Genomic DNA, 40573 nt, shown 5'->3' on the forward strand with positions numbered 1-40573 from the left:
ACTTGGTGGCCAGCGTGCCCCAGTTCCACTCGTAGGCGCCGTCGGCGTGCTCCAGGTCGGTGATCGGGCACCAGGCGCCCACCGCGAAGATCGCGTCGGAGGCGTCGGCCGCGCCCAGCGCGGTGAGGGCCTTGTCGTACAGCGGGCTGTCGCCGGACGCGCCGAGCAGGGAGGACAGGGCGCCGCCCGCGCTGGTGCCCGCGGAGACGATCCGCTCCACGTTTCCGGGGATGCGGCCCTTGTTGGCCCGCACGTACCGGACGGCCGCCTTGAGGTCGACGATCGCCGCGGGCGCGGTGCCGTAGTAGGTGCCGTCGGCGTCGGTGAGGGTACGGCCGCGGGCGCCGGGCTCGATCACGACGTACCCGGCGGCCAGGGCGAGGAGCTGGTTGCTCGCGGTGGCGCCGCCGGTGGCGTTGGTGTTCGCGTTGGCGTTCGGCGCGGCTGAGGCGCCTGCCGACGCGCTCGCGGAGCCGCTGGGCGCGGTGCCGCCCGGTGCGGAACCGCCCATCGCCGAGCCGCCGCCCCCGATCCCGGTGGCGTCCGCGACGGACGCGGGCATGTAGCCGCCGACGGAGTTCGCGAACAGGATCGGCGCGTCGGCCGGGTCGACCGCGGTGCCGTCGATCTCGACCGGCGCGGAGACGATCAGCGACTGGTACGTGGCGTCCACCGGGTCGGCGACATAGGTGATCGCCTTCCAGAAGTGGTACGTCACCGCGTGCTCGGTGCCCTCGGTGCCGGTGACCGTCGTGGTCAGCTTCTCGTAGGCGTCCGGGTCGAAGACCAGGGAGTCCGAGGAGGACGAGGAGCCGGACGGGGACGACGATCCGCTCGACGCCTGCGCGCTCAGCGCGATGCCGCCGACCGCGGCGACACCCGCGCCCGCGCCGAGGCCCATCACTACGGTCCTTCGCTTGACTGCCCGGTGCTTCACGGTTCCACTCCCTGCGTCTGGGGCTTGCGACTGCGAAGGTAGCGAGATTGCCGACCAGATTGCCAACAATCTGGCCGCATTCAGAGTGAACCCATAGCTTCATGGCCGCCGCACAGGATTCCCTCAGCTCCGCTTCAGTCGCCGCGGCCTTCCCGGATCGCGTCACCTGACGTACCGTCAGATGCCATGGATACGATCTGGCTCAGCGGCGCCGAGTGGCTGGCCGTGCTGCGCGTCGGGCTCGGGCTGTGGTGGCTGGAGAGCTGGCGGCACAAGGACAGGAAGGGCTGGTTCGAGCGCGGCACCGGCATCGCCTGGGCCGCGGACGTGGCCGCCAAACACCGCTGGAACGCCGTCCGTTCGGGCTTCGACACGGTCGTGAAGCCGCGCCCGCGCACCATGGCGTACGTCGTCGTCTACGCCGAACTCGCCCTGGGTCTCGGCCTGGTGGCCGGGTTCCTCACCCCGATCGCCCTGGTCGCAGGCCTGTTGCTCAACGTCCTCTACTTCACGCTCATGATCCATGACTGGGCGGAGCAGGGGCAGAACGCGATGATGGCGCTGATCTCGGCGGTCGCGCTGTTCGCGATGGCCTGGCAGACCTGGTCCCTGGACAGCGCGCTGGGCTGGTTCGGATGACCGCGGCCCGCCACGACCTGCCCGAGCCCGACGCGTTCACCCGCACGTACTGGGACGCGGCCGGCGAGGGAAGGCTCCTGCTCCGCCGCTGCCGGGCCTGCGGGCGCCCCCACCACTACCCCCGCGAGTTCTGCCCGCACTGCTGGAGCGAGGACGTGGTGTGGGAGCCGGCGAGCGGCCGGGCCGAGCTGTACACCTGGTCCGTCGTGCACCGCAACGACCTGCCGCCCTTCGGGGAACGCGTCCCGTACGTCGCCGCCGTCGTCCAACTGGCCGAGGGGCCGCGGATGATGACCGAGATCGTGGACTGCCCGGCACCGGCCCTGCGGGCGGGCATGCGGCTTCGGGCCGGCTTCCGCGAGGGAATCCCGGTGTTCCGCCCCGAGGGGTGAGCCAGGGATCGCGTTCTCCGCCCCGAGGGGTGAGCGAGGAGCCCGTCCGGTATTCAATGGCCCGATGCCCCCTCCACGTGAACGGACCCACCGCCACCCCGCTCCCGAACTCCTCGGCCACGGGCTGCGGCTCGGCCGCTGGGACCCGGACTCCGACGCCGACGCGGAGGCCTGGCTGCGGGGCCGCTCCGACCCCGAGTTCCAGCGCTGGAACACCCCGCTGAAGCAGGTCACCGACCTCGCCGGGGCCCGGGTCTCGCTGCGCGCGGCGGCGGAGAGCGTCGCGGAGGGGGCCAGCGCGTCCTTCCGTGTGAGCGACGCCGACGCCGGGACGACGCTCGGGCACATCGGCGTCAACATGATCGACCGCGTCGGCCGCAGCGCGCGCGTCGGCTACTGGGTGCTGCCCGAGGCCCGCGGCCGGGGCGTCGCCACCCGTGCCCTCACCCTGGTCTCCCCCTGGGCCTTCACCGGACTGGGCCTGCACCGCCTCGAACTGGGCCACGCCCTCGGCCACGACGCGTCCTGCCGGACGGCCGAACGCTGCGGATACCCCTACGAGGGCACCCTGCGCGGCGCGATGTTCGAGGCCGGGACCCTGGAGGCCTTCCGGGACGTCCATCTGCACGCCCGTCTGGCCACCGACCCGGAGGCGGAGCCGAGATGACCTGGCACGTCACCGGGGACGTCGACGCGTTCCTCCGCCTCGCCGGACCCTTCCTGCGCTCCCGCCCGGTCCTGCACACCGTGCCCCTGACGGTCACCGAACGCCTGCGCACCGAGGGCCCGGCGGCGTACGGCGGCGCGGCCCCCGTCCTCGGCGCGCTGGAGCGGGACGGCGCCGTCCGGGCCGTCTGGTTCCGCACCCCGCCCCACGGGATCGTCCTGACCCCCCTCGCCGCCGAGGAGGCCGACACGCTCGCCGGGCACCTGGCCGGGCTCGGCCACGTCCTGCCCGGACTCCAGGCCGACCGGGGCACCGCCGTGGCCTTCGCCGACGCCTGGCGCCGGCACACGGGGGCCGAGGCCACGCTCCTGCTGCGCCAGCGGCTGTACCGGCTGGCCGAGCCGGTCTCGCCCGAGCCGTCGCCGCCGGGGCGGGCGCGGGTGGCGACGGAGGCCGACCTGGACCTGCTCACGGGCTGGTTCGACGCGTTCGCGGCCGACGTGGGCCGCGGTGCCGCGGTCCGGGAGGCCGGGGACCGGGTCGCCCTGCGCGTCCGGGACGGCCGTCTCCTGCTCTGGGAGACCCCGGACGGCACCCCCGTCGCCATGGCCGGAACCCACCCGATGGTCGCCGGACAGATCCGGATCGGCCCGGTGTACACCCCGCCGGAGCGGCGCGGCCACGGATACGCGGCAGCCGCCACGGACGCGGTCGGCCGGGCCGCCCTGGCCGCCGGGGCCGAGGAGGTCCTGCTCTTCGCGGACCTCGCCAACCCGACGAGCAACGGCGTCTACCGGCGGGTCGGTCACCGGGGCGTGGCGGACTTCGCCGTGTACGGCTTCTCGGCGCCCGGGTAGCCCGCTCAGGGCCACAGAAGCTGCCGCTGCCACCCTCCGTCCTCCGCGCGCCGGTAGGCGAGCCGTACGTGGCGCCGCCGGGCGTCGCCCTGGAAGAACTCGACCTCCTCGGCCGCGACCCGGTACAGCGTCCACGTCGGCACCGGTGCGTCCGGCGTGCGCTGGGCCTGCTCCCAGGCGGCCTCCGAGGCGTGCGCCAACTCGTCGAGGGAGCCGAGCGGTTCGCTCTGCCGTCCGGTGAGCGCCGCCGCCAGCGCCCCGGTCGAGCGGGCGTGCAGGTCCGCCTGGCTCTCGGCGGAGGGCGCGGCCGTCACCTGGCCCCGCACCCGTACCTGGCGGCCCAGCGCGGGCCAGTAGAACCCGAGCGCCGCGTACGGCCGGGCGGCGAGCTGGCGGCCCTTGCGGCTCCCGCCGTGCGTCGCGAACGCCCACCCGTCCGCGTCGGCGCCGTGCAGCATCACCGTCCGCACGTCGGGCAGACCGTCCTCACCGGCCGTCGCCAGCGACATCGTGTGCGGTTCGCCCTGCCCGGCGGCCACGGCCTCGGCGAACCAGACGGTGAACAGCGCGAGCGGGTCACCGGGCGCGGCACCGGGGTCGAAGGACGCCAGCACGGTGCCCTCCGGCCCCCAGACCCGCAGCGACCGCAACAGTGCGTGAAGATCGGTTTCCATCCCCCGATTGTCACCCCAGGGCCCCGCACACGGAGAAGGGGACGACCTGCCCACACCATCGGCGACGACCCGCCGCCGGTACATGGGACGGCCTGCCTGCGGCTTCGGCGACGGCCTGCCGCCGGTACGCGGGACGGCCTGCCTGCGGCTTCGGCGATGGCCTGCCGCCGGTACGCGGGACGGCCTGCCTGCGGCTTCGGCGATGGCCTGCCGCCGGTACGCGGGACGGCCTGCCCGCGGCTTGCGCGATGGCCTGCCCACGACTCCTGCGGCTGCCGGGCCCGCGGCTTCGGCGACGGTCTGCCCGCGGCGTACGGGATGGCTCATCTTCGGCTTTCCGGATGGCCCGGCCGTGGCTCCGGCCCTTGTCGTGGCTACGCCTTCGGCGACGGTCCGTCCATGGTGGAGGGGGCGGCCCCGCTGCGGCCTCCGCGGTGGACCCGCCTCGGCCACGGCGTCCGTCAGGGCCTGTCTGCCGTGCCCGCTCCCCGCTCACGCCACCGTCCGCCCCGCCTCCGCCAGGAACCGTCGCTGGGGTTCGCGCAGGTGGTCCCAGAGGGTTTCCGGGGGGCCCGGGTGGTTCCACAGGGCCTCGTCGACGGCTGTCGCGTAGGCGCGGGCGCAGGTGTAGAAGCCGGGTGGGAACAGGACCTGGACCATGCGTTCGGCGATCCACAGGCGGTCGATGAGATCGCGGGCCGCCCCGCGCCAGTCGGGGTCCGGGGCGGGCGCGTGGTCCAGGCGGCGTTCGGCCAGGCGGATGCCCTCCTGGGTGAGGGCGATGAACTCCCGCAGCAGGGCGAGACGTTCGGCGCGCCGGGCCTCCGCGAGCTGTAGCGCCTGGCGCCGGTCCTCCGCGCGTGCCGTCAGCCGGCCCGTGGTGACCTGGGCGACGTACGACAGTCCGCCGCCCACCACGACCCCCAGCAGCGGCGCCCACACCTGCTCCACGTCCACCGACATCCCCCTCGCGCACCGCCTCACGTGCACGGCGCCTCATGCACACCGCGCCCCACGTACACCGCCCCCGCCCTCACGCACCGCTCCCCACGTGCACCGCGCCCTCGCGCACCGCCCCCCGCCCACGCGCCCCCGCCTTCACCGCCCCAGAATCACCGTCCCCGACGAGCAGAACCAGCCCCCGGTTCCCGAGGCCACTGCCAGTCGGGGGAGGGAGCCGTCGGGGCGGTGCACCTGGCGGGGGCCCGTTTCGCCGCGGAGCTGGCGTACCGCCTCGACGAGGAGGAACAGGCCCCGCATGCCGGGGTGCTGGGCGGACAGGCCGCCCCCGTCGGTGTTGACGGGCAGCTCGCGGGCCTGGACGTACGCCCCGCCCTCGCCCTTCTTGCAGAAGCCGAGGTCCTCCAGGGTGACCAGGGTCATGTAGGTGAAGGCGTCGTAGATCTCGGCGAGGTCGATGTCGGCGGGGCGGACTCCGGCACGGGCGAAGGCGAGACGCCCGCTGACGGCGGCGGGGGAGACGGTGAAGTCGGGCCATTCGGACATCGTGGCGTGGGAGACGTGCTCGCCGGTGCCGAGCACCCACACCGGGTCCGTGCGGCAGTCGCGGGCGTACTCCTCGGCGGCGAGCAGGACGGCGGCGCCGCCGTCGGAGCGGATGCAGCAGTGCAGCTTGGTGAAGGGGTCGGCGATCATCGGGCCGGAGAGGACGTCGTCGACGGTGATGGGGTCACGGAACATCGCCTCGGGGTTGAGGGCGGCGTTCGCCCGCGCCTGCACCGCGACCTCCGCCAACTGCTCGATCGTCGTGCCGTGTTCGATCATGTGGCGGCGGGCGGCCATCGCGTACTTCGCGATCAGGGTGTGGCCGTAGGGCGCCTCGAACTGGAGCGGGCCGCGGGCTCCGAAGGAGAGACCGCCGGTGCGGCGGCCTGCCCTGATGTCCGCGCGGGCGGTCGAGCCGTAGACCAGGAGCACGGCGTTCGCGTGGCCCGCCGCTATCGCGTCCGCCGCGTGCGCCGCCATGACCTCCCAGGTCGAGCCGCCCACGGAGGTGGAGTCGACCCAGGTGGGCCGCAGACCCAGGTACTCGGCCACCTCGACCGGCGCCAGCACCCCCGTGCCCGCCGACGCGAACCCGTCGATCAGGCCCCGGTCCAGGCCCGCGTCCGCGAGCGCGCGGCGGGCCGCCTGGGCGTGCAGGGCGTACGGGGTCGCGTCGTCCACCCGGCCGCAGTCGGAGAGGGCCACGCCGACCACGGCGACTTTCCGTTGTCCGGCAGTCATCACAGGGCTCTCCCTCTGGGCATCTCGAACCGGCCCCCCTAATATGACGGCCCGTCAGATCCGGAGGGAAGGGGCCCAGCATGGACGCCGGCTTCACCGCCGAACAGGACGAGATCCGCCGCACCCTGCGCGAACTGCTCCACAAGCGGTGCGGTTCGGGGGAGTCACGGGCCGCCGTGGACAGCCCGGACGGGTACGACCCCGCCCTGTGGGCCGCCCTGTGCGAACAGCTCGGGGTGGCCGGGCTCGCCCTGCCGGAGCGCTACGGCGGCGTCGGCTGCGGACCGACCGAAGTCGCCCTCGCCGCCGAGGAGTTCGGCCGGGTCCTCGCCCCCACGCCGTTCCTGGCCACCGCCGTGCTCGCCGCGCCCCTGATCGCCGCCCTCGGCACCGGGGCCCAGCGCGCCGACCTGCTGCCCCGGATCGCCGCGGGCACCCTCACCGCCACCCTCGCCGCGCCCGCGGCGGCCCTCGCGCTCACCTCCGCCAACACCGGCACCTGGGCGGGCGGCGGACGGGCCGGGGGAGTGCAGGCCCGCCCCGCCCCGGACGGCTGGCGGCTGTACGGCGAGGTCGAGCGGGTGCCGGACGGGCACAGCGCGGGCCTGCTCCTGGTCGCCGCGCACGCCGGTGGCTTCGCCCGCTCGCGGACCCTGCTGTTCCTGGTGCCGGGCGGCGCCGCCGGTGCCGTACGCACCCGGCTGACCGCGCTGGACGCGACCCGTCCGCTGGCCCGGGTGCAACTGCGGGACGTGCCGGCCGAGTTGCTGGGCGAGGACGGCCCGGACCTGCTCGGGGCACTCGCCCGCACCGGGGACACGGCGGCGGCGGTGCTGGCCTGCGAGGCGGTGGGGGCGGCGGACCGGGTGCTGGAGCGGACCGTGGAGTACGTCAAGCAGCGGGAGCAGTTCGGGCGGGCGATCGGCTCGTTCCAGGCGGTCAAGCACCGGCTGGCCGACGTGTACGTGGCCGTGCAGGCGGCCCGGTCCGCCGCCTACTACGCGGCCTGGGCGACCGCGCGGGCCGCGCCCGGGGAGCCGGCCGGCGCCCTCGCGCTCGCCCAGGGGCTCGAAGCGCTCAGGACGGCGGCCGGGGAGGGCATCCAGCTGCACGGCGGCATCGGCTTCACCTGGGAGCACGACGCACAGCTGTACTTCAAGCGGGCCGCGGGCGACGAGCTGCTCTTCGGGCCCGTGCACCGCCTGCGGGCGCACGCGGCCGACGCCGCCGGGTTTTTCACAACGGCGGAGCGGAAGGGGGTGTCGGTGTGATCGGGCGGCGGGCGGTGCAGCGCGTCTCGTCCACGAAGGGCTTCGCCAAGGTGGCCCCGCACGTCATCCCGGCCCTGGACCGGACCGTGCACCGGCTCACCCGCGGCAGGGTCCTGCTCAGCGCCCAGATGCTGCCGGGCGTCGTCCTCGCCTCGACCGGCGCCCGCAGCGGCCAGGAGCGCCGGTCACCGCTCGCCTGCATGCCCGAGCCCGGCGCCGGCACCTGGATCCTCGTCGGCTCCAACTTCGGCCGTCCCGGGCACCCCGCCTGGACCCACAACCTGCTGGCCCACCCGGACGCCGGGATCAGCTGGAAGGGCGAGGACATCCCGGTGACCGCCCATCTCCTCGCGGGCGAGGAGCGCGCCGCCGTCTGGCAGCGGCTCCTGGTCTTCTGGCCCCCGTACGCGACCTACCAGGCGCGGGTGGACCGCGAGATCAGGGTGTTCCGGCTGGTGCGGCGGGCGGCCGGGGACAGCGCGGCAGGCGGTCGCCCACCCGGGTGAACGACCGCCTGCCAGACAGGACTTGAAGCCCGCCGTCGACAACGGCGGTACCGACGGGGCTACTTCGTCGGCTTCTTTCCTGTGACGCCCAGATGGACCAGCAGCGCCAGGTTCGGCTTCAGTTCGGCCTGCTTGACGCCCCAGGTCTGGAAGCCCTTCTGGTGCGAGGCGACCGCCGCGAGCATCGCGACCAGCGAACCGGCGACCGCCGCCGGGTTCACGTCCTTGTCGACCTTGCCCTTGGACTGCAACTCGGCCACCGAGTCGGCCAGGGAGTTGTTCACGGAGTTCAGGATCTTCATCCGGAGCTTGTAGAACCGTTTGTCGCCCTCGGCGGCACCGAGGTCGACGACCCTGAGGATCGCGTCGTTCTTCCGCCAGAACTCCAGGAACCCGTCCACGAGTTCCTGGGCGGTGGTCCAGCCGGCCTTGCCGACCCACGACCGGCCCTCCAGGAGCGCGGTCAACTGACCGCCCTCGGTGGCCATTTGCTCGGCGATCTCCAGGACGGCGCCCTCGACGTCCGGGAAGTACTGGTAGAAGGTCGCGGGCGAAGTACCCGCTTTCCGGGCGACATCGATGACTTTGACGTCCCGGTAAGGGGAGGAGCTGAGCATCTCGCTGAGGCAGTCGAGCAGCTTCTGCCGGGTCGCCTGCCCACGCCGGCCGGCCACGCGGCCGTCGACGGTACGCACTTGTCCTGTCATGCCGTCAGCTTACCGAGGGGTGATGGGAGCGCGATTCGGCCGACTGCAAATGGGGTGCATGAGCGTGCGGGGACGGTTGCGCTGGTCCTGCGGGGTGCGCCGGGCGCCGCTACGTTGGCCGCATGGCCGAAAACAGGGCATCCGCAGACGGATCGCCGTACGCGGAGGGCGTCCCCTGCTGGGTGGACGCGCAGCTTCCCGACGTCGAGGCGGGCAAGCGGTTCTACGGTGAGCTCTTCGGGTGGACCTTCGAGGAGCGCCACGGAGGCTCCGTGTGGGGTCTGCGGGACGGTGAGCCCGTCGCCGCGCTCGCCCACAAGACGGACGGGCGGATGCCCACCGTCTGGACGGTGTACTTCGCCACCCCCGACATCGAGGGCCTCGCCGACCGGGTCTGGGCGGCCGGCGGCCAGGTCGTCACCGCGCCCATGCCGGTCGGCGACCTGGGCACCGCCGCGCTGGTGACCGACCCGGACGGCGCCGTCTTCGGTCTGTGGGAGGCCGGCACCCATCCAGGTTTCGGGGTCCGCCGCGAGCCGGGCGTCTTCGCCTGGGCCGAGCTGTACGCCCGCGACACCGAGGCCGCCAACACCTTCTACGGCGGGCTCTTCCACGACGCCCTCTTCGGGCCCGGCGCCGACCCCGATTTCGGCCGCGCGCCGGTCTCCGACGTCTTCCCGGCCGAGATGCCACCCCACTTCCTGGTCCATTTCGGGGTGGCCGACTGCGCGGAGGTCCTCGGTACGGTGAACCGGCTCGGCGGCCGGATCCAGGCTCCCCCCTTCGAGACGTCGTACGGGAAGGTGGCGGTCGTCACCGACAATCAGGGGGCGTCGTTCGCCGTCCTGGAGCGAAGAACCGGTTCGCCGGGTCGGTGAGACGTCATGATTCGGGGCGAGACATCCCGTTTTGCTGCCGGGTTCGCAACCTGGGCCCCGGCCAGGAAGAATCGGGGTGCGTGCCGCCATGGCGGTGCGGTGGTGAGACGCTGCACTGGGCCGCGTGCATAAAGATGTGACGCGGCCCGTACGGGGAGGTGGCAGGCAAGTGGTGGATCAGCTGACGCAGCACGATCCGCGGCGCATCGGGCCGTTCGAGGTGCTGGGGCGGCTGGGCGCCGGCGGCATGGGGCTGGTCTATCTCGCGCGCTCGGCGTCCGGCCGGCGCGTGGCGATCAAGACCGTGCGCACGGAGCTCGCCGAGGACCAGCTCTTCCGGGTCCGCTTCTCCCGCGAGGTGGAGGCCGCCCGGGCGGTCTCCGGCTTCTACACGGCGGCCGTCGTCGACGCCGACGCACGCGCGGCCGTGCCGTGGCTGGCCACCGCGTACGTTCCCGCGCCCTCGCTGGAAGAGATAGTGAACGACTGCGGGCCGCTCCCGGCCCAGGCGGTGCGCTGGCTCGCGGCGGGTGTCGCGGAGGCGCTCCAGTCGATCCACGGCGCCGGGCTCGTCCACCGCGACCTCAAGCCGTCCAACGTCCTCGTCGTCGAGGACGGCCCCCGGGTGATCGACTTCGGCATCGCCTCCGGTGTCTCCAACACCCGGCTGACGATGACGAACGTCGCCGTCGGCACCCCCGCCTACATGTCCCCGGAGCAGGCCAAGGACTCCCGGTCCGTCACCGGCGCCTCCGACGTCTTCTCGCTCGGCTCCATGCTGGTCTTCGCCGCCACCGGCCATCCGCCCTTCCACGGCGCGAACCCGGTCGAGACGGTCTTCATGCTGCTGCGCGAGGGCCCCGACCTGGAGGGCCTGCCGAACGAGCTGCGCCCCCTCATCGAGGCCTGTATGCAGATGGAGGCCGGCGCCCGACCCAACCCGGCCGACCTCCAGGCCCAGCTCGCCCCCCACCTCTTCGGCTCCGGCTCCGACGACAGCGGTACGGCGTCCGCGTGGCTGCCCGAGAAGGCCGTCACCCTCATCGACGCCCGCCGCAACGGCCGTCCGCCCGCCAAGCCCGGTGCCCCCGCCGGACGCAGCGGCGGCGGACGCGGCCCCGCGCCCGTGCCGCCCCCGCCCTCCCGCGCACCCGCCGTGCCCGCGCCGGTCCCGGTCGGCGCGCCCGGCACCGGACCGGTGCGCCTCGCGGGCGCCCAGGTGCCGATCGGGCCCGGCCCGCGCGTGGCCGACGCCCGCGCCGCCGCCGTGAAGGCGCCGCCCCCGGAGGCGGGTCTGGTGGCGAGCTGGTCCAAACCGCGCCCCGGTGTCAACGGCACCGACGCGGCCGTGGGCCCCGCGGTACCGGCCGCGCCCCCGGAGGGCGGCGGCTGGCGCCCCTGGCGGTTCCGGATGTCCAACGACGTGTGGGGCACCCCGTCCGTCGCGGGCGACCTCGTCTACGTCACCTCCTTCGAGGTGCACGCCCTGGACGTGGCCACCGGCCGCCGCCGCTTCAAGACGCGGGACGTCGCCTGGTCGATGGCGGTCGCGGACGGCCGTATCCACGCCTCCGACGGCCCGACCCTGTTCGCCCTGGAGGCCCGTGAGGGCGGCGAGCTGTGGCGGCTTCAGACCGATGCCTGGGTGTACTCCCTGAAGGCCGAGCGCGGCACCGTCGTCACCGGCAGCCGCGGCGGCGGTGTCCAGGCGTGGGAGACCTCGACCGGCCAGAAGCTGTGGGAGATCACCGGCTGCCAGACCGACTTCGAGTCCCCGGAGGCCGGGCCGCTGCTGCACGAGGGCACGGTCTACGTCTGGCAGGACGCCCGCCTCAAGGCCCTCGACGCCCGCACCGGCGACGAGCGCTGGTCGTACCCCATCGGTGACGCGGCCTCCTGCGGCGGTGTGCCGGTGCGGCTCACCCAGGCGCCCGACGGCCATGTGTACGTCTCCGCGGGCACCCGGGTGCTCGCGCTCGACGTGGCGAGCGGCCGGGTCCGCTGGCACTTCGAGGCCCCGGCGGTGTTCCTCGCCCCGCCCGCCTTCGTCCCCGGTCCCGCGGTGACCGGCGGCGGTGTCTACCTCGCCGACTACCTCGGCACGGTCTACGCCCTGGACGCCACCGACGGCCGCGACCGCTGGCGGATCGCCACCGAGGCGCGCGCCTCGGTCGAGCCGGTGCTGGTGGCCGCGGGACATGTGCATGTGGGAAGCGGCAAGGGGCTCTACACCCTGGACGCGGTCACCGGTACACCCAAATGGCGGTTCCAGGCGGGCGGCGACATCGTGGGCGCCCCGGCGGTCGCGGAGGGCCGTATCCACTTCGGGTCCACCGACCATCTGCTGTACACGCTGAAGGCCGACGACGGCCGGCTGCGCTGGAAGCTGGCGACCGGCGGCGAGATCACCGGCTCGCCGGTGGTCCAGGACGGTGTCGTGTACGCGTGCAGCAAGGACCGCTGTGTCTACGCCCTGGACGCGGAGAAGGGCACGGGCACGGCCCGCACCACCTGACGCCCGCGCGGGACGGCCGTCGTACCGGGTACTCGGAAGGGGCCGGACGGCGGCCGTCGTCTTCGGGAGCGGTCCTGTCCACCGCTTCCCAGGCCGACGCTACGCCGGGTTCCGGGTGGTCGCCATGCGGTGACATGGCCGTGACAAAGAGATCGTTACAGTGACGGCATGCATTCACGGGGGCACATGCTCAGACTCACGGCGGTGTCGGTGCTGGTCGTTCTGGCACTGACCGGATTCAAGGGCCGCGGCCACGGCAGCAGCCACGGCGACGGCGGCGGGTGCAGCAGCTCCAGCCAGAACCACGACAGTTCGTCGTCGACCACGGGCGGCGGCAGCACGTACCACGACTACGACGACGATGACGACGACTACGCGGGGAGCTCGTCCTCCTCCGGCGGATCGTCGTCCTCCTCCCCGTCCGGCCACGAGGACGGCACGGCCCGGCTGATCAGCTGCGCGACGGTGAAGGACCCGTACGCGACGGTCGAGGTCACCAACCCGAACGCGGCCGGGAGCACCTTCGACGTCCACATCGTCTTCCTGGACGCCGACGGCCTGACGGTCGACGGGACCATCGAGCAGATCACCGTGCCCGGCGACGGGGAGCGGACCGTCCGGATCGAGGTGGCCAACGCCGAGGAGAGCGCCGCCGAGGTCGACCACTGCGACCTGGACCCGGTCGCCTCCTACGACGGGGACGACGTCACCGGGTGGTGAACCCCGGCCGGCGGGCGGCGAACAGCTCCGCCTGCCGTCCGGCGGGCAGGTTCCCGAGGGCGATCAGATGCGGGGCCTGCGCGTAGGCGTGCGCCAGGGCCGCCTCCTTCGCCGCCCACAGGGCGCGGACGGTGCCCTGGACGCCTTCCGCCGGCTGCCCGGCGATGAGCGCGGCGTGCCGGACGGCGACGTCCAGCACGTCCTCGTCCCCGGTGAGCTCGGAGACCAGGCCGATCTCATGGGCCCGCCGCGCGGAGAGCCGCTCGGCGGTCCCCATCAGGACCATCCGGGCGACCTCCCCGTACGGCATCCGCTGGGCCATCAGGACCGACTCGTAGGCGCTGACCATGCCGTAGGTGGTGTGCGGGTCGAAGAAGGTCGCTCCGCGGCCCGCGACGAGGAACTCGCACTCCCCGAGCAGATAGAAGGCGCCCCCGCAGGCCATCCCCCGGACGGCCGCCACGACGGGTTTCCACAGGTCGTTGGATTTGGGCCCGAGGCGCAGCAGCGGATCGTCGCTCATGTACGGCGAGGCGGGCTGGGGCACGACGGCGTCCCGGTCGATGCCGGTGCAGAAGGCCCGCTCGCCCGCACCGGTGAGGACCACGGCCCGGACGGAGTCCTCGAACCGCAGCTCCCGCCAGACCTCCACGAGCCGGTCGCGCATGCCGAGGCTGACGGCGTTGTGGCGGTGGGGCCGGTTCAGGGTGACGACGGCGACGCCGGTGCCCTCGTCGACGGTGAGCCCGACCTCCTTCATGACCGCTCCGGCACCCACTGCGCGAGCCCGCTGCCCTCGTCGTACGCGAACCGCACCCGGGCGCCGATCCGCACCCGGCCGGGGGCGAGGGAGTCCAGCGGGGCGCCGGGGGCGGCGACGAGGTTGCCGACCAGCCGGATGTGCGGGGCGTCGGCGAGTTCCACGACCGCCACGGTGTACGGCGTCAGCGCGGCGTAGTCGGGCAGCAGGGGCGGGTGCGGGACGACATAGGACCAGATCCGGCCCAGGCCGCTCGTCCTGCGCCAGATGCTCTCGAAGGAGTGGCAGTGGGGGCAGCAGGGCCGGGGCGGGAAGCGGGGGGTCTCGCAGCCGGCGCAGGTCTGGACGCGGAGTTCGCCTTGGGCGGCGTACCGCCAGAAGGGGGCGCCGTCGGCGTCGGTGACGGGGGAGAGCACGGGCTACCTCCGGAGCAGCAGAGCGGACGTCGGGACACCCTCACCGGCGGTGACCAGGCAGGTCTCGGCGCCCGGCACCTGGGCGGTGCTGGTGCCGCGCAGCTGTCTGACGCCCTCGGTGATGAGGTTGAAGCCGTGGACGTAGGCCTCGGAGAGCCCTCCGCCGGCGGTGTTGAGGGGCAGCCGTCCGCCGATCTCCAGCGCCCCCTGCTCGGTGAAGGCGCCGCCCTCGCCGCGCCCGCAGAAGCCGTAGCCCTCCAGGGAGAGCGGGATCAGGGCGGTGAACGCGTCGTAGATCTGGGCGACATCGACGTCCTGGGGGGTGAAGTCGGCGTGTTTCCACAGGTGTCGGGCGGCCGTCCAGGCGGGGCCGGTCAGGGGGTCGTCGTTCCAGTAGTTGACCATGCCGTGGTGCTGGGCGGGCAGTCCCTGCGCGGCGGAGTGGATGTAGACGGGGGTGCGCGGGCAGTCGCGGGCCCGCTCCCGGCCGACGACCACGCAGGCCAGCGCGCCGTCCGTCTCCAGGCAGTTGTCGTACAGGCACAGGGGCTCGCTGATCCAGCGGGAGGTCATGTACATCTCGCGGGTCAGCGGCCGTTCGTACATCACCGCGGCCGGGTTCTGGTTGGCCCGGTTGCGGCAGGCGAGGGCGACGTTGAAGAGGTGGTCGCGGGTCGCGCCGTACTCGTGCAGGTAGCGGCGGGTCAGCATCGCGATCTCGTCGACCGGGCGCAGCAGTCCGTAAGGGCGGGTCCACTGGGCGGGGGTGGGGAGCTGGGCGGTGGTGTTGCGCCAGGGGCGCGGGCCGCTGCCGCGCTTGCGGGACCGCCAGGCGACCCCGACCGTGGCCTGTCCGGTGGCGATGGCGGCGGCGAGATGGGCGACCGTCGCGCACGAACCGCCGCCGCCGTAGCCGACCTTGCTGAAGAAGGTGAGGTCGCCGAAGCCGACGGCCTTGGCGAGTTCGACCTCGTCGGTCTCCTCCATGGTGAAGGAGGCCAGCGCGTCGACCTCGCCCGGGTCGATGCCCGCGTCGTCGAGGGCGGCGAGCACGGCCCGGCAGGCCAGGGTGCGTTCGTCGTCGTCGAGGTGTTTCGCGAAGGGCGTCTGGCCTATGCCGACGACGGCGGTGGCGTCCTTGATTCCCGGCACGGGGCACCTCCGCGTTGCTGATGCGATGGGTGTTGGGGGCTGACGGTTCGTCAGGCTACAGCTAATCTGACGGGTAGTCAGCTAGTGCGTCGGGAGGCCGTGGTGCGCGGTGACTTGGAGTGGGACAGCGTTGCGGAGCTGGTGCGGTGGGCCGCAGAGCGGTACGCGGACACCGAGGCGGTCGTCGAGGGCCGCACCCGGGTGTCGTACGCCGAACTGGGCGCGCGGGTCGAGCGTGCGGCGGCGGCCTGCGTCGCGAGCGGGGTCGGGGCGGGCGACCGGGTGGCGGTCTGGGCGCCCAACTCCCTGGACTGGATGGTCTGCGCGCTCGGCGCGGTGTCGGCGGGCGCGGTCCTCGTCCCCCTCAACACCCGCTTCAAGGGCGGCGAGGCGGCGGACGTGCTGCGCCGCAGCGGGGCCCGGCTGCTCTTCGTGACCGGGGCGTTCCTCGGCACGTCGTACGTCGCCGCCCTGCGCCGCGCCGTCGCCGACGGGCCCGGACTGCCCGCGCTGGAACAGGTGGTGGTCCTCTCCGACGACGCGCCCGCCGAGTACCGGACCTGGAAGGACTTCCTCGCGGGCGGCGAGGGCGTGAGCGCGGCCGAGGTCCGCGAACGGGCCCGCGCGGTACGGGCGTCCTGGCCCTCGGACATCGTGTTCACGTCCGGCACCACCGGCCGCCCCAAGGGCGCGGTGATCACCCACGAACAGACGCTGCGCGCCTACGAGATCTGGAGCGACCTGGCCGGGCTGCGCCACGGCGACCGCTACCTCATCGTCAACCCGTTCTTCCACACCTTCGGCTACAAGGCGGGCGTCGTCGCCTGCCTGATGCGCGGCGCGACGATGATCCCCCAGCCGGTCTTCGACGTCGAGACGGTCCTCGCGAACGTGGCCGCGGAACGCGTCTCGGTCCTCCCCGGCCCGCCCACCCTCCACCAGTCCCTGCTGGACCACCCGGCGCGCGGCTCCTTCGACCTCTCGGCGCTGCGTCTGGTGGTGACGGGCGCCGCCGTCGTCCCGCTGACCCTGGTCGAGCGGCTGCGGGGCGAACTGGGCGTGGAGACGGTCCTGACGGCGTACGGCCTCTCCGAGGCGAGCGGCGTGGTGACGATGTGCCGCCGCGGCGACGCGCCCTCGGTCGTCGCCGCGACCTCGGGCCGCGCGATCCCCGGCACGGAGGTCCGGGTGGAGGCGCCGCCCGGCGAACCCGGCGAGGTGCTGGTCCGCGGCTTCAACGTGATGCGCGGCTACTACGAGGACGAGGCCGCGACGGCGGAGGTGCTGGGCCCGGACGGCTGGCTGCGCACCGGGGACGTGGGCGTCCTGGACGCGGCGGGCAACCTGCGGATCACCGACCGCCTCAAGGACATGTTCATCGTCGGCGGCTTCAACGCCTACCCCGCCGAGATCGAGCAGCAGCTCGGCCTGCACCCCGCGATCGCCGACGTCGCCGTCATCGGCGTCCCCGACCCCCGCCTCGGCGAGGTCGGCAAGGCCTACGTGGTGCGCCGCCCGGGCACGGTCCTGACCGCCGACGACCTGATCGCCTGGGCCCGGCGCGAGATGGCCAACTACAAGGTGCCCAGGGCGGTGGAGTTCGTGGGCGAGCTGCCGCGCAACGCCGGCGGGAAGGTGGTCAAGGGGGAACTGCGGGGCGTCTGACCGCCCCGGGACGCACATCGGCCGCGACGGCTCCCCCTCCGCGCCGCCGCGGCCGATCCCCGTGCGGTGTTCGTCAGGGACGCTCGGTCGTCGCGTGGGCGTCGAGCGTCGTGATCTTCTCGGTGCCGGTGGCGTGCGCGTCCTCCGGCGTGGCCTCGCCGTCGCCGGCCTCGGTGTCCTCGGCCGTGACCAGGGCCGCGCCGGTGGCGTGGGCGTCCAGCGTGGTGACGTCCTCCGTACCGGTGGCGTGGGCGTCGTTGGGCTTGAGCTCGTTCGTGTCGGCCATGACGGTCAACTCCCTGAAAGTGCTTGAAGGATGGAACGAACCCGCCCGGCGACTCCCCCGAGGGCCGCCGGACGGGTTCACAAGGCCGCTCACCTTACGGTGTGGCCAGGGATGCCGAGCCGTCTGCCCCCCGACGCGACGGACCGGTAGACAGGAGCATGCCGGTCCGCGATAAACGAACGATGAACGCGCCGATCCGCAGGTCAGGCGACCGCCGCCGGGTTCAGCAGGGCCCGCACCGCGTCCGCCTCCGGGGACCTGAGCTCCTCGAACACGGCGAGCGCCTCCCGCCAGCACACCTGGGCCCGGTCGGTGTGCCCGATCGACAGCAGGGCGCGGCCCAGCGTCGTGAGCACGTTGGCGCGCCGCCACTCGCCGCCGATGCCGCGCAGCACCGCGAGGGCCTGCTCGGCGTGCGAGGCGGCCAGCGCCGGGGAGCGTTCGGCCAGATGCAGTTCGGCCAGCCGGAACAACGTCATCCCGTGCCACAGGAGTTGCCTGCTGTCGCGGAACACCTCCAGCGCGGACGACAGTGCCGAGCGCGCCTCGGCGGTCCGCCCGGCGCTGGTCAGCGCGAGCCCCAGCGCGTACTTGCCGTTCGCCAGGCGCAGCGCCTGGCCCGTGCGGTCCTGGTCGTAGATCTCGATCCCGGCCCGGGCCAGCGCCACCGCGCTCGCGGTGCGGCCGGTGGCCAGATGGACCCGTGAGAGGTTGCACTGGGCGGAGGCGGTGCCGGGCTGGTTGCCGTCCGCGCGGAACGCGGCCAGCGCGCTCTCGAAGTGGGCCTCCGCGTCGGCGTGCCGGCCCTCGTAGAGGGCGATGATGCCCCGCTGGTTGGGCGCCTGGCCGCACGAGACGGGGTCGCCCGCCGCGGTGCCCAGCTCCAGCGCCCGTCTGCCCTGCTCCTCGGACTCGCTGAACCGGCCGCACACGCTGTGGACATGGCTGAGCATCGTGCGGGCCCGGCCCTCCGCCCACGCGTCGCCGACGGCCTGCGCGGCGTCGCCGACCGCGGTCGCGGCCTGGGTGAACTGGAGCGGGTTGGCCCCCGACTCGCCGAGGTCCACGGCGGCCATCAGCAGATCGGCGGCCTTGCGCTGCATCCCGTTGGCCGCCGACTGCTGGGCGCAGGCCAGCAGGCAGTTGGACTCGTTGAAGAGCCACTCCAGGGCCAGGTTCCGGTCGGGGAAGACGAGCCCGGGGCGCTCGGTCGCGGCGAAGTGCTCCAGGACGCGCTCGCCCGGCCGCTCGATCGCGTAGACCCCGGCCGCCGTCGCCAGATAGAAGTCCAGCAACCGCGACAGCGCCGCGTCCCGTTCGCTGGGGGGCCATTCGTCGCGTTCCGCGCACGCGCGGGCGTAGAGGCGGACCAGGTCGTGGAAGCGGTAGCGGCCGGGGGCCGCCGACTCCAGGAGCGAGGTGTCGACGAGGGCCTCCAGGAGGTCCTCGGTGGCCTCGGCGCCGAGGTCGAGCATGGCTGCGGCGGCGGCGAGGGAGATGTCGGGGCCGTCGGCGAGGCCGAGCAGGCGGAAGGCGCGGGCCTGGGGCGGCTCCAGGGCGCCGTAGCCGAGCTCGAAGGTGGCCTTGACGGCGAGGTCACCGGCCTGGAGCTCGTCCAGGCGGCGCCGCTTGTCGGCGAGCTTCGCCGCGAGGACCGACACGGTCCAGGTGCGGCGGGCCGCGAGCCGGGACGCGGCGATCCGGATCGCGAGGGGCAGGAAACCGCAGGCGGCCACCACGTCCAGGGCGGCGTCCCGCTCGGACCCCACCCGCTCCTCGCCGACGATCCTGGTGAAGAGCTGGAGCGCCTCGTCCGGGGACATCACGTCCAGGTCGACCAGGTGCGCGCCCGCCAGGTCCACCATCCGCACCCGGGAGGTCACCAGGGCGGCGCAGCCCGCCGTGCCGGGGAGCAGCGGACGCACCTGTGCCGCGTCGCGCGCGTTGTCCAGCAGGACCAGCACCCGGCGCCCGTCCAGGACCGAGCGGTACAGGGCCGCGCGCTCCTCCAGGGAGTCGGGGATCGCCGAGTCGGCGGTGCCGAGCGCCCGCAGGAACGAGCCCAGCACCGTCTCCGGTTCCGCCGCCCGGGTCCCCGCGCCCTGGAGGTCGACGTACAACTGGCCGTCGGGGAAGGCGGAGCGCGCCTGGTGGGCGACGTGCACGGCGAGGGTCGTCTTGCCGACGCCGCCGATGCCGGCGAGTGCCGAGACCGCCATCACGCGGCCCTCGGCCGAGGCGAGGACGTCGCTCAGCTCGGAGACGAACGACACGCGTCCGGTGAAGTCGGGCACGGTGGCGGGCAGTTGCGCGGGACGCACGGGCGCCGCGACCGGTTCGGCGGCGGGGGAGGGCGGTTCGGCCAGCGCCGGGTCGGCCTGGAGGATGCGCTGCTGGAGCTCGCTGAGCCCGGGCCGCGGGTCCACGCCGAGTTCGTCGGCGAGCAGGCGCCGGGTGTCGGCGTACACGGCGAGCGCCTCGGCCTGGCGGCCGGAGCGGTACAGGGCGAGCATCAGCAGCTCGCGCAGGCGTTCGCGCAGGGGGTGCGCCGCGGTGAGCGCGGTCAGCTCCGACACGGCCTCCGCATGGCAGCCCTGCTCCAGGTCCATGTCGAGCCGGGATTCGAGGAGTTGGAGCCGCCACTCCTCCAGCCGCACCCGCTGGGCCTCCGCGTACGGGCCCGGCACCCCGGCGAGCACCTCGCCGTCCCACAGGGCGAGCGCCCGGCCCAGGACCTCCCGGGCATGGCACAGGTCCCCGGCGCCGCGGGCCTTCTCGGCCTCACCGGCCAGGTCCTGCGCCGTCGCCAGATCGAGGGCGCCCTCGCCCAGGGAACGGATCGCGTATCCGCCCGCGTCGCTCACCAGGACCCCGGGGTCCAGTGCCTTGCGCAGCCGGGACGCGTACGTCCGCACCGCGGCCAGCGCCTGCGACGGCGGGTCCTCGCCCCACAGCGCGCCGATCAGCTCGGCGGCCGTGGCGGTGCGCCCCTCCCGCAGCAACAGCGCTGCGAGCAGGGCACGTTGCTGCGGGGAGCCGGTGCCGAGCGGCTCGTCGCCGCGCCAGGCACGCACCGGGCCGAGCACGCTGAAGCGCAGCGCCGGCGCGGTTTCCGCGGCGGAGCCGGTACGCCTCTGCGCCGGCACCCGCGGTACAGCGTCCATCCGGTCCCCCTACAGGTCCAAAGTCACCCCGCCAGTTTGCCTTGTGCATGGCAGATGCGTCAGCTCCGGAGCGGGTGATCACAGCCAGGCGCGCGGGATATCACACCCTCCTCACCTCGTCTTCGCACACTTCCGCACAAGAGCGGACATCGGTTCCCGTAGCTGACGGTTCGTCAGATCAGCGCTACCGTGCCCTGCATGGAGACAAACGTGGAGACGAACGTGGAGGCAGCCGTGGACGTATCCGTGGACGCGTCCGCGGCGAGCACCGAGGACTTCCCGCTGATCATCTCCGTCGACGACCACACCGTCGAACCCCCCGGCGTCTGGCGGGACCGGCTGCCGAGGAAGTACCTCGACACCGGTCCGCGCACGGTCCGCGCGCCCCTGAAGGAGATGACCTTCCTCGGCGGCAGGTTCGCCCCCGTCATGGGCGCGCCCGGCGACGACGGGCCCATCGGCGACTGGTGGGTCTACGAGGACCTGCACCGTCCCCTCACCCGCCTCGACACCGCCGTCGGGTACAGCAGGGACGAGATCAAGCTGGAGATCATCACCTACGAGCAGATGCGCAAGGGCTCCTACGACGTGCCCGCGCGCCTGGCCGACATGGACGTCAACCACGTCCAGTCCGCGCTCTGCTTCCCCACCTTCCCCCGCTTCTGCGGCCAGACCTTCACCGAGGCCGCCGACCACGACCTGGGCCTGCTGTGCGTGCGCGCCTACAACGACTGGATGGTGGAGGAGTGGTGCGGCCCCGAGGCCCGCGGCCGGCTCATCCCCCTCACCCTGATCCCGCTGTGGGACGCCGAGCTCGCCGCGGCCGAGGTGCGGCGCAACGCCGCCCGCGGGGTCCGGGCCGTCGCCTTCTCCGAGATACCCCCGCACCTGGGCCTGCCGTCCGTCCACACGGACGACTGGGACCCCTTCCTCGCCGCGTGCGACGAGACCGGCACCGTCATCGCCATGCACATCGGCTCCTCCAGCCGCATGCCGTCCACCTCCGCCGACGCCCCGCCCGCCGTCGGCTCCACCATCACCTTCGCCAACTGCTGCTTCTCGATGGTCGACTGGCTGATGAGCGGCAAGTTCGAACGTTTCCCGAACCTCAAGGTGATGTACGCGGAGGGCCAGATCGGCTGGATCCCCTACATCCTGGAGCGCGCCGACGTCGTCTGGGAGGAGAACCGGGCCTGGGGCGGCGTCGCCGACAAGGTCCACCGCCCGCCGTCCGAACTCTTCGCCGAGCACGTCTACGGCTGCTTCTTCGACGACGCCTTCGGCCTGCGCAACCTCGACGCCATCGGCCTGGCCAACGTCCTCTACGAGACCGACTACCCCCACTCCGACTCCACCTGGCCCAAGTCCAGGGAGGTCGGCGAGGCCCAGATGGGCCACCTGGACCCGGCCGCCGTCGAACGCATCGTCCGCGGCAACGCCATCGACCTCCTCGGCCTCACCCCCGACGGCCTGTGGGGCGGCCCCGCATGAGCCCCGCGAACTCCGTTCTGGAGTACGGCATCCAGCTCCCCGTCCAGTCCCAGAGCACCCTCTACGCCGAACCCTGGGAGGCGGGCGCCGGGCCCGAGGATCTGCTCGCGGTCGCCCGGGCCGCCGACCGCGCCGGCTTCGCGTACATCGCCTGCTGCGACCACGTCGGCGTCCCGCGCCGCCTCGCGTCCGCGATGAGCACCATCTGGTACGACCCGGTGGCCACGCTCGCCTTCCTCGCCGCGGCCACCGAACGCGTCCGGCTCCTCAGCCACATCGCCGTCGTCGGCCTGCGCCACCCGCTGCTGACCGCCAAGCAGTACGCCACCCTCGACCATCTCAGCGGCGGACGGCTGATCCTCGGGGTGGGCGCCGGGCACGTGGAGGAGGAGTTCACCGCCCTCGGCGTCGACTTCGCCGCGCGCGGGGCCGTGCTCGACGAGTCGATCGACGCGCTGAGGGCGGCGCTGGGGCCCGAGGAGTTTCCCGAACACCACGGCAAGTTCTACGACTTCGAGGGCCTCGGCCAGCGGCCCCGCCCCGTCCAGCGGCACGTCCCCGTCTGGGTCGGCGGCTCCTCGCCCGCCGCGGTGCGCCGGGCCGCCCTCAAGGGCGACGGCTGGCTGCCGCAGGGCGACCCGCGCGAGCGGCTGCCCGCACAGATCGAGAGGCTGCGCCGCGCCCGGGAGGAGGCCGGTGTCCGGGCGCCCTGCGTGATCGGCGCCATCACCGAGCCGCTGTACGTCGGCGCGCCCGCGTGGGAGACCGGGCGCCGGACCCTCACCGGGGCCCCGGCCGCCCTCGCCGAGTCGCTGCGGGCCTACCGCGCGCTGGGAGTGGACCAGATCCAGGTGCGGTTCCGCTGCCGCGACCGGAGCGAACTCGTCGACCAGATCACCGCCTTCGGCGCCGAAGTGGCCCCCGAGCTCTAGGAGATGCGGCATGGGCAAGCTGGACGGACGCGTCGTCCTCGTCACGGGAGCGGCGCGCGGGCAGGGCGAGCAGGAGGCCCGGCTCTTCCGGGCGGAGGGCGCCGAGGTCGTGCTCGCCGACGTCCTCGACGAGCAGGGCGAGGCCCTCGCCGAGGAGATCGGGGCGCTCTACCTCTCCCTCGACGTCGGCGACGAGGAGCAGTGGCGGGCCGCCGTCGGCGCCGCCAAACGCGCGTACGGGCACCTGGACGGGCTCGTCAACAACGCCGGCATCCTGCGCTTCAACTCCCTCGTCGACACCCCCCTCGACGAGTTCATGCAGGTCCTGCGGGTCAACCAGGTCGGCTGCTTCCTGGGCATCAAGACCGTGGGACCGGAACTGGAGGACGGCGGCACCATCGTCAACACCGCCTCCTACACCGGTCTGACCGGCATGGCGGGCGTCGGCACCTACGCCGCGACCAAGCACGCCGTCCTCGGGCTGACCCGGGTCGCCGCGCTGGAGCTGGCGCCGCGCGGCATCCGGGTCAACGCGATGTGCCCCGGCGCCATCGACACCGCCATGTCCAACCCGTCGCTGCTCGACCCGGACGCGGACCAGGAGGGCACCGCCAAGGCCCTGGACGGGCTGTACCGCAAGCTGGTGCCGCTGGGCCGGATCGGGCGGCCCGAGGAGGTCGCGCGGCTCGCGCTCTTCCTGACCTCCGAGGACTCCTCCTACGTCACCGGGCAGCCCTTCGTCATCGACGGCGGCTGGCTGGCCGGGGTCTCCGTTATCTGACTGCCCGTCAGCTATTGACGCCTCATGCCCGCGGTGCCACAGTCAGCGATCTGACGACCCATCAGAAAATACGCTACCGGGGACGGTGAACCTCCTTGGAATTCGGGCTCTTTGTACAGGGATACGTGGGCAAGCGCGCCGAGACCGACCCGCTCGCCGAGCACAAGGCGCTGATGGAGGAGACCGAGTACGTCATCCAGGCCGACAAGTCCGGCTTCAAGTACGCCTGGGCCTCCGAGCACCACTTCCTGGAGGAGTACTCGCACCTCTCCGCCAACGACGTCTTCCTCGGCTACCTCGCGCACGCCACCGACCGCATCCACCTCGGCTCCGGCATCTTCAACCCGCTCGCCCAGGTCAACCACCCCGTGAAGGTCGCCGAGAAGGTCGCCATGCTCGACCATCTCAGCGAGGGCCGCTTCGAGTTCGGCAGCGGACGCGGCGCCGGGTCGCACGAGATCCTCGGATTCATCCCCGGGGTGACCGACATGAACTACACCAAGGAGATCTGGGAAGAGACCATCGCCGAGTTCCCCAAGATGTGGCTCCAGGACGAGTACGTGGGCTTCCAGGGCAAGCACTGGCAGCTCCCGCCGCGGAAGGTCCTGCCCAAGCCGTACGGCAGGTCCCACCCCGCGATGTGGTACGCCGCCGGGTCGCCGCCCTCGTACTCCATGGCCGCGAGGAAGGGGCTCGGGGTGCTCGGGTTCAGTGTCCAGAAGGTCTCCGACATGGAGTGGGTGCTGGAGCAGTACAAGACGGCGATCGTGGACGCCGAACCCATCGGGGACTTCGTCAACGACAACGTCATGGTGACCACCACCGCGATCTGCGCCCCCACCCACGCCGAGGCCATCGACATCGCCGTCAACGGGGGACTGCACTACCTGCCCTCGCTGGTCTTCCGCTACCACGACACCTTCCCGCGGCCCGAGGGCTTCCCCGTGTGGCCCGAGACGCTGCCCGCGTACACCCCCGAGTTCGTCGAGGTCCTCATCGAGGAGGAACTGCTGGTCTGCGGCGACCCGGACGAAGTACTGCGCCAGTGCAAGCGGTGGGAGCAGGCCGGGGCCGACCAGATCAGCTTCGGGCTGCCGGTCGGGGTGTCCAAGGAGAAGACGCTCCAGACGATCCGGCTGATCGGGGAGCACGTCATCCCGAAGATCGACACGGACCCCGTTCACCGGACCTCGCGGTTCCGGGCCGCCTCGTAAGGGGGTGTCGCGGTCTGCGGGTGGTGGGGGCTGATCGCGCAGTTCCCCGCGCCCCTTTGGTCACTGACCTCGCCGTCAATGTGGAGGTGAACCCCGCATGCTCGATCACGTCATCAAAGGGGCGACTGTCGTCGACGGAACCGGCGCTCCTTCCTGCCTCGCCGACGTCGGCATCCGGGACGGTCGCATCGCCGTCGTCGGGACCGTCACCGAGGAGGCCCGCACCACCGAGGACGCCACCGGGCTCGTCCTCGCCCCCGGGTTCGTCGACCCGCACACGCACTACGACGCCCAGCTCTTCTGGGACCCCTACGCCACCCCCTCCCTCAACCACGGCGTGACCACCGTCGCCGCCGGGAACTGCGGGTTCACGCTCGCGCCGCTGAAGCCCGAGGACGGGGACTACATCCGGCGGATGATGTCCAAGGTCGAGGGCATGTCCCTGGTCGCCCTCGAAGAGGGCGCCCCGTGGAGCTGGCGGACCTTCGGGGAGTACCTGGACGCGCTGGAGGGACGGATCGCCGTCAACGCCGGCTTCATGGTGGGACATTGCGCGCTCAGGCGGTACGTGATGGGCGCCGACGCGGTCGGCGGGCAGCCGAGCGAGGAGCAGCTCGCCGAGATGCTCCGGGTGTTCCACGAGGCCATGGAGGCCGGGGCGTGGGGGCTGTCCACCACCCAGTCCTCCACGCACTCCGACGGCGACGGCCGGCCGGTCGCCTCCCGGCACGCGCTGCCCGCCGAACTCATCGCGTTGTCACGGGCGGTGGGCGAGCACGAGGGCACCCAGATCGAGGCGATCGTCGCCGGCTGCCTGGACCAGTTCAGCGACGCCGAGATCGACCTGTTCGTCGAAATGAGCGCCGCCGCCGGACGCCCCCTGAACTGGAACGTCCTCACCGTCGACGCGGCCGTCCCCGAACGCGTCCCCCGGCAGCTGCACGCGAGCGAACGGGCCCGCAAGGCCGGCGGCCGGATCGTCGCGCTCACCATGCCCATCCTCACCCCGATGAACATGTCGCTGGGCACGTTCTGCGCCCTCAACCTCATCCCCGGCTGGGGGCCGGTCCTCGCCCTGCCCGTGCCCGAGCGGATCGAGAAGCTCCGCGACCCCGCCGTACGGGCCGAGATGCTGCGCCGCGCCGAGTCCAAGGAGGCCGGCGTCTTCAGGCGGCTCGCGAACTTCGGCCGGTACGTCATCGGCGACACCTACAGCGAGGCCAATGAGGGACTCTCGGGCCGGGTCGTCCGCGACATCGCGCAGGAGCGCGGCCAGGACCCCTTCCACTGCCTGGTGGAGATCTGCGCCGCCGACGACCTGCGCACCGTCCTGTGGCCCATGCCCACCGACAACGACCCGGCGTCCTGGACCCTGCGCGCCGAGACCTGGGCCCACGAGGACGTCCTGCTCGGCGGGTCGGACGCCGGGGCGCACCTGGACCGGATGTGCGGGGCGCCGTACACGACGAGGTTCCTCGGGGACTGTCTGCGCGGACGCAGGCTCACCACCCTGGAGCAGGCCGTGAAGATGCTCACCGACGATCCGGCGCGGCTGTTCGGGCTGCGCGAGCGCGGGCGGATACAGGAGGGCTTCCATGCCGACCTCGTGCTCTTCGACCCGGAGCGGATCGACGCGGGCACGGCCACCCTGGTGCACGACCTGCCGGGTGACAGCCCGCGCCTGGACTCGAAGGCGATCGGGGTGCGGGCCGTGTGGGTCAACGGCGTCGAGGCGATCCGCGACGACGTGGTGAGCGGGGCCGTCCCGGGCACCGTGCTGCGCTCGGGGCGGGACACCGCGACGGTGAGCACCCGGTGAACGGGCGGCTCTTCGTCGGCGGCGAGTGGGTCGAACCCGCGGGCGGGCACTACGAGGTCGTCGACCCGGCGACCGAGGAGACCGTCGGCCTGGCACCGGAGGCCTCGCGGGACCAGGCGCACGCGGCCTGCGCCGCGGCCCGCGAGGCCTTCGGCCCCTGGTCACGGACCCCGCCCGAGGAACGGGCGGCGGTCCTCGCCCGCGCCGCCGGCCTCATCCGGGCCCGGCTCGCCGACCACGCCGACCTGGCCCGCGCCGAGACCGGCGCCACCACCGGCACCGCCCGCGCCCTCCAGGTCGGCGTCGCCGTCGCCCGCTTCCGCCGCTACGCGCGCGTGGAACCCGCCGAATGGGCCGTCGAGCCGCAGATCAACGAGGCCGGGCCGATGGGGCGCGCCGCGGTCATGGGCGCGCTCGCCGTCCGCCAGCCCGTCGGGGTCGTCACCTGCATCACCTCCTACAACAACCCGTGGGCCAACCCGGCCGGGAAGATCGCGCCCGCGCTCGCCATGGGCAACACGGTCGTCGTGAAGCCCGCGCCGCAGGACCCGCTGTCCGTGTACCGGATGGCCGAGGCGCTGGAGGAGGCCGGGGTGCCGCGCGGGGTGGTCAACGTCGTGTCCGGCCGCTCGGCCGGGGTCGGCGAGGCCACCGTGGACTCGCCCGACGTCGACATGGTCAGTTTCACCGGCTCGACGGCCGTCGGGCAGCGCATCGGCGAGGTGTGCGGACGGGCCATGAGACGGCAGCTGCTGGAGCTGGGCGGGAAGGGCGCCGCCCTCGTCCTCGACGACGCGGACCTCGCCTCCGCCGTGGCCGGGATCGGCACCACGTTCTCCTTCTACAGCGGCCAGATCTGCACCGCCCCCACCCGCGTCCTCGCCCAACGCGGCGTGTACGACCGGCTGGTGGAGGCGCTCGCCGGCTACGCCGGGCACCTGAAGGTCGGCGACCCCCGCGAGCCGGACACCGTCGTGGGACCGGTCATCTCGGCCGCGCACCGCGAACGCGTCGAGTCCTACGTCGAACTCGGCCGCAAGGAGGGCGCGACGGTCGTCACGGGCGGGGAACGGCCCCCGCACGAGCGCGGTTTCTACGTCGCGCCCACCCTCCTCGCCGACTGCACCGGCACGATGACGGTCGTCCGCGAGGAGATCTTCGGCCCCGTCGTCTCCGTCGTCCCCTTCGACGACGAGGAGGAGGGGATCGCCCTCGCCAACGACTCCGACTACGGCCTCATCGACTACGTCTGGTCCCGTGACGTGGCCCGCGCCTTCCGCGTGGCCCGCCGGCTGCGGGCGGGCGGCGTCGGCGTCAACACCGTCGGCCGCAACATGGAGGCCCCTTTCGGCGGCTTCAAGAAGAGCGGCGTCGGCCGGGACGTGGGCTCCTACGCCCTGCACGCGTACAGCGAGGTCCAGTCGATCGTCTGGCCGGGCTGACCGCCGGACGCGCGGTCCGGCGCCCGGGGCCCGTCATGACCCGGACGGCGGGCCCTGGCCGTCCAGGTCCACCCGCACCGTCAGCAGACCCGCGCCGATGAGGCGTACCGCCGTGCTGTTCACGCGGGGGAGGGCGCGCAACCGGGCCACGGGGTCGTCGTCGGGCAGGAGGTGGGCGGTGCCGGTGTACCAGCGTCCGCGCAGCCGGACACGGACCCGCGGGTCGGCCCGGATGTTGCGCACGTACTGAGAGCGTTCCCCGAACTCCGAGACCAGCCAGAAGGAGTCCCCCACCCGGCGACCGCCCAGCGGGGTGCGGCGCGGCAGGCCCGAGGCGCGGCCGGTCGTCTCCAGCAGGGTCTGCGCGGGCAGCCGGCGCGTCAGCGCGTTCAGCGCGCGCTGGAAGGCGGCGACAACCCGGTACTTGCGTTCGTCGTGACGCGGCATGGTTACTGATTCTCCCGGAGGAGGGAGCGCGGTGGCCGTGCGGGTCGTGACGTGGAACCTGTGGTGGCGGTTCGGGCCGTGGGCGGAGCGGCAGAAGGCGATCCTCGCCGTGCTGCGCGAGCTGCGGCCCGATGTGGTGGGCCTCCAGGAGGTGTGGGCCGACCACCGCACCGGCGAGGACCTCGCGGGGTGGCTCGCCGCCGAACTGGGCCTGCACCGGGCCTTCGCCGCCTCGCCCGCCCCCGAGCGCTGGCAGCGGCGCCTGGGCGACCCGGGCGTCGGCATCGGCAACGCGGTGCTCAGCCGCTGGCCCGTCCTGGACCGCCGGGTCCTGCGCCTGCCCGCCCCGGCGGACCTGGACGACGGCCGGATCGCCCTGTACGCCCGCCTGGACGCCCCCGGCGCCCCGGTCCCCTTCTTCACGACCCATCTCAGCTCGCCCCTCGACGCCTCGGCGGTCCGCCGTGAACAGGTCACCGCCCTGGCCGGGTTCGTGGCCCGGCACCGCCACGGCACGCCGTTCCCGCCCGTCGTCACCGGCGACTTCAACGCCTGGCCCGACGCGGACGAGACACGCGCCTTCGCGGGGCTGCGGACCGCGCCCGCCGTCCCCGGCCAGGTCTTCTTCGACGCCTGGGACTACGCCGACGCCTCCGCCCCCGGCGCGACCTGGGACCCGGCCAATCCCTACGTCCACCCCGGCCTCGGCCCGCGCGCCCGGATCGACTACATCCACGTGGGCGCCCCGGCGGGACCCGACGGCGAGGGCACGGTCCTCGCCGTCCGGCGCGCCGGGGACGGTCCGGTGGACGGCGTGTGGCCCTCGGACCACGCGGCGGTCGTCGCCGACCTCCAGGACCGGCCGGCCTCCAGGACCGGCCCAGCGGTCTGACGGCCCGGGAACACCGGGTCGGTGACGGCCGCCAGGGCGACCGGGAGCACCGGGCCGGTGAACAGGACGCCTTGGCCGCCGTCGACGTGTCCCCGCCCATGTCCCTCCCGTTTCCCCGGCCCCTTCCTCTGCCCTTCTCGTGCTCCGCGCGGTATTCATGCGGCTATGCGCATCTCCGCCACGCTCTTCCTCACCGACGAGACGATCACCCCCGTCCGGCTCGCCCGCGAGCTGGAGCAGCGGGGGTTCACCGGCCTCTATCTGCCCGAGCACACCCACATCCCCGTCGAGCGGACCACCCCGTACCCGGCGGGCGGCGACCTCCCGCCCGAGTACGGCCGCACCCTCGACCCGTTCGTCGCGCTGGCCCAGGCGGCGGCCGTCACCGAGCGCCTCACGCTCGGCACCGCCGTCACGCTGGTCGCCCAGCACGACCCGATCGCCCTGGCCAAGCGGGTCGCCACCCTGGACCACCTCTCGCGGGGCCGGGTCACCCTCGGTGTCGGCTTCGGCTGGAACCGGGAGGAGGCCGCCGACCACGGCGTCGAGTGGCGCACCCGCCGGGACCTGGTGCGGGACCGCATGGCGGTGATGGACGCCCTGTGGGCGGCCGAACCCACGGCCCATGACGGCGAGTTCGCGTCGGTCCGGGCGAGCCGCGCGCACCCCAAGCCGGTCCGGGGACGCCCGCGGATCCTCGTCGGCGGGGCCGCCGGGCCGAAACTGTTCGCGCACATCTGCGCCTACGCCGACGGCTGGATGCCGATCGGCGGACGCGGCCTGGCCGAGAGCGTCCCGCTGCTGCGCGCCGCGTGGGCGGACGCGGGCCGCGACCCGGACACCCTCACGGTCGTGCCGTCGGCGGTGCAGCCCACGGCCGGGAAACTCGCGCACTACTCGGAGCTGGGTATCGAGGAGGTCGTGGTTCAACTTCCGCCCGCGGGCGAGGCGGACGTGCTGAAGACACTGGACGCCTACGCCGATTACACCGTGTAACGGCAGGGGGCCGGGGATGAACAGGACATCGCCTGCCGGGCCTGATCGGCTCGCTCGTATGCTCGAAGGATGACGACTTCCGCGACCCCCGGAACCGGCCCCACCGAGCCCGGCGGCGGCCCTGGTTCCACCGGACCGGGCAGCGGCACGGCCCCCTCCGACTCCAGCGGCGCCACGGGCCCCTCCGACTCCGGTGGCGCCACCGGCCCGTCCATGTCCGGTGGCGCCGCGGGCCGAACCGCGTCCGGTGGCGCCGCGGGCCGAACCACGTCCGGTGGCGGCACCACCGCGTCCACCGGGTCCACCGCGCCCGGCGGCACCGGTACCGGTCCGACCGCGAACTCCCTGCGTCGCGCCCTCAGACGCGCCCGGGACGGCGTCGCCCTCGACGTCTCCGAGGCGGCCGTGCTGCTCCAGGCGCGTGGCGCGGATCTGACCGACCTGGCCGCGTCGGCCGCGCGCGTGCGGGACGCCGGTCTCGCCGAGGCCGGCCGCCCCGGCGTCATCACCTACTCCAAGAGCGTCTTCGTCCCGCTCACCCGGCTGTGCCGGGACAAGTGCCACTACTGCACCTTCGTCACCGTCCCCGGGAAGCTGCGCCGGGCCGGGCACGGGATGTTCATGTCCCCCGACGAGGTCCTCGACGTCGCCCGCAAGGGCGCCGCGCTCGGCTGCAAGGAAGCCCTCATCACCCTCGGCGACAAGCCCGAGGACCGCTGGCCCGAGGCGCGCGAGTGGCTCGACGCGCACGGCTACGACGACACCATCGCCTACGTCCGCGCGATCTCCATCCGCATCCTGGAGGAGACGGGCCTGCTGCCCCACCTCAACCCCGGCGTGCTGACCTGGACGGACTTCCAGCGGCTGAAGCCGGTCGCCCCGTCCATGGGCATGATGCTGGAGACGACGGCCACCCGCCTGTGGTCGGAGCCCGGCGGCCCGCACCACGGCTCCCCGGACAAGGAACCCGCCGTCCGCCTGCGGGTCCTGGAGGACGCGGGCCGCTCCTCGGTCCCCTTCACCTCCGGCATCCTCATCGGCATCGGCGAGACGTACGAGGAGCGCGCGGAGTCCCTGTTCGCGCTGCGCCGGGTGAGCCGGTCGTACCACGGCGTCCAGGAGCTGATCATCCAGAACTTCCGCGCCAAGCCGGACACCGCGATGCGCGGCATGCCGGACGCGGAGCTGGACGAACTGGTCGCCGCGGTCGCCGTCGCCCGCCTGGTCATGGGCCCGGCGGGCAACATCCAGGCCCCGCCGAACCTCGTCGACAGCGAGTACGAGCGGCTGATCGCGGCCGGTGTCGACGACTGGGGCGGCGTCAGCCCCCTCACCATCGACCACGTCAACCCCGAGCGCCCCTGGCCGCAGATCGAGGAGCTGGCGGCGCGCTCCGCGGCGGCCGGGTTCGAGCTGCGGGAACGTCTCTGCGTCTACCCCGAGTTCGTGACCCGGGGCGAACCCTGGCTGGACCCGCGGCTGCTCCCGCACGTCCGCGCGCTCGCCGACCCGGAGACCGGGCTCGCGCTCCCGGACGCCGTGGTCGAGGGCCGCCCCTGGCAGGAGCCCGAGGAGGTGTTCGTCGCGTCGGGCCGCACCGATCTGCACACCACCATCGACACCACCGGACGCACGGCCGACCGCCGCGACGACTTCGACGAGGTCTACGGAGACTGGGGCGCCCTGCGCGAGGCGGCGGCCCCCGGCATGGTCCCCGAGCGCATCGACACCGACGTACGGGACGCGCTGCGGGTGGCCGCCGACGACCCCACGAAGCTCACCGACGCCGAGGCGCTCGCCCTGCTGCACGCGGACGGCCCCGCCCTGGACGCCCTGTGCGGCGTGGCCGACGACGTCCGTAAGTCCGCCGTCGGCGACGACGTCACCTACATCGTCACCCGCAACATCAACTTCACCAACGTCTGCTACACCGGCTGCCGATTCTGCGCGTTCGCCCAGCGCAGGACGGACGCGGACGCCTACACCCTCTCCCTGGACCAGGTCGCCGACCGCGCCCAGCAGGCGTGGGACCTCGGCGCGGTCGAGGTCTGCATGCAGGGCGGCATCCACCCGGACCTGCCCGGCACCGCCTACTTCGACATCGCGCGGGCGGTCAAGGAACGCGTCCCCGGGATGCACGTCCACGCCTTCTCCCCGATGGAGGTGGTCAACGGCGCGACCCGCACCGGCCTGTCGATCCGCGAGTGGCTGACGGCCGCCAAGGAGGCGGGCCTGGACTCCATCCCCGGCACCGCGGCGGAGATCCTCGACGACGAGGTCCGCTGGGTCCTCACCAAGGGCAAGCTGCCCACGGCCACCTGGATCGAGGTCGTCGAGACGGCCCACGAGGTCGGCCTGCGCTCCTCCTCCACGATGATGTACGGCCATGTCGACCAGCCCCGGCACTGGCTCGGCCACTTCCGCACCCTGTCCGGTATCCAGCAGCGCACCGGCGGCTTCACGGAGTTCGTGACGCTCCCCTTCATCCACACCAACGCCCCGGTCTACCTGGCGGGCATCTCCCGCCCCGGCCCCTCCATGCGGGACAACCGGGCGGTGACGGCGATGGCCCGGCTGCTGCTCCACCCGTACATCCCCAACATCCAGACGAGCTGGGTCAAGCTGGGCACCGAGGGGGCGGCGGAGATGCTGCGCTCCGGCGCGAACGACCTGGGCGGGACGCTGATGGAGGAGACCATCTCCCGCATGGCCGGTTCGTCGTACGGCTCGTACAAGTCGGTGCGGGACCTGATCGCGGTCGCGGAGGCGGCGGGCCGCCCGTCCCGTCCCCGTACGACCCTGTACGGGGAGGTCTCCGAGGAGCGCCAGAAGGCGGCACGGGCCTCCGACGGCCACCTGCCGGACCTGCTGCCGGTACTGGACTGAGCGGCCGGGGGCCCGGGGCGGGCGCAGTACGATGATCCGACGCTGTCGGTGAGCTGAGGAGATGCGTGCCGTGCCTGCCCCGAAGGTCTGGGTGACCGGTCTGACGGTGGGAGCGATAGCCGGGGTCGTCGCGCTCGCCGTCCAGGCGAACGGCGGCGAGAAACCCGTCGCCGCCCCCGCGACCGCCCGTCCTGGCGCGTCCTCGTCCGCCGCGCCGTCCGCCTCCCCGTCGAAGCCGACGACGGCCGCGGTGCCGGAGGGCTCCGGAGAGGGCCGCAGGATCGTCTACTCCCTCGGCGACAAGCGGGTCTGGCTGGTCGACGCGAGCGACGCGTCCCGCCGGACCTTCACGGTGTGGCCGGGGACGGTCTCCCCCGACCCGGGCGCCTACACCGTCGGCACCCGCTCCGGCGACCCGATCACCGGCTCCGACGGCGTCCGGATCGAGCACGTCGTCTACTTCGCCGCCAAGTCCGGCCTCAACATCGCCTTCTCCAACGCCGTCGACGGCTCCTCCCCGCCCCCGGCCGCCGCCGGCACACAGACCGGCGGCATCCGGATGAAGACGGCCGACGGATCGGCACTGTGGACGTTCGGGGAGTCCGGGACGAAGGTCGTCGTCGTCAAGTAGCCCGCGTGGGGCCTCAGTAGGGCCTCAGCGGGGCCTCAGACGGGGTTCCGCTCCGGCAGATGGACCACGATCAGCACGATCCCGCTGAGCAGGAACACCCGGAGCGCCGCGTCCAGGCCGTTCCAGTCCGAGGACTGCCACATCGAGAACCACTCGCCGCCGATCGCGATGAACCCGGCGCCGAACAGCAGCATCACCATCAGCAGCCCGTAGGTGGCGATCCGCCGGGCCGCCGCCCCGTCCCCGCCCTGCCGCCGCCGCGCGAGCAGCCAGGTGCCGTAGGCGAGGACGAGCGCGGCGGCCGTCTCCCAGACGATGATCGCCACGTACGCGGTGTTCTGGAGCCCCTTGCCGGTGATCGCCCGCCACATCAGGTCGTCGTCCTTGAACGTCGTGTCCATGGCGAGCACATGCTGGACGAACTGCTGGTTGGTCCCGAAGTCGGTGATGTTCCCGAAGGCGACCAGTGCCATGTAGAGGGCGACGGTCGCGGTGAGCAGGACGGAGGCGAGGTGCAGAGCACCGCGTGGGGGTGAGGTGGCCATGGCGGTCATTTAACCGCCGGGGGCCGGGGAGCGCCGTGGGCGAGTGGCCGGAAACGGCCCGGGCCTGGGGAAGTCGGCTCCGCTGGGCCACACTTCAGCCAGGACCGCGTGACGGGGGTGAGGCGGATGGTGGCGGGGCGACCGTCCATGCAGGAGCTGATCGGGCGCCGCAAGCGGGCGGGCTTCGTCGGCAGACGGGGCGAACTCGACCTGTTCCGGGGCAACTTCGACACCGCGCCGGAGGACGAACGCCACAGCTTCGTCTTCCACGTCCACGGCACCGCGGGCGTCGGCAAGTCCTCCCTGGTGCGCGAGCTGGAGGCGGTGGCCGCACAGCGCGGGGCGCTCACCGCGAGCATCGACGAGAGCGTGCGCAGCGTCCCGGAGGCGATGACCGCGATCAGCGCCCGGTTCGCCCGCGAAGGCGTGGAGTTGAAGGCCCTGGACCGCCTCCTCGCCACCTACCGGCAGCGCCGCCACGAGGCGGAGACGGCCTCGGCCGCACTGGACGCCGGAGCGGACCCGGGGCCGCCCCCACCTCCCTCGCCGGGCAGCACGGCCGCCTCCCGGGCCGGTCTCGTCGGGCTCGGCATGGTCCCCGTCGTCGGAGCCTTCGCCGGTGCCGTCGACCCGACCCAGGTCGCCCACGGTGCCGACCGGTTGAGGGCGGCTCTCAGCGCGCGCTTCCGCAACCACGACGACGTGCGCCTGGTCCTGGAGCCGCTGAAGGTCCTCACCCCCGTCTTCGTCGAGGAACTGGGCCGCGCCGCCGCCGACCGGCCGTGGATCGCCCTCTTCTTCGACACCTACGAGCGCACGTCCCCCTTCCTCGACCCCTGGCTCCTCGACCTGATCACGACGGACCGCTACGGCGCCCTGCCCGCCAACACCGTGATCACCCTGGCCGGCCAGCACGGCCCCGACCCCGCCCGCTGGGCCGACTACGCCGCGTTCGTCACCGAGTTCGCCCTGGAACCCTTCACCGAGTCCGAGGCGCGCCAACTCCTCGCCGCCAAGGGCCTGGTGGAGGAGAGCGTCGTCCGCGAGGTGCTGCGCCTGTCCGGCCGCCTCCCGGTGCTGGTGTCGACCCTCGCCGAGAACCCGGGCGCCGTCGACGACCCCACCGCCACCGCCGTGGAACGCTTCCTCAAATGGGAGCACGACCCCGCGAAACGGGACGTCGCCCTCCGCTGCGCCCTGCCCCGCACCCTGGACGAGGACGTCTTCCGGGCGGCCACGACCGGGACGGAGACGCCCCTGTACGCGTGGCTGCGCGGCCTGCCCTTCGTCAGCGAACGCGCCGGCCGCGTCCACTTCCACGACGTCGTGCGCGGCGCCATGCTGCGGCTCCAGCGGACGCGGTCGCCACGGCAGTGGACGGACCGGCACGCGCGGCTCGCGGAGCGGTTCCGTGTCTGGCGCACCGAGGCCGAGGAGGGCCTGGAGCAGGACGAGTCGTGGTCCGACGAGCCATGGCGCGAGCTGAGACTGGAGGAGCTCTACCACCTGCTGTGCTCCCGCCCCCAGACCGCGCTCGGCGACGTCCTCGGGGAGACGGTCCGCGCCTGCCGCGGGGGCGAGGCCGCGATCCGGGCCTGCGTGCAGGTGATCGCGGACGCGGGGGAGCACACGGACTCCGACGCGGTGCGCGGGTGGGGCCGTGACCTCCTCCGGACGCTCACGGACGGGCCGGAGGCGGTACTGGCCGTCCTGGGCCTGCTCCTGGACCGGGCGGGCCTGGACGCGGAGGGCCGCGCGGAGGCGCACTGTCTGCGGGGGCAGGAACTGGCGCGCCACCGGGAGTACGAGCGGGCGCTCGCGGAGTACGACCGGGCCGTCACCCTCGCCGCCTCGGCGGACGCGTACTACGGCCGCGCCCGCACCCGCGTCGGGTCCGGCGCCCACGAGGAGGCTCTCGCCGACTTCGAGCGCGCGGCCGGACTGCGCCCCGACAGCGCCGAGATCCTCTTCGAGTGGGGCGAGCGGCTGCGGGTGACCCGGCGCCCCGCCGAGGCCGCCACGATCCTCGACCGGGCGCTGGCGCTCGACCCCGCGTACGCGAGGGCCCTGGCGAGCCGGGCGAGCTGCGCGCACGACCTCGGCGACATCGACGGGGCGCTCACCGGCTTCGCCCGCGCCCTGGAGATCGACGCCGACTACCCGTGGGCGCTGATCCACCGGGCGAAGGTCCACCGAGACCTCGGGCGGCCCGACGACGCCTTCGCCGACCTCGACCGGGCGGTGGCGATCGACCCCGACAGCGCGTGGATCGCCTCGGAACGAGGGGACGCCTACCGCGTGGCCGGACGGTACGAGGAGGCCGCCGAGGAACTCGGACGGGCCTGCCGGATCGACCCCGAGTACGCGACCGCGCACGCGGGGCGGGGGTACGCCCTCGACCGTCTCGGACACACGGACGCGGCCCGCGCGGCGTACGACCGTGCCGTCGAGCTCGCCCCCGACTACCTGTGGGCGCTGGTGAACCGTGCCGACCTCCGCCGGCGCACCGGCGACGCGGACGGCGCGTTCGCGGACCTCGACCGGGCCGTCTCGGCGGGCGGGGCCCGGGTGTGGTGGCTCTTCGGCCTCGACCGCCACCTGGAGCAGGACCCCGACGACCGCGGGCTGCTGGGCCTGCGCGGCCGGGCCCATCTCGAACTGGGCCGACCGGAGGCGGCGTTGCGCGATCTGCGGCGGACGCCCTGCCGACTCGGCGTCGCCCGGCTCCTGCTGTGGCAGGGGCGGTACGACGAGGCCGGACAGCTCCTCGACGCCCTGAGCGAGGAGCCCGCTCAGGCGGACAGGACCGAGGTCAGGCTCGCGTGCTGGTTCGGGGACGTCATGAGGGAGCGGTGGGACCGTGTCCGGCAGAGCACCGAGCCCCTGTGGCGACGTCTCCTGGCCTCGGACGAGGTCACGGACGGCGACCGGATGCTGGTCGACTACGCGCGCGGCGACCACACCGCGGCCGACGCGCGGCTCTCCAGGGTGCTGGCCGCTCCGCGCGACTGGCGGAACCTGGCCGACGCGGCCCTGAGGCTCACCGCCCTGGCACACCGCCCCGACGCCGACCCGGAGTTCTACGGCCCACGCCTGTCCCGCGCGACCGCCGCCCGGGACGCCTTCGCGGCGCGTTACGCGGAGTAGGAACCGGAGTCGATGAAGGACGCCCAGGCGGAGCGGGGGAATGCGAGGCGGGCGCCGTCCCGGTCCTTGGAGTCACGGACGAGGACGATGGGGGCGGCGGGGGATATGGCGACCTCGACGCAGTCCCCGTCCTCGTTGCCGCTGTAGCTGCTCTTTATCCATTCCAGCGCGGGGGTCATGTCGCTTCTCCCATGACTTTCTCGATGAACGCCAGCGACTCCCTGGGCGAGAGCGCCTGCGCCCGGATCATGCCATAGCGCATCTCCAGGATCTCGACCTCCCGCGGATCACTGATCACGCGACTGGAGAGCTGGTCCTCCAAGTACCCAAGTGGCTTGCCGTTCCCGAGTTTCAGCACCCTGAACGAGCCCATGACCCCGGAGTGGTCCTCGCAGCCCGTCGGCATCACCTGGATCTCGACGTGCGGCAACCTGCCCATCTCCAGCAGGTGTTGGAGCTGGTTCTGCAGGACCAGTCTGCCTCCGAAAGGCCGCCGAAGCGTCGACTCCTCCTGGACAAAGGTCACCAGCGGCCGAGGTACTCGCTCGAAGACGGACTTTCGAGCCATGCGTCCAGCCACATGGGTCTCGATCTCCTCCTCGGTGTAGGAGGGTTGCCGCATGAGGAACAGCGCCCGCGCGTAGTCCGCCGTCTGCAACAGTCCGTGGATGTGGAGGGCCGCGAAGGCCCCCATCTCGTGAGCCTGATCCTCCAGCTTCTTCAGACTCCGCCCTTCCTTCGGATACCGGGTGCTCTCCACGTCCTCTTTCATCGCGGAGACCTTCCCGCCCGCGCCGACCGCTTGATCCGTCTTGTCGAGGAAGTCGGCTTTCGGAATGCGCCGTCCCCGCTCCACCGACGAGACCATCTCCCCGCCGTACCCGATCGCCTCGCCCAGCTCCGGCTGGGTCAGCCCGGCGGCTTCCCGCCACATCTTGATCTGCCGTCCGACCGTCCTGAGTACGGCCGTGGCCTCCTCGTCCTCCATGTCGCCCCTCCACGCGTACGAGCCGTACGGCAACACCGCGTACCCGGACAGTCTCGCTCCGTACCGGAGTCACGCCTGTTCAGAGTAGGTACGCCCGACCACTCTGGGTGACGTGAATCAGAAATCCGCCCCCCAAGTGGTCACTCCCACCCACTACTTCACGGTCCTCCTCTCGGCCGACCGCAGCGGAGCGCACCGCGCACGCGAGCACGTGAGGCGTCAGCTCCTGGACTGGGGCGCGCCCTGCGACCACGACGCCGTCGCGCACGTCGTCGCGGAGCTGGCCGCCAACGCCGTCCTGCACGGGCGGGTCCCGGGACGGGACTTCCGGCTGAGACTGAAGCTGTACGGCGACGGCGGCCCCCTGCGCGTCGAGGTGACCGACGCGCGGGGCGACCGGCTCCCGCGGGCCGGTGACGGGGCGGCGGGCGACGCGGAGTCGGGGCGCGGTCTGCTGATCGTCGAGGCGTACGCGGAACGCTGGGGAGTGGAGGAGGCGCCGGCGGGCGGCAAGACGGTGTGGGCCGAGGTGGCGACGGATCGTGAGGAGCTGTGAAGGTTGCGTGAGGCCGGCGGGCCGGGACCGGTTCCGATCGCTTCCGTTGCGCCGCATATACCGATCTGCCCCCTGAACTGACTGTTCCCGGTCGATTACAGTGCTGGACGTCGTACGTGCGGACGGTCGCCTGGGAGGTCTTGGTGGGTGCGACAGCCGGGGCCGTCTGGGGGCGGGCCGAGCAGCAGGACTTTCGGAGCAGGGTGCGGGGCACACTGCTCGGCGCTGCCGTCGGCGACGCGCTCGGGGCGCCGGTGGACGGGCTCGGCGTGGACGGCATCCGGGAGGCGTACGGCGCCGAGGGCATCGTCGATCTCGGGTTCGCGTACGGGCGCCGGGGTGCCGTCGGGCATCTCACACAGCTCACGCTGTTCACCGTCGACGGGCTGATCCGGGCGCAGGTGCGGCGGGACACCGGTGCCTGGCATCCGCCGACCGATCTGCACCGCGCGTATCTGCGCTGGGCGGCCACCCAGCGGGACTGGGGGCCGGACGAGCGGCGCAAGGACGACGGCTGGCTGGCCCGCGAGGAGTGGCTGTACGCCCGCCGGGACCCCGCGCGCTCGCTGCTCCTCGGGTTCGGGGACGACGTCATGGGCACGCTGGACTCGCCCAAGGGCAAGCGGGAGGCCGGGGCGGAGGCCGCCGGGCGGTCCGCGCCGTTCGGGCTGCTCGTGGGGTGGGAGCCGCAGCTCGTCGCGCAGCTCGCCGTGGAGTGCGCGGCGCAGACCCACGGGCACTCCACCGGATACCTCGCGGCGGGGGCGTACGCCGTGATCGTGCACGCGCTGGCCCGGGGCGAGCACCTGGACTCGGCCGTGCAGCAGACGCTCGCGCTCATCGGCGCCCGGCCGGGGCACCAGCCCATCTCGGAGGCGCTCCAGCGCGCGCTGGGGGCCGTACGGCAGGGGATGCCCACCTCGGCGCGGGTCGACGAGCTGGTGGGGGAGGGCGGTACGGCGGACGGGGTGCTGGCCGCCGCCGTGTACTGCGCGCTGGTGAGCGAGGACGTGCGGCACGGGCTGTGCCTCGCCGTGAACCAGGAGGGGCCCTCCGCGGCGACCGGCGCCCTCACCGGCGGTCTGCTCGGTGCCCTGCACGGCGAGACGGCCCTCCCGCCGGCCTGGCTGGCCGAGCTGGAGGGCCGTCCCACCCTGCTGGAACTCGCCGACGACTTCGCCATGGAGATGACCCAGGGGCCCGCGTTGCACGGCCCGGCGGGTTCGTCCCCGGGCTGGCTGGCCCGGTACCCGCGCGGCTAAAGGGTGTTGCACAAGGCCGTGTTCGGGCAGGTCAGGGCCTGTGATCGCGGTCTTGTGGTCATGATGCGAGGGCGAGGTTGTGCATGTGCGC

The 40573-nt window shown here is 73.4% G+C and carries 37 protein-coding genes (1 of these 37 only partly in view); 23 read left to right on the forward strand and 14 right to left on the reverse strand.

Features of this window, described 5'->3' with window-relative positions; translation table 11 throughout:
- Positions 1 to 901, reverse strand: partial view of a subtype B tannase gene (locus tag ACIPSE_RS37335; protein WP_401671989.1) — the 5' portion only. The gene continues 728 nt to the left of window position 1, outside the view; only the first 901 of its 1629 coding nucleotides appear in the window; it begins with the start codon at positions 899 to 901; its stop codon lies beyond the left edge, outside the window.
- A 222-nt stretch (positions 902 to 1123) separates the two neighbouring features.
- Between ACIPSE_RS37335 and ACIPSE_RS37340 the strand changes: the two genes are divergently transcribed.
- The 4 genes from ACIPSE_RS37340 to ACIPSE_RS37355 all read left to right on the forward strand — a co-directional run bounded on the left by ACIPSE_RS37340 (position 1124) and on the right by ACIPSE_RS37355 (position 3492).
- A complete protein-coding gene (locus tag ACIPSE_RS37340) occupies positions 1124 to 1576 on the forward strand; it encodes a DoxX family protein (RefSeq protein WP_401671872.1) in 453 nt (150 codons plus the stop codon).
- The gene (locus ACIPSE_RS37345; protein ID WP_401671874.1) at positions 1573 to 1968 is read left to right on the forward strand and encodes a Zn-ribbon domain-containing OB-fold protein; all 396 of its coding nucleotides are present in this window, start codon (positions 1573 to 1575) and stop codon (positions 1966 to 1968) included. The genes ACIPSE_RS37340 and ACIPSE_RS37345 overlap by 4 nt, the downstream gene beginning before the upstream one ends.
- 64 nt (positions 1969 to 2032) lie before the next feature.
- Positions 2033 to 2635: a GNAT family N-acetyltransferase gene (locus ACIPSE_RS37350; protein WP_401671876.1), complete on the forward strand. Its 603-nt coding sequence runs from the start codon at positions 2033 to 2035 to the stop codon at positions 2633 to 2635.
- The gene (locus tag ACIPSE_RS37355) at positions 2632 to 3492 is read left to right on the forward strand and encodes a GNAT family N-acetyltransferase (protein WP_401671879.1); all 861 of its coding nucleotides are present in this window, start codon (positions 2632 to 2634) and stop codon (positions 3490 to 3492) included. Before ACIPSE_RS37350 ends, ACIPSE_RS37355 begins: the two co-directional genes overlap by 4 nt.
- Before the next feature lie 5 nt (positions 3493 to 3497).
- Here ACIPSE_RS37355 and ACIPSE_RS37360 read toward each other — a convergent pair whose 3' ends face one another.
- From ACIPSE_RS37360 to ACIPSE_RS37370, 3 genes are all read right to left on the reverse strand, one after another.
- On the reverse strand, positions 3498 to 4166 hold the full coding sequence (locus ACIPSE_RS37360) for a pyridoxal 5'-phosphate synthase (RefSeq protein ID WP_401671882.1): 669 nt from the start codon (positions 4164 to 4166) through the stop codon (positions 3498 to 3500).
- Positions 4167 to 4658: 492 nt separating this feature from the next.
- Positions 4659 to 5123: a hypothetical protein gene (locus tag ACIPSE_RS37365; RefSeq protein WP_401671885.1), complete on the reverse strand. Its 465-nt coding sequence runs from the start codon at positions 5121 to 5123 to the stop codon at positions 4659 to 4661.
- A gap of 141 nt (positions 5124 to 5264) precedes the next feature.
- Complete coding sequence (locus ACIPSE_RS37370) at positions 5265 to 6413, reverse strand: thiolase C-terminal domain-containing protein (RefSeq protein WP_401671888.1); 1149 nt, start codon at positions 6411 to 6413, stop codon at positions 5265 to 5267.
- Between the two features lie 80 nt (positions 6414 to 6493).
- On the opposite strand from ACIPSE_RS37370, the gene ACIPSE_RS37375 reads away from it, so the two are divergent.
- Positions 6494 to 7684 (forward strand): acyl-CoA dehydrogenase family protein, encoded by a 1191-nt coding sequence (locus tag ACIPSE_RS37375; RefSeq protein WP_401671891.1) that lies wholly within the window; start codon positions 6494 to 6496, stop codon positions 7682 to 7684.
- Positions 7681 to 8190, forward strand: a complete 510-nt coding sequence (locus tag ACIPSE_RS37380) for a nitroreductase/quinone reductase family protein (RefSeq protein ID WP_401671893.1) — start codon at positions 7681 to 7683, stop codon at positions 8188 to 8190. Before ACIPSE_RS37375 ends, ACIPSE_RS37380 begins: the two co-directional genes overlap by 4 nt.
- 59 nt (positions 8191 to 8249) lie before the next feature.
- Here the strand turns inward: ACIPSE_RS37380 and ACIPSE_RS37385 are convergent, their stop codons facing one another.
- The gene (locus ACIPSE_RS37385) at positions 8250 to 8885 is read right to left on the reverse strand and encodes a TetR family transcriptional regulator (protein ID WP_079310070.1); all 636 of its coding nucleotides are present in this window, start codon (positions 8883 to 8885) and stop codon (positions 8250 to 8252) included.
- 134 nt (positions 8886 to 9019) lie between these two features.
- Here ACIPSE_RS37385 and ACIPSE_RS37390 point away from each other — a divergent pair, with 134 nt between their 5' ends.
- From ACIPSE_RS37390 to ACIPSE_RS37400, 3 genes are all read left to right on the forward strand, one after another.
- The gene (locus tag ACIPSE_RS37390) at positions 9020 to 9775 is read left to right on the forward strand and encodes a VOC family protein (protein WP_401671896.1); all 756 of its coding nucleotides are present in this window, start codon (positions 9020 to 9022) and stop codon (positions 9773 to 9775) included.
- A gap of 169 nt (positions 9776 to 9944) precedes the next feature.
- Entirely contained in the window at positions 9945 to 12290 is a 2346-nt protein-coding gene (locus ACIPSE_RS37395; protein WP_401671899.1) for a PQQ-binding-like beta-propeller repeat protein, read from the forward strand.
- Positions 12291 to 12458: 168 nt separating this feature from the next.
- On the forward strand, positions 12459 to 13010 hold the full coding sequence (locus ACIPSE_RS37400; RefSeq protein ID WP_401671902.1) for a hypothetical protein: 552 nt from the start codon (positions 12459 to 12461) through the stop codon (positions 13008 to 13010).
- Here ACIPSE_RS37400 and ACIPSE_RS37405 read toward each other — a convergent pair.
- From ACIPSE_RS37405 to ACIPSE_RS37415, 3 genes are read right to left on the reverse strand one after another with little or no spacing between them, the layout of a single operon-like run.
- Entirely contained in the window at positions 12997 to 13770 is a 774-nt protein-coding gene (locus ACIPSE_RS37405; RefSeq protein ID WP_401671905.1) for an enoyl-CoA hydratase/isomerase family protein, read from the reverse strand. The genes ACIPSE_RS37400 and ACIPSE_RS37405 overlap by 14 nt on opposite strands.
- Positions 13767 to 14186 (reverse strand): Zn-ribbon domain-containing OB-fold protein, encoded by a 420-nt coding sequence (locus ACIPSE_RS37410; RefSeq protein ID WP_401671908.1) that lies wholly within the window; start codon positions 14184 to 14186, stop codon positions 13767 to 13769. The genes ACIPSE_RS37405 and ACIPSE_RS37410 overlap by 4 nt, the downstream gene beginning before the upstream one ends.
- Before the next feature lie 3 nt (positions 14187 to 14189).
- Positions 14190 to 15338: a lipid-transfer protein gene (locus tag ACIPSE_RS37415; RefSeq protein WP_401671910.1), complete on the reverse strand. Its 1149-nt coding sequence runs from the start codon at positions 15336 to 15338 to the stop codon at positions 14190 to 14192.
- A 102-nt stretch (positions 15339 to 15440) separates the two neighbouring features.
- On the opposite strand from ACIPSE_RS37415, the gene ACIPSE_RS37420 reads away from it, so the two are divergent.
- The gene (locus ACIPSE_RS37420; RefSeq protein WP_401671913.1) at positions 15441 to 17003 is read left to right on the forward strand and encodes a FadD3 family acyl-CoA ligase; all 1563 of its coding nucleotides are present in this window, start codon (positions 15441 to 15443) and stop codon (positions 17001 to 17003) included.
- 73 nt (positions 17004 to 17076) lie between these two features.
- Here the strand turns inward: ACIPSE_RS37420 and ACIPSE_RS37425 are convergent, their stop codons facing one another.
- Both ACIPSE_RS37425 and ACIPSE_RS37430 read right to left on the reverse strand, forming a co-directional pair.
- Positions 17077 to 17289, reverse strand: coding sequence for a hypothetical protein (locus ACIPSE_RS37425; RefSeq protein ID WP_401671915.1), 213 nt, complete (start codon positions 17287 to 17289; stop codon positions 17077 to 17079).
- A gap of 203 nt (positions 17290 to 17492) precedes the next feature.
- Positions 17493 to 20453, reverse strand: coding sequence for a BTAD domain-containing putative transcriptional regulator (locus ACIPSE_RS37430; protein WP_401671917.1), 2961 nt, complete (start codon positions 20451 to 20453; stop codon positions 17493 to 17495).
- Positions 20454 to 20651: 198 nt separating this feature from the next.
- Here ACIPSE_RS37430 and ACIPSE_RS37435 point away from each other — a divergent pair, with 198 nt between their 5' ends.
- The 6 genes from ACIPSE_RS37435 (at position 20652) to ACIPSE_RS37460 (ending at position 28132) form a co-directional block, all read left to right on the forward strand.
- The gene (locus ACIPSE_RS37435; RefSeq protein WP_401671919.1) at positions 20652 to 21944 is read left to right on the forward strand and encodes an amidohydrolase family protein; all 1293 of its coding nucleotides are present in this window, start codon (positions 20652 to 20654) and stop codon (positions 21942 to 21944) included.
- Positions 21941 to 22876: a TIGR03619 family F420-dependent LLM class oxidoreductase gene (locus ACIPSE_RS37440; RefSeq protein WP_401671922.1), complete on the forward strand. Its 936-nt coding sequence runs from the start codon at positions 21941 to 21943 to the stop codon at positions 22874 to 22876. The genes ACIPSE_RS37435 and ACIPSE_RS37440 overlap by 4 nt, the downstream gene beginning before the upstream one ends.
- A 10-nt stretch (positions 22877 to 22886) precedes the next feature.
- Positions 22887 to 23657: an SDR family NAD(P)-dependent oxidoreductase gene (locus ACIPSE_RS37445; RefSeq protein ID WP_401671924.1), complete on the forward strand. Its 771-nt coding sequence runs from the start codon at positions 22887 to 22889 to the stop codon at positions 23655 to 23657.
- A 95-nt stretch (positions 23658 to 23752) separates the two neighbouring features.
- Positions 23753 to 24871: an LLM class flavin-dependent oxidoreductase gene (locus ACIPSE_RS37450; protein ID WP_401671927.1), complete on the forward strand. Its 1119-nt coding sequence runs from the start codon at positions 23753 to 23755 to the stop codon at positions 24869 to 24871.
- A gap of 97 nt (positions 24872 to 24968) precedes the next feature.
- Positions 24969 to 26690, forward strand: coding sequence for an amidohydrolase family protein (locus tag ACIPSE_RS37455; RefSeq protein WP_401671930.1), 1722 nt, complete (start codon positions 24969 to 24971; stop codon positions 26688 to 26690).
- Positions 26687 to 28132, forward strand: coding sequence for an aldehyde dehydrogenase family protein (locus tag ACIPSE_RS37460; RefSeq protein WP_401671932.1), 1446 nt, complete (start codon positions 26687 to 26689; stop codon positions 28130 to 28132). The genes ACIPSE_RS37455 and ACIPSE_RS37460 overlap by 4 nt, the downstream gene beginning before the upstream one ends.
- A gap of 33 nt (positions 28133 to 28165) precedes the next feature.
- Here ACIPSE_RS37460 and ACIPSE_RS37465 read toward each other — a convergent pair whose 3' ends face one another.
- Entirely contained in the window at positions 28166 to 28579 is a 414-nt protein-coding gene (locus ACIPSE_RS37465) for a nitroreductase/quinone reductase family protein (protein WP_401671935.1), read from the reverse strand.
- 37 nt (positions 28580 to 28616) lie between these two features.
- Between ACIPSE_RS37465 and ACIPSE_RS37470 the strand changes: the two genes are divergently transcribed.
- From ACIPSE_RS37470 to ACIPSE_RS37485, 4 genes are all read left to right on the forward strand, one after another.
- The gene (locus ACIPSE_RS37470; RefSeq protein WP_401671993.1) at positions 28617 to 29471 is read left to right on the forward strand and encodes an endonuclease/exonuclease/phosphatase family protein; all 855 of its coding nucleotides are present in this window, start codon (positions 28617 to 28619) and stop codon (positions 29469 to 29471) included.
- A 165-nt stretch (positions 29472 to 29636) separates the two neighbouring features.
- Positions 29637 to 30467: an LLM class F420-dependent oxidoreductase gene (locus ACIPSE_RS37475; RefSeq protein ID WP_401671937.1), complete on the forward strand. Its 831-nt coding sequence runs from the start codon at positions 29637 to 29639 to the stop codon at positions 30465 to 30467.
- Positions 30468 to 30536: 69 nt separating this feature from the next.
- On the forward strand, positions 30537 to 33353 hold the full coding sequence (locus tag ACIPSE_RS37480; protein WP_401671939.1) for a bifunctional FO biosynthesis protein CofGH: 2817 nt from the start codon (positions 30537 to 30539) through the stop codon (positions 33351 to 33353).
- Positions 33354 to 33414: 61 nt separating this feature from the next.
- Positions 33415 to 33984, forward strand: coding sequence for a hypothetical protein (locus tag ACIPSE_RS37485; RefSeq protein WP_401671942.1), 570 nt, complete (start codon positions 33415 to 33417; stop codon positions 33982 to 33984).
- 35 nt (positions 33985 to 34019) lie between these two features.
- On the opposite strand, the gene ACIPSE_RS37490 is transcribed toward ACIPSE_RS37485, so the two are convergent.
- Positions 34020 to 34529, reverse strand: coding sequence for a DUF2165 domain-containing protein (locus ACIPSE_RS37490; protein WP_401671944.1), 510 nt, complete (start codon positions 34527 to 34529; stop codon positions 34020 to 34022).
- A 147-nt stretch (positions 34530 to 34676) separates the two neighbouring features.
- Here ACIPSE_RS37490 and ACIPSE_RS37495 point away from each other — a divergent pair, with 147 nt between their 5' ends.
- Positions 34677 to 37676, forward strand: a complete 3000-nt coding sequence (locus ACIPSE_RS37495) for a tetratricopeptide repeat protein (RefSeq protein WP_401671947.1) — start codon at positions 34677 to 34679, stop codon at positions 37674 to 37676.
- Here the strand turns inward: ACIPSE_RS37495 and ACIPSE_RS37500 are convergent.
- Both ACIPSE_RS37500 and ACIPSE_RS37505 read right to left on the reverse strand, forming a co-directional pair.
- On the reverse strand, positions 37664 to 37855 hold the full coding sequence (locus ACIPSE_RS37500; protein ID WP_401671950.1) for a DUF397 domain-containing protein: 192 nt from the start codon (positions 37853 to 37855) through the stop codon (positions 37664 to 37666). The two genes, ACIPSE_RS37495 and ACIPSE_RS37500, sit on opposite strands and share 13 nt — an antisense overlap.
- Positions 37852 to 38664, reverse strand: a complete 813-nt coding sequence (locus tag ACIPSE_RS37505) for a helix-turn-helix domain-containing protein (RefSeq protein WP_401671952.1) — start codon at positions 38662 to 38664, stop codon at positions 37852 to 37854. The genes ACIPSE_RS37500 and ACIPSE_RS37505 overlap by 4 nt, the downstream gene beginning before the upstream one ends.
- Positions 38665 to 38776: 112 nt before the next feature.
- Between ACIPSE_RS37505 and ACIPSE_RS37510 the strand changes: the two genes are divergently transcribed.
- Both ACIPSE_RS37510 and ACIPSE_RS37515 read left to right on the forward strand, forming a co-directional pair.
- Positions 38777 to 39220, forward strand: a complete 444-nt coding sequence (locus ACIPSE_RS37510; protein WP_401671955.1) for an ATP-binding protein — start codon at positions 38777 to 38779, stop codon at positions 39218 to 39220.
- A gap of 143 nt (positions 39221 to 39363) precedes the next feature.
- Positions 39364 to 40482 carry an ADP-ribosylglycohydrolase family protein gene (locus ACIPSE_RS37515; RefSeq protein WP_401671957.1) on the forward strand — a complete coding sequence of 373 codons (1119 nt, stop codon included), beginning with the start codon at positions 39364 to 39366 and terminating at the stop codon, positions 40480 to 40482.
- Positions 40483 to 40573 lie beyond the last annotated feature (91 nt).

The organism is Streptomyces sp. NPDC090106, from assembly GCF_044747265.1.
Lineage (GTDB): Bacteria > Actinomycetota > Actinomycetes > Streptomycetales > Streptomycetaceae > Streptomyces.

Coding starts and splice junctions, on each gene's coding strand:
- ACIPSE_RS37340 (WP_401671872.1), top strand. CDS start 1,124: ATGGATACGATCTGGCTCAGCGGCGCCGAGTGGCTGGCCGTGCTGCGC.
- ACIPSE_RS37345 (WP_401671874.1), top strand. CDS start 1,573: ATGACCGCGGCCCGCCACGACCTGCCCGAGCCCGACGCGTTCACCCGC.
- ACIPSE_RS37350 (WP_401671876.1), top strand. CDS start 2,033: ATGCCCCCTCCACGTGAACGGACCCACCGCCACCCCGCTCCCGAACTC.
- ACIPSE_RS37355 (WP_401671879.1), top strand. CDS start 2,632: ATGACCTGGCACGTCACCGGGGACGTCGACGCGTTCCTCCGCCTCGCC.
- ACIPSE_RS37360 (WP_401671882.1), bottom strand. CDS start 4,166: ATGGAAACCGATCTTCACGCACTGTTGCGGTCGCTGCGGGTCTGGGGG.
- ACIPSE_RS37370 (WP_401671888.1), bottom strand. CDS start 6,413: ATGACTGCCGGACAACGGAAAGTCGCCGTGGTCGGCGTGGCCCTCTCC.
- ACIPSE_RS37375 (WP_401671891.1), top strand. CDS start 6,494: ATGGACGCCGGCTTCACCGCCGAACAGGACGAGATCCGCCGCACCCTG.
- ACIPSE_RS37390 (WP_401671896.1), top strand. CDS start 9,020: ATGGCCGAAAACAGGGCATCCGCAGACGGATCGCCGTACGCGGAGGGC.
- ACIPSE_RS37400 (WP_401671902.1), top strand. CDS start 12,459: ATGCATTCACGGGGGCACATGCTCAGACTCACGGCGGTGTCGGTGCTG.
- ACIPSE_RS37405 (WP_401671905.1), bottom strand. CDS start 13,770: ATGAAGGAGGTCGGGCTCACCGTCGACGAGGGCACCGGCGTCGCCGTC.
- ACIPSE_RS37425 (WP_401671915.1), bottom strand. CDS start 17,289: ATGGCCGACACGAACGAGCTCAAGCCCAACGACGCCCACGCCACCGGT.
- ACIPSE_RS37430 (WP_401671917.1), bottom strand. CDS start 20,453: ATGGACGCTGTACCGCGGGTGCCGGCGCAGAGGCGTACCGGCTCCGCC.
- ACIPSE_RS37435 (WP_401671919.1), top strand. CDS start 20,652: ATGGAGACAAACGTGGAGACGAACGTGGAGGCAGCCGTGGACGTATCC.
- ACIPSE_RS37440 (WP_401671922.1), top strand. CDS start 21,941: ATGAGCCCCGCGAACTCCGTTCTGGAGTACGGCATCCAGCTCCCCGTC.
- ACIPSE_RS37445 (WP_401671924.1), top strand. CDS start 22,887: ATGGGCAAGCTGGACGGACGCGTCGTCCTCGTCACGGGAGCGGCGCGC.
- ACIPSE_RS37455 (WP_401671930.1), top strand. CDS start 24,969: ATGCTCGATCACGTCATCAAAGGGGCGACTGTCGTCGACGGAACCGGC.
- ACIPSE_RS37465 (WP_401671935.1), bottom strand. CDS start 28,579: ATGCCGCGTCACGACGAACGCAAGTACCGGGTTGTCGCCGCCTTCCAG.
- ACIPSE_RS37475 (WP_401671937.1), top strand. CDS start 29,637: ATGCGCATCTCCGCCACGCTCTTCCTCACCGACGAGACGATCACCCCC.
- ACIPSE_RS37480 (WP_401671939.1), top strand. CDS start 30,537: ATGACGACTTCCGCGACCCCCGGAACCGGCCCCACCGAGCCCGGCGGC.
- ACIPSE_RS37485 (WP_401671942.1), top strand. CDS start 33,415: ATGCGTGCCGTGCCTGCCCCGAAGGTCTGGGTGACCGGTCTGACGGTG.
- ACIPSE_RS37490 (WP_401671944.1), bottom strand. CDS start 34,529: ATGGCCACCTCACCCCCACGCGGTGCTCTGCACCTCGCCTCCGTCCTG.
- ACIPSE_RS37495 (WP_401671947.1), top strand. CDS start 34,677: ATGCAGGAGCTGATCGGGCGCCGCAAGCGGGCGGGCTTCGTCGGCAGA.
- ACIPSE_RS37500 (WP_401671950.1), bottom strand. CDS start 37,855: ATGACCCCCGCGCTGGAATGGATAAAGAGCAGCTACAGCGGCAACGAG.
- ACIPSE_RS37505 (WP_401671952.1), bottom strand. CDS start 38,664: ATGGAGGACGAGGAGGCCACGGCCGTACTCAGGACGGTCGGACGGCAG.